Origin of the sequence: Burkholderia sp. RF2-non_BP3, assembly GCF_001522185.1 — a bacterium.
In the GTDB taxonomy this organism is placed as follows: Bacteria; Pseudomonadota; Gammaproteobacteria; order Burkholderiales; family Burkholderiaceae; genus Burkholderia; species Burkholderia diffusa.
On sequence record NZ_LOSU01000070.1, the window covers coordinates 1 to 55494 of the forward strand.

Genomic DNA, 55494 nt, shown 5'->3' on the forward strand with positions numbered 1-55494 from the left:
ACCTTGTTGCCGTCCGAGTCCCACAGGTAGACGCCGTCGGCCTTCACGATCACGCGGCTGCCCGCGCGGTTGAGCGCGCCCATGTCGGAGAACGGGTGAATGTGGTGCGCGGCGTCGAGCGCGCGGTATTCGGCGGTCGAGCGCGCCTGCGTCGTGCGCGGTGCGGCGGCCGGCGCGGCCGGCTGGATCCAGGCAGATTCGTTGCGGTAAGTCATGTTTCCTCCGTGATTCCGTATTCGGTCGTGTGCACGCTCAGACGTGCAGCAGCAGATGGCGGCGTTCCCACGAGCTGATCACGCGGAAGAACGCTTCGTATTCGGTTTCCTTCAGCGCGAAATACGCCTTCAGGAACTTGTGGCCGAGAATCTCGCCGAGCGGCTCGCACGCGGCCATCAGCGTGAGCCCTTCCTCGAGGTTGCGCGGCAGTTGGTACGGCAGTTCGTAGCCGTCGCTGACGAGCGGTTCGGTCGGCTCCAGCCGCTGCGTCATGCCGAGATAGCCGGCCGCGAGCGTCGCCGCGAGCGCGAGATACGGGTTGCAGTCGACGCCCGGAATCCGGTTCTCGATGCGGCGCGCGGCCGGGCCCGAGTGCGGGATGCGGAAGCCGACCGTGCGGTTGTCGTAGCCCCACTGCACGTTGATCGGCGCGGCCATGAAGCGCGACAGCCGGCGGTACGAGTTGATGTACGGCGCGAAGATCGGCATCAGCGCGGGCGTGTATTTCTGCAGCCCCGCGAGGTAGTTGTAGAACATCGACGTCGCGCCGCCGGTTTCCGGCGACGTGAACAGGTTCCGGCCCGTTTCCTCGTCGACGATGCTCTGATGCACGTGCATCGCCGAACCCGGCTCGTTTTCCATCGGCTTGGCCATGAACGTCGCGTACATGTTGTGACGCAGCGCGGCCTCGCGCACCGTGCGCTTGAACAGGAACACCTGGTCGGCGAGCGACAGCGCGTCGCCGTGCATGAAGTTGATTTCCATCTGCGCGGCGCCGACCTCGTGAATCAGCGTGTCGATGTCGAGGTTCTGCGCTTCGCAGTATTCGTAGATGTCCTCGAACAGCGGATCGAACTCGTTGACCGCCTCGATCGAATACGACTGGCGGCCCGTCTCGGGGCGGCCCGTGCGGCCGACCGGCGGACGCAGCGGCAGGTCCGGGTCCTTGTTCATGTCGACCAGGTAGAACTCGAGCTCCGGCGCGACGACCGGCTTCCAGCCCTTCGCCTTGTACAGATCGAGCACGCGGCGCAGCACGTAGCGCGGCGAGATCTCGACCGGCGAGCCGTCGAAGTGCACGCAGTCGTGGATCACCTGCGCGGTCGGATCGACGGCCCACGGGATCAGGCGAATGGTCGACGTGTCGGGCACGCACACCATGTCGGGATCGGTCACGCCGGTCAGCGAGCCGTCTTCCGGATAGTCGCCGGTGACGGTCTGCACCATCACGGCCTGCGGCAGCCGCATCGATTCGCCGGACGTGAACTTGTTGCGCGGCGTGATCTTGCCGCGCGCGATGCCGGCCATGTCGGGAATGATCGCTTCGATCTCGGTGATCCGGTGTTGCTTCAGAAAGTCTTCGATGTCTTGCATGTCTGTTCTCGTTATGTGGGTCGGCGCGCTCAGGCGAGCGCGGCGGCGGCCGCGGCGCGCGTGCGGGCGTTGCGATGCGCGCGGCAGGCGTCGCCGAAGGCGCGGAAGATCGCGCTCGACAGCGGGTCGTGCGCATGCCGCCATTCCGGGTGCCATTGCACGGCGAGGGCGAAGGCCGGTGCATCGACGACGCTGACGGCCTCGATCAGGCCGTCCGGCGCGACGGCTTCGACGGCGAGGCCGGAACCGAGCTGCGCGATGCCCTGCTTGTGCAGCGAGTTCACGTGCACGTCGTCGCGGCCGCCGGCGAGCGTATGCAGCACGCCGCCGGGCGTCAGGCGCACGACGTGCGCGGGGCCGTATTGCGTGTCCATCGGCGCGTCGTCGTCCTCGCGGTGATCGGCGAGGCCGGGCACTTCGTGCACGCGCTGATGCAGCGTGCCGCCGCAGACGACGTTCAGCTCCTGGAAGCCGCGGCATACGGCCAGCACGGGCACGCCCGCGACGATCGCCGCGCGCAGCAGCGGCAGCGTCGTCGCGTCGCGCGCGGGATCGTGCTTCGTGCCGGGGGCGCTCGGCTCGCCGCCGTACAGGTGCGGCTCGACGTTCGAATAGCTGCCGGTAAACAACAGGCCGTCGACCGTGGCGAGCACGTCGTCGGTCGACTGGCGATCGCCGAGCGCGGGCAGCACCATCGCGAGCGCGTGCGCGCCGTCGACGATCGCCGCGACGTACTTGTCGCCGACCGTGTGCGACGCATGTGCGCCGATTTGCGTGAAGTCGGCGGTGATGCCGACGAGGGGTTTCCTTTCCATGACGTCAATCAGTTGTCCGTAGGGCCATGACGTGCGTTGCGCGGGAAAATCGCGAAATGCAGGCGCGACACGGCCCCGCAGCCTGGCGAAATGCGCAAGGCCGCTGGTGAATGGGCGCAACGGGTTCGCATGGCGATCCGCGCTGCGCGCGACGGTCAGGCCGTCGTTCGTTTCGTTGTGCTGCGCGACGCGGCAATGGATGCGCGAACGCGTTCCGTCACCGCGCGGACGGCGCGGCTAACGAGCAGGCAATTGAAACGAACGACGAGAAAAGGAGGAGAGGCGCTATGGCAGCAGCGACGCGACTTCGTCTGTATCGACGGCCACGAACGCACGTGCGGAAACGGCGTTGTGACGGCGAACGGAACGACGGGACAGGATGGTGTAGATCGACAGGTGAAGCAGGCGAGGACTATGCCAGCCGCAACTGCCATCGGAAGCGGGAGCAGCGCTGCGCAAACTTCGCACATCGCCTCGATCCCACCTCACCAGAGGGCCACGGACTCTCACGATTACACTCGACTGGTTTGTTGAAAGTATTGAACACCTGATCGTTTCGGCGCGCGAGGCGTTTAAAATAATCGAGGTGCCGGGCCTGCGTCATTTACATCGATGGGCATCAATTTTTACGTTGCAATAACGTTTTTCGGTGCCGATGAATGGCCAATGACGCTGACCTGAGAGCCAGCATATACGAGCCAAAAACGGCGTCAAATGTTTTTTGACGGTCTCATGTCAGGGCTTTCCCGAGGCACTCCGAACAAAAGATTCGCAAACGGAATGATTCGCGGGGTGTTCATTATTTCGAACGCCTTTCAGGGTTTTCCCCGCTGATGCGCGGCATAAAGTGATTAGAATATTCAACGGCTGCGTAATGCCGTTCAACGCATCGTTTCACTTTTTCACCGCACTCCTATCGTGTCCGAAACCGAATCGATGTCCACCGAAGTCGCCGAGCGCCTGCGTTTCGTGCGCAACAAGCATGGCCTGTCGCAGCGCGAACTCGCGAAGCGGGCCGGCGTGACCAACGGCACGATCTCGCTGATCGAACAGGGGCGCGTGAGCCCGTCGGTCGGCTCGCTGAAGAAACTGCTCGAATGCATTCCGATGAGTCTCGCGGAGTTCTTCACGTTCGAACTCGTCGAATCGCGCTCGGTCGTATCGCGCCGTGACGAGATGCCGAACCTCGGCAACGACGCGCTCGCGTTTCATCTCGTCGGCGCGGGCGTGAAGGACCGCAACATGTGCATCATGCGCGAGATCTACCAGCCGCTCGCCGACACGGGGCCCGAGATGCTCGTGCACGCGGGGCACGAGGGCGGCGTGGTCGTGTCGGGCCGGCTCGAGCTCACCGTCGACGGCGCGACGTGGCTGCTCGACCCCGGAGACGGCTACTACTTCGAAAGCCGTTTGCCGCACCGTTTTCGCAATCCCAGCGCGGAACAGCTCTGCGAGGTCGTGTCGGCGAATTCGCCGGCCACCTTCTGACCGCGCATCACCGCATTCGCCGCCGGCAGCGTTGCCGTTGCGCGGCGTGCCGCAGCGCGAATGCCACGACAATTGAGGCATCCTGATGAACAAGTTGACTTTGGCTGACTGGCAGGACAAGGCGGCGTCGCTCGCGATCGACGGGCGCGCATTCATCGACGGCGCGTCGCGCGACGCGCACGGCGGCAGGACGTTCGACTGCGTGAGCCCGATCGACGGCCGCGTGCTCGCGAAGGTGGCCGATTGCGGCGAGGCCGACGTGAACGCCGCCGTCGCGGCCGCGCGCCGCGCGTTCGACGCCGGCGTATGGGCCGGACTGAACCCGCGCGCGCGCAAGGCCGTGCTGCTGCGTTGGGCCGCGCTGATGCGCGAGCATCTCGACGAACTGTCGCTGCTCGAGACGCTCGATGCGGGCAAGCCGATCGGCGACACCACGACGGTCGACGTGCCGGGCGCCGCGTATTGCGTCGAGTGGTTCGCCGAAGCGATCGACAAGGTCGGCGGCGAAGTCGCGCCGGCCGACCATCATCTCGTCGGTCTCGTCACGCGCGAGCCGGTCGGCGTGGTGGCGGCCGTCGTGCCGTGGAACTTCCCGCTCCTGATGGCCGCATGGAAGTTCGGCCCGGCGCTCGCGGCCGGCAACAGCGTCGTGCTGAAGCCGTCGGAGAAATCGCCGCTGACCGCGATCCGCGTCGCGCAGCTCGCATACGAAGCCGGCATCCCGGCAGGCGTGTTCAACGTCGTGCCGGGCGCGGGTGAACCGGGCAAGCTGCTCGCGCTGCATCGCGATGTCGACTGCATCGCGTTCACCGGCTCCACCGCGGTCGGCAAGCTGATCATGCAGTACGCCGCGCAGTCCAACCTGAAGCGCGCGTGGCTCGAACTCGGCGGCAAGTCGCCGAACATCGTGCTGCCGGATTGTCCGGACCTCGACCGCGCCGCGCAGGCCGCGGCCGGCGCGATCTTCTACAACATGGGCGAGATGTGCACGGCCGGCTCGCGCCTGCTCGTGCATCGCGACATCAAGGACGCGTTCATCGAGAAGCTGGTCGCGGCCGCGCGCGCGTACGTGCCGGGCAACCCGCTCGATCCGTCGGTATCGATGGGCGCGATCGTCGACGGGATCCAGCTCGAGCGCGTGCTCGGCTACATCGATGCCGGGCGCAAGGAGGGCACGCTCGTCACGGGCGGTGCGCGCGTGAAGGAGGAGACGGGCGGCTTCTACGTGGAGCCGACGGTGTTCGAGGTGAAGCCCGACGCGAAGATCGCGCGCGAGGAGATCTTCGGCCCGGTGCTGTCGGTGATCGTGTTCGACGATGTCGACGAGGCCGTGCGGATCGCGAACGATACCGAGTACGGGCTCGCGGCGGCCGTGTGGACGTCCAACCTCACGACCGCGCACGACGTGTCGCGCCGGCTGCGGGCGGGCACGGTGTGGGTGAACTGCTACGACGAAGGCGGCGACATGAACTTCCCGTTCGGCGGCTACAAGCAGTCGGGTAATGGCCGCGACAAGTCGCTGCACGCGCTCGAGAAATACACCGAGCTGAAGTCGACGCTGATCCGGCTGCGCTGACGCGGCCGGTGTGCGGGGCGCGGTGCCGACGGGCGCCGCGCCCGCGCGCGTCAGGCCGAGCGCAGTGCCGGGTGGAAGCCCGCGGCTTCGATGATCGACTGCACGCGTTCGGCGCCTTGTGCCGACTCGACCTTGACCGTCTTCGCGGCCACGTCGATGTCGAGCTTCGCGGCGGGGTCCGCTGCCGTCACGGCGCGCGTGATGGCATTGGCGCAGCCGCCGCAGGTCATGTCCTGGACTTCGAATTCCATCGTGTTCTCCTGGGTGGATGGGCGATTGAGAAACATGAGCAGCATGAAGCTTGCCATGGTGGGAAGGTCAAGCCCCTTCGATGCGTTCGGTGCCGCATAAGCAATTTGTAAAACTGAAGTCAGACGAATCGCAATCCGCCCGTGTGCGTCAGTCCGAATTTTTCCCGATTGACGCTCGGGTATTGTCGGCGAAATCTGGCGGAGCCTTGCGCGACAAGGTGCATGTCATGTCGGTGATGCACGATGTCCATGCCACCAGTAAGGGTACTTGAAGAGGGAAATGCGAATCGATCTTACTATCGGTTCCCCTCGATATTTCATTTCGTTACCCGTATGAATCGCTTCGCTTTCGGTTTCGCACTGGCCCTGCTGGGCGCATCGGCAACGTCCGCATTCGCTGCCGACGACGTCGTCAACCTGACCCTGAAGGACCACAAGTTTTCGCCCGACGGCGTGACGATTCCGGCCGGCAAGAAGGTGAAGTTCGTCGTGAAGAACCTCGACGCGACGCCCGCGGAATTCGAAAGCGACGATTTCAAGGCAGAGAAGGTCGTGCCGGCCGGCAAGTCGGTCGAGATCCTGGTCGGGCCGCTGAAGGCCGGCACCTACGAGTTCCACGACGAGTATCACGAAGCGCAGTCGAAAACGCACCTGACCGTCAAATAAGCGGATATCGCCATGCTGTCTACCGCCCTGATCGTCTTTCGTGAAGTGCTCGAGGCCGCGCTGGTGGTTTCAATCGTGATGGCCGCGACGAAGGGCGTGCCGAGGCGCGGCTGGTGGGTCGGCGGCGGGCTCGTCGGCGGCGTGATCGGCGCCGGCCTGATCGCCGCGTTCGCCGACGTGATTTCGCAGTGGGCCTCCGGCATGGGGCAGGAAGTCTTCAACGCCGGCGTGATGTTCGTCGCGACGCTGATGCTGGCGTGGCACTGCATCTGGATGAGCCGCCACGGCCGCGAGATGGCGCTGCACATGGGCGAGGTCGGCAGGGCCGTCGCGGCCGGCAGCCGGCCGCTGACGGGGCTCGCGATCGTCGTCGGTGTCGCGGTGCTGCGCGAGGGCTCCGAGGCCGTGCTGTTTCTGTACGGCATCGCGGCGGGCGATCCGGGGCAGACGCCGCAGATGATCGTCGGCGGGCTGCTCGGCGTGCTGGGCGGCGCAGGGCTCGGCTACGCGATGTATGCGGGCCTGCTGCAGATTCCGCTCAAGCGCCTGTTCTCCGTCACCAACGCGCTGATCGTGCTGCTCGCGGCGGGGATGGCGAGCCAGTGCGTCGGCTTCCTGCTCGCCGCCGGCCTCGTGCCGTCGTGGGGCGATGCGGTCTGGGATACCTCGTGGCTGCTCAAGGAATCGAGCATCGTCGGCAAGGCGCTGCATACGCTGATCGGCTACACCGCGCGTCCGGCGGGGATCCAGATCGCGGCGTACGTCGTCACGCTGGTCGCGATCGTCGTGCTGGCGCGGCTCGTCGGTCGGCCCCGGACGGTGGTGCCGCCGCCGCGGCCCGTTGCGTGAGCGGGCTGGGGCCGAATGCAGAAAGGGGCGTCATGGACGCCCCTTTTTTCTTGCGTTGATGATGGCGCGCGCGCAGCCGCGCGGCGCGTTCAGCGATGGTTGTCGATCCATGCGCGGGCCCATTCGAGCCCCGCTTCGCGCGCTTCGTCCTCGGTGTCGAACACGCCGAGCACGCCCGACGCTTCGACGAGCCGATTGTTCTGCGTGATCGTGCCGCTCGCCGCGAAGCGTTCGGGCTGCAGGATTTCGTCCTGTTGCAGGATCGAATGGCCCCAGATCTGGTAGCCGTGATAGGTCTGCGCTTCCATTATCGCGTCACCTCCGCGGAACGGCTGCCCGTGCCGACACGCAGCACATTGCCGTCCGGCGTGTATTGCCGCGGGATGTCCGAGAACTTGAGTGCGTGCGGCGTATCGGGCATGGCCGGCTGCATCACCGTGAGCCGGCCCGGCGCGGGCTGCGCGACCGGGCGCGGTGCGGCCGGTGTTTCGACCGTCGCGGCGGTCGGTCGATGCGGCGCGGTTTTCACGGCTTGTGCGACGCGGCGCTTGTGCGGCTTGACCGCAGCCTTCGGCTGCACGCTCGCGTGCTTTTCCACGGTCTTGCCGCCCGCGTGCGCGTCGGCACCCGGGCGCGCTGCCGGCGTACGGGCGTCCGGCGTACGCGCCGCCGGCAACCGCGCTTCGGGCGGGTTCCAGACTTCGACGTAGTGCTCGGCCGCCCAGCCCGTCGACGCGAAGCTCAGCGCCAGCAATCCGCATCCAAACAGTCTTACCATGGTCTCTCCGTCATCTTGCGTGCGGCTCGCGTCGCGTTGCGGTGCCCGGTGAGAAGGCGGCCGCTCATCCGTGCTCGGGGAGCACGTTTCACGAAAATACCTCGAGCCCGTGTTTCTCGACGATCTGCAACATGCGCGCGGCGATACCGCTCGGCCGCTTGTCGCCCTGTTCCCATTGGCGAATCGTCGACGTCGTCGTGTTCAGGTAGAGCGCGAACACGCTCTGGCTGACATTGACCGACTTACGGATGCGTGCGATCGCTTCCGGATCGAACTTCGGCGCCGCTTCGATGCAAAGGACGTCGTATTCGCGCATTGTCTTCTTGTCGATCTGCCGTGCGCGATAGAGACCCGACGCAGCGCTGTGGACCGCCTCCGTCGCGTCGCTCTTGAATCGGCTCTTAGCCATTGCAAATCTCCACCCACTCGTTCAGTGCGACCAGTGTCGCGATGTCGACGTCGGTGCGTCGACCGACATCCGCTGCGAGCTTTTTGAAGGCGCGCAGTTCGTGAGCGTCGATGTTGTCGCGGTCGCACTTGGCGAACAGGAACACGAACACCCACGTATGCCCGACCTTGCCCAGCACGATGCCGCGCTGGCGATTCCCGTCCAGACGCTTCTTCCAGACGTTGCCTCCGAGATCGACGCCCTGGCCCCGTGCCAGCTGTCGCACCGCGCGGCACAGTTCGCCATCGGCGATTCCCGCTTTTCCTGCTGCCTTGTGAAACCACTTCGTCTTGAATACGCGTCGTACGGAAGCAGACATGTCGAGCCAGTCAAGTTAGCACAGGATTATATACCACCAAGTGGTATATATTTTGACCTGGCCGAATGGCCTGCTTCACGCGGATACTCAGCCCCGACGGGCCGCTGGCCTCCCTCGCGGGAGGCACGCGTCATTCCACCGTCACCGACTTCGCGAGGTTGCGCGGCTTGTCGACGTCGGTGCCGCGCGCGCATGCGGTGTGATACGCGAGCAGCTGCAGCGGCACGACGTGCAGGATCGGCGACAGCTGCCCGTAGTGTTCCGGCATCCGGATCACGTGCAGGCCGTCGTCGTTGACGATCTGCGTGTCGGCATCCGCGAACACGTACAGCTCGCCGCCGCGTGCGCGCACTTCCTGCATGTTCGACTTCAGCTTCTCGAGCAGCGTGTCGTTCGGCGCGACCGTCACGACCGGCATCGCTTCGGTGACGAGCGCGAGCGGCCCGTGCTTCAGTTCGCCGGCCGGATAGGCTTCGGCGTGGATGTACGAGATTTCCTTCAGCTTCAGCGCGCCTTCGAGCGCGATCGGGTAGTGCAGCCCGCGGCCGAGGAACAGCGCGTTTTCCTTGCGTGCGAATTCCTCCGACCACGCGATGATCTGCGGCTCGAGCGCGAGCACGCTGTTCAGCGCGGCCGGCAGGTGGCGCAGCTCCTTCAGGAATTGCGCTTCCTGCGCGGCGTCGACGTGCCCGCGCAGCTTGCCGAGCGTCGCGGCCAGCACGAACAGCGCGACGAGCTGCGTCGTGAACGCCTTGGTCGACGCGACGCCGATCTCGGTGCCCGCGTGCGTCAGGAACTGCATCTCGGTGAGGCGCACCATCGCGCTCGTCGCGACGTTGCACACCGCGAGCGTATGCGTGTGGCCGAGCGACTGCGCGTGCTTGAGCGCGGCGAGCGTGTCGGCCGTCTCGCCCGACTGCGAAATCACCAGCACGAGCTGGCGCGGGTTCGGCACCGACTCGCGGTAGCGGTATTCGCTCGCGATCTCGACCTGGGTCGGGATCTTCGCGATCGATTCGAGCCAGTACTTCGCGGTGAGGCCCGAGTAGTAGCTCGTGCCGCACGCGAGGATCAGCAGGCTGTCGATGTTCGCGAACGCGGCGGGGGCCGCCTCGCCGAACAGCGTCGCGTCGAACGCTTCGGTTTGCGGCACCGTGTCGCCGATCGCGCGCGGCTGCTCGAAGATTTCCTTCTGCATGAAGTGGCGGTACGGGCCCAGCTCGACCGCGCCGCCGTATGCGCTGACCACGCGGATCTCGCGCTGCGCGAGCGCGCCGTGGCGATCGACGATCTTCACGCCGTCGAGCGACAGTTCGCACACGTCGCCTTCCTCGAGGAACGTGAAGCGGTCGGTGCTGCCGGCCAGCGCCAGTGCGTCGGATGCGAGGAAGTTCTCGCCGTCGCCGTGGCCGACGACGAGCGGCGAACCCTGGCGCGCACCGACGACGGTGTGCGGCTGGTCCTTGTGCGTCACCGCGATCGCATACGCGCCGTGCAGCTGCTGCACGGCTTCGCGCACGGCCGCGAACAGGTCGCCGCGATACAGGCTGTGCACGAGGTGCGCGATGACTTCGGTGTCGGTCTGCGACACGAACTCGTAGCCCTTCGCGCGCAGTGCTTCGCGCAGCGTCTCGAAGTTCTCGATGATGCCGTTGTGCACCAGCGCGAGCGCGTTCGACGAGAAGATCGGGTGTGCGTTGTGCGTGACGGGCGCGCCGTGCGTCGCCCAGCGCGTGTGCGCGACGCCGGTCGTGCCTTCGAGATGCGATTCCTGCACCTGCGCGTCGAGATCGGCGACGCGCGCGACGCTGCGCGCGCGCTTCGGCGCGCCCGGCTCGAGCACGGCGACGCCGCACGAATCGTAGCCACGGTATTCGAGGCGCCGCAATCCTTCGATCAGCACCGGAACGATATTACGCTGCGCAACTGCGCCGACAATGCCGCACATGAATGGTCAATCCTGTAAGTCGACGCGGGCGCCGTCCGGGCGCCCGCTAAAGGTTCAGCTCTTCTTCTTGACCGGGCGGACGTAGCCGCTCTTCGCGGTCTGCGTCTTCTCGTTCAATGCGAGGACGCCTTCGGCGACGTCCTTCCAGATCGTCGTGCCGGCCGCGATCGTCACGCCGCGGCCGACGCGCACCGGCGCGACGAGCTGCGTGTCGGAGCCGACGAACACGTCGTCCTCGATCACGGTGCGGAACTTGTTCGCGCCGTCGTAGTTGCAGGTGATCGTGCCCGCGCCGATGTTCACGCGCGCGCCGATGTCGGCGTCGCCGATGTAGGTGAGGTGGTTCGCCTTCGAGCCGTGGCCGATCACCGCATTCTTCACCTCGACGAAGTTGCCGACGTGCGCTTCGTCCGCGAGCTGCGCGCCCGGACGCAGCCGCGCGTACGGGCCGATCACGGTGTTCGCGCCGAGCTCGGCGCCGTCGATGTGCGTGAACGCGTCGATGCGCGTGCCCGCGCCGATCGACGCGTTGCGGATCACGCAGTTCGCGCCGATCGTCACGTTGTCGGCGAGCGTCACGTTGCCTTCGAACACGCAGTTCACGTCGATCGACACGTCGCGGCCGCAGCGCAGCGTGCCGCGCACGTCGAGCCGCGCCGGATCGGCGAGCGTGACGCCGTCGACGAGCAGCGCATCGGCGACGTTGCGCTGATGGATGCGCTCGAGCTCCGCGAGCTGCGCCTTGCTGTTCACGCCGAGCGTTTCCCATTCCTCGTCGGGCTGCGCCGTGACGATCTCGAAGCCGGCCTCGATCGCGAGCTCGACGACGTCGGTCAGGTAGTACTCGCCCTGCGCGTTCTCGTTCTTCAGCGCGCCGAGCCACATCGACAGTTGCGCCGTGGGCGTGACGATGATGCCGGTGTTGATCTCGGCGATCCTCAGTTGCTCGGGCGACGCGTCCTTCTGCTCGACGATGCGCGTGACGAAGCCGGACGCGTCGCGCACGATGCGGCCGTAGCCGGTCGGGTCGTCGAGCGTGACGGTCAGAATTCCGTAGCGGCCTTCGCGCGCGGCGTCGACGAGACGCCGCAGCGTCGACGCGCGCGTGAGCGGCACGTCGCCGTACAAAACCAGCGTCGGTTGCGCGGGATCGAGCAGCGGCAGCGCCTGGCGTACCGCGTGGCCGGTGCCGAGCTGCTCGGCCTGCACCGCGAACTGGACGTCGGGCGCGGCGACGGCGGCCTGGACCTGCTCGGCGCCGTGACCGACGATGACGACGAGCCGCGACGGCTGCAGCGTGCGCGCGGTGGCGATGACGTGGGAGAGGAGCGGCCTGCCGGCCAGGGGATGGAGCACTTTCGGCAGCGCGGAACGCATGCGCTTGCCGGTGCCTGCCGCCAAAATCACGATATTCATGGCGCCAGCTTGTCAGAGGAGTTCGAAGCCGTCCATTTTAGCATGCGGCCCCCGTCGTTCCGGGCCTGTCGCGGCGGGGCGACAGCGCCGGAACGAGGCCGCGGCCCCGGTTCCGGCGGGTGTTCGGACCCTGCTTACAAGTCGTCGAACTGGACGATCGAGATCGGTTTCGCCGAGCCCGGCGCGGCGGCCTCGTCGCCGGACGCGCACGGCTCCTCGTCGAACGCGATGTCGCCCTGCGGATCGGCCTCGCCGGTCGCGCGCAGCGACGCGAACGGGAACTGGGTCGTATCCATCAGGTGCGACGGCACGACGTTCGCGAGCGCGCTGAACATGTTGTCGACGCGGCCCGGGAAGCGCTTGTCCCATTCGCGGATCAGCGCCTTCATTTCCGCGCGCTTCAGGTTCGGCTGGCTGCCGCACAGGTTGCACGGGATGATCGGGAATTCGCGCAGCTCGGCGTATTTCTCGAGATCGGTTTCCTTCACGTAAGCGAGCGGGCGGATCACGACGTTCCTGCCGTCGTCCGACTGCAGCTTCGGCGGCATTCCCTTCAGCTTGCCGCCGTAGAACATGTTGAGCAGCAGCGTCTGCAGGATGTCGTCGCGGTGGTGGCCGAGCGCGATCTTGGTCGCGCCGAGCTCGCCGGCCACGCGGTACAGGATCCCGCGGCGCAGCCGCGAGCACAGCGAGCAGGTCGTCTTGCCTTCGGGCACGAGCCGCTTGACGATGCTGTAGGTGTCCTGGTTCTCGATGTGGAACGGCACGCCGACCTGCGTCAGGTATTCGGGCAGCACGTGCTCGGGGAAGCCCGGCTGCTTCTGGTCGAGGTTGACCGCGACGATGTCGAAGTCGATCGGCGCGCGCTCGCGCAGGCGCAGCAGCACGTCGAGCATCGCGTAGCTGTCCTTGCCGCCCGACAGGCACACCATCACCTTGTCGCCCTGCTCGATCATGTTGTAGTCGCCGATCGCCTGGCCGACCTGGCGCACGATCCGCTTGAACAGCTTGTTGTTCTCGTACGCTTCCTTCTGCTCGCGGCGCGTCAGCGCGCGGCGGCCGGTGTCGGCGGCGGTGGCTTCGATGGCGGCGCCGTCGGCCGCCGTGTCGTTCATGTGGGGGGCGTTCATGCGCGCTCCTCGTCCTTGATGCGAAAGACTTCGACGCCGACGGCGTCGCAGTCCGGATAGGCGTCCGGTTTCTCGGTACAGACGCGTACCGCGCGCACGGCGTCGTGCGCCAGCAGGTTCGCGGCGATCGCGTCGCACAGCGTTTCCTGCAGGTGGATGTGGCCGCGCGCCACGCACTGCGCGACGCTCTGCTTCATCAGGTCGTAGTCGACGACTTCATGCAGCCGGTCGTCGACGGGGGTGGACAGCGCGAGCGGCACGAACAGGTCGACGTTGATGACGACGCGCTGCTCGCCGCGCTTCTCGTGTTCGAAGGCCCCGATGTTGATGTGCACCTCGTAGTCGCGCAGGTAGAGCCTGCGGCAGTCCGCGAGGCGGGGGTGCAGGAGAGCGGAAAACATGGTCGTCCCAGTCAAATTGGCGTGCGCGCACGCAAAGCGGCGCGGGCGGCGGCGATCAGGCCGCGCGGTCCGCGCAGTTCATTCATTCGGGCCGGCGGCGTGCGGCACCAGGTGCTCGCCGCCGTCGACGGTCAGCGTCGCGCCCGTGACGCCGGGCGCGCTCGCGAGATAGCAGGCCGCCGCCGCGATGTCGTTCGCGTGCGGCGCATGGCCGCGCACGAGCGCCGCGACGCGCACTTTCGGCGCGAGGGCCAGCGCCAGCGCGGCGGTCGCGCGGTTCAGCGCGGCCTGCATCAGCGCATGCGACAGCCGCGCCGGTGCCGGGTGAAACAGGGCCTGATCCAGCACGTGGATCGCACACGCGCGCAGCGATTCGTCGTCGCGCGCGGCGTCGGGCGTCGCGTCGGCAAGCGCCCGGGCCAGCGCGAGCGGCGCCGTCACGTTGCGCGCGAGCGCAGCGGCGAGCGATGCGCCGTCCACGGTGTGCGCGTCGTCGGTGCCGGCGCAGGCACTCACGAACACCGCGCAGGCGGGCCGGCCGAGCGCCGCGCCGCACGCGGCGACGAGCGCGGCCGCGTCGGTTTCCAGGGCCAGATCGGCGTCGAGCACGGCTGCACGGCGGCCGTGGGCGGCGACTTCGGCGACGAGCGCATCGGCGGCCGCGCGCGGCGCGCCGGGGCTGCGCTGCAGCGCGACATCCCAGCCGCGCTGCGCGAATCCGGTCGCGAGCGCACGACCGAGCGACGCGGCGTCGGCCGCGCTGCCCAGCGCGCCGGCGACGAGCGCGATGCGCGGGGTCGACGTATCGGCTGAAACGGTCATTTACAATGCCGGGATGAACCCGAAAGCTCACGAACCCGCTAGTTTACCTGCTCCCGGCCCTGACGCGCTCGCGCAGTCCGAAACCCTTGCCGCGCAACTGCGCGACGAGATCGCGGCGGCTGGCGGCTGGCTGCCGTTCGACCGCTTCATGGAGCGCGCGCTGTATGCGCCCGGCCTCGGCTATTACAGCGGCGGCGCGCGCAAGTTCGGCCGCCGCGCCGACGACGGCAGCGACTTCGTGACGGCCCCCGAGCTGTCGCCGCTGTTCGCGCAGACGCTCGCGAATCCCGTCGGGCAAGCGCTGGCGGCAAGCGGCACGCGCCGTGTGATGGAGTTCGGCGCGGGCACGGGCAAGCTCGCGGCCGGGCTGCTCGCGGCGCTCGATGCGCTCGGCGTCGAACTCGACGAATACCTGATCGTCGACCTGTCCGGCGAGCTGCGCGAACGCCAGCGCGACACGATCGCGGCGGTCGCGCCGGCGCTCGCCGGGAAGGTGCGCTGGCTCGACGCGCTGCCCGAGCACTTCGACGGCGTCGTGGTCGGCAACGAGGTGCTCGACGCGATGCCGGTGCGCCTCTTCGCGAAAGCGGACGGCGCGTGGCTCGAGCGCGGCGTCGCGCTCGACGCGCGGCACGCGTTCGTGTTCGACGACCGGCCCGCCGGTGCGGCCGGCCTGCCGCCGGTGCTCGCGACGCTCGACGTCGACGACGGCTACGTGACCGAGACGCACGAAGCCGCGCTGGCGTTCACGCGTACCGTATGCACGATGCTCGGGCGCGGCGCGGTGCTGCTGGTCGACTACGGGTTCCCCGCGCACGAGTACTACCATCCGCAGCGCGACCGCGGCACGCTGATGTGCCACTACCGCCACCACGCGCATGACGACGCGTTCCTGTACCCGGGGCTGCAGGACATCACCGCGCACGTCGAATTCACCGGCATCTACGACGCGGGCGTCGCGACCGGCGCGGACCTCCTCGGCTACACGTCGCAGGCGCGTTTCCTGTTGAACGCGGGCATCACCGACGCGCTGGCCGCGATCGATCCGTCCGACATCCACCAGTTCCTGCCGGCCGCGAACGCGGTGCAGAAGCTGATCTCGGAAGCCGAGATGGGCGAGCTGTTCAAGGTGATCGCATTCTCGCGCGGGATCGACGGCACGCTCGACGCATTCGCGCGCGGCGACCGCTCGCACGCGCTCTGACGGGGCGCCCGGGATGCTGCGCTGGCTGATGGCGTCGTTCGTCGCGGTGATGATCCTGACGCGCTGCTGGCCGTGGCTCGGCAAGGTCGGCATCGGGCGGATGCCGGGCGACGTCACGCTGACGCTCGGCGGGCGGCGCTACCCGTTCCCGTTCATGTCGACGCTGGTGCTGACGATGCTGGTGTCGATGGTGGCGCGGCTGCTCTGAGCCGCGCCGAATGCGGCGGCGCGCCGTGACCGCGCCGCGGCGCGCGTGTGAGGGTTCGGCGCGTCACGGTTCGCGCGTCACAGCTCGATTTCGCCGAGGATCCGGTGCGCGAGCGCCTTCGCTTCGTTGAACGCCTCTTCCTCGCTCGGACTCGTCGTGTGGACGTCGTAGCGCATGTTTTCCGTCTCGTCGCCGTCGTCCCGGGCGAGGATCACGTAACCCTGGAACTGTCCGTTGGCGGCGTGCTGCGTGTGCGCCTTGGCCGTGTAGATGCCTTTCGTGAACGTGTTCGTGTCCATCGTGCCTCTCCCGCAATAGGACACTTCATCGTAGCACTGCGGCGCAGCATGTACAGCGCCGCTAATCGGCGACCGATCAGCGCGCCGTCATTGTCCCGTCACCGTTCGAGCAGCGCGACCACCTCGTCGAGCGTCGGCGCATGCGCGCCCGTATGCCGGCACGCGGCGGCGCCCGCCGCGAGCGCGAACGCGAGATGCTCGCGCCACGACCGCTGCGGCGCGGCCATCAGGCTGAACAGCATGCCGCCGATCGACGCGTCGCCCGCGCCGACGGTATCGACCACCTCCACGCGCGGCGGACTGGCTTCGAGCACGTCGCCGTCCGCGTAAAGCGTCGCCGGCTGCGCGCCGCGCGTGACGAGCACCGCCGCGCGCGGATTCAGCGCGCGCACCGCGTCGACCGCATCCGGGCCGTCGCCGCCGAACAGGTGGCGCAGGTCCTCGTCGGACACCTTGATCAGGTCGGCGAGTGCGGCCATCTTCTCGAGCGTCGGCCGGTACGCGGCCGTCATCAGGTTCCGGTAGTTCGGATCGAAGCTGATCTTCACGCCGCGCGCGTGCAGCTCCGCCGCGAGCGCGACGAGCGTGCCCGCGAGCGGTTCGCGCACGAGGCTGATGCAGCCGAAGTGCGCCCACTTCACGTGTGCGGCCCAGCCGGTCGGCAGCCGCGCCGGGTCGAACGCGAGATCCGCGCTCGCTTCGCCGATGAAGAAGTACGCGGGCGGCCGCGTCTCGTGGACGATCGCGAGCAGCGGCGCACGCGGCACGCGCTGCAGGAAGCGCAGGTCGAGCCCGGCCGCCTCGCTGGTGCGCCACAGCACGTCGGAGAAGCAGTCTTCGCCGATCGCGCCCGCGAGCGCGCTCGGCACGCCGAGCCGCGCGACCGCGCGCGCGACGTTCCAGCCGGCGCCGCCCGGCACCGAGGTCCACTGCGCGTCGCCCGCGCGCACCATGTCGGTCAGGATGTCGCCCGCCGACACGAAAGCCGGAAAGGTGCCGCCGCTCATTGCGTCGGCTCGCTGCGCGCCGCGCGCGCGAGGGTCGCGAGCACGTCGTAGCATGCGCCCATCGTGTGATAGTCGGTCTTGCCGGCCGGGCTTTTCTCGTCGCTGTACTTGCGGTTGTCGCAGGTGAGGATCCGGTACCACGCTCCGTAGCGGTGATCGACGAAATGTGCCCAGCTGTAGCGCCAGATCTCGTCGTACCAGTCCCAGAAGCGCTCGCTGCCGGTGCGCGCGCCGAGCATCGCGGCCGCCGCGAAGGTTTCCGCCTGCACCCAGAAATACTTGTTGTGGTCGCAGATCGTGAAGTCGGGGCCGAAGCCGTAGCAGAGGCCGCCGTGATCGGCATCCCACGCATGTGTGAGCGCCGCGTCGAACAGCTCGGCCGCGCGCGGCACGAGCCAGTCGAGCGGGCGGTGCCGCTCCAGGATCAGCAGCAGCTTCGCCCATTCGGTCTGGTGCCCGGGCTGGAAGCCCCACGGACGGAAGATGTTCGAGCTGTCTTCCTTGTTGTAGTCCCAGTCGACCGACCAGTCCGCATGGTAGTGCTCCCACACGAGGCCGCCCGACAGCGAAGCCTGGCGCTGCGTGATGTGGGTCGCGAGTTTTTCCGCGCGATCGAGATAGGTGAGATGGCCGGTCGCCTCGTATGCCGCGAGCAGCGCTTCCGTCATGTGCATGTTCGCGTTCTGGCCGCGGTACGACGACACGTTCCAGTTCGGCGTCGCGTCGTCCGCGTAGAGGCCGGCGGCCGCGTCCCAGAAGCGGTGCTCGGCGAGCTCGTAGGTCGACGCGATCAGCGCGCGCGCTTCGTCGATGCCGGCCATCGTCGCGTGCGCGGCGGCCAGCAGCACGAACGCGAGCCCGTAGCAGTGGCGCGTGCCGTCGAGCGTCGCGCGTTTCGTGCCGTCGCGCCAGTCGAGTTCCCAGTCGTAGCCCTGCAGCGCTTCGTCCCAGTGCGCGTCGCGCAGGAAGCGCAGCCCGTGGCGGGCGTAGTCGAGGTGGCGCGGATCGCCGAAATGCCGGTACGCCATCGCGTAGTTGAAGACGAACCGGCAGCTGCTGACCAGGTGCCGCGACGTGCGGTTGTAGATGCTGCCGTCGTCGCGGAAGTAATGGTAGAAGCCGCCCGTCGGGTCGAACGCGTTCTGCGCGTAGAAGCGCAGCGTGTCCTCGATGTGCGACAGCAGGAACGACGGATCGCGGAAGCTCGCGACGAACGGTGCCGCTTGCGCGTGGGCGGCCGGCGCGGCCGTGCGGGATTGGACCGGGGGCATGTTCATGATTCGGTGACCGTGGCGGTATCGAGTGCCGGTGAGCCGGCGGGCTGGCTGCTGGCCCGTACGATCAGTTCGACGGGCAGGGAGATCTCGGTGCGCTCGGGCGATTCGGCGAGCAGCAGTTCGACGCCGCGGCGGCCGAGCGCTTCCTTGTCGACGGCGAGCGTCGTGAGCGGCGGATTCGCGTGCGCGGCGGCCGGGATGTCGTCGAAGCCGACGATCGCGATGTCTTCCGGAATCCGCACGCCGCGCGCGATGCACACGCGCTGCGCGGCCAGCGCGGCGGCGTCGTTGTACGCGAACACGGCGTCCGGGCGCGGGCCGGGCGCGTCGAGCAGCTGCTGCATCGCGCGCGCGGCGCCGGTGTCGGGGTCGAGCCCGGCGTCGATCGTCACTTCGTATGCGGGATCGAACAGCCGCCCGGCCTCGAAGAACGCGCGGCGATAGCCGATCGCGCGCTGCGCGATGCTGAAGTGCGCGGCCGAGCCGCCGATGAACGCGATCCGCGAGCGGCCGATGGCGAGCAGGTGGCGCATCGCGAGCGCCGCGCCCGTCGCGTTGTCGATGTTCACCGAGCGCAGGCCGGGCGCCCACAGGTCGATCAGCACGAGCGGCCGGCCGGTCGCGGCGAGCGCCTCGATCGTCTCGGGCTCGATGAAGCCGGCCACCGCGATCGCGTCGGGCGCATGCGGGCGCATCTGGCGCAGCACGTCGTCGTTGGGGCCGACCGTGAGCAGCGTCGGCACGATGCCGCGCTCGCGGCACGCGTCCTCGACGCCGTGCAGCACGTGCGAGAAGAACGGGCTCGCGGGAAAGCGGTTGTGCTGGCGGTGCAGCAGGAAGGTGAGCCGGCGGATGCGCGGGCGCAACTGGGCCGGGTCGTAGCCGAGCTGCTGCGCGATCTCGACGATGCGCGCCCGCGTGGCTTCCGACAGGCCCGGCTGGTTTTTCAGCGCGCGGGAGACGGTGCCGATCGAGACCTCTGCCGCCCGCGCTACGTCGCGAATGGTGGTGCCCATCGTTCGGGTCCGGTTTGTTTAGGGTGACGGCGATTGTATAGTAAAACGCCGAGCCAAATTCGGGCCGGATAACCGGGGAATACCCGGAAATAACGGGTTTTTACGCGCTAATCTGCGAAAACGACGTTACTAAAAATACTAAACAAAACGCGGAAAAGGCAAGGTGATCGCACGGAAAGGGGCGCACGCGTTCGGATGCCCGGTCCGCGAGGGGCGGGCGAGGCGAACGGGAGGCCGTTGCCGGCAATCGGGCGCGCGAGACACCGTCGTCGCCGTTCTTGCCGGCCGGCAGCGCGCTTGCATCCGGCAACCGCCCGCCGGTTCAGCCCGCCGCCGCGTGCGGCGGCCCGCCGCGATCGCGCAGCGCCGCGCGGCCGGCATCGAGATCGACGACCGCGAGCCCGCCCGGCTGCTGTTTCGCGCGCCGCTTCGCGAGCGCCGCGACCGACGCGATCTCGTCGCTGCCGTAGCGCATCGCGCCGTTCGCACCGGCCGGCACGCCGACCGCGCCGATCGCCATCGTGACGAAACCGAAGAATGCGGGGTTGCCGTGGCGGTCCTCGCCGCGCAGCCCGCCCGCCAGCCGGTCGGCCTGCGTGTAGAAACGCCGCGCGCCGTCGTTGAAGTGCGCGATCGCGTCGGCCGCGCGCGCGTGCCAGTCGTCGCGCTGGAACAGCACGAGGAAATCGTCGCCGCCGACGTGCCCGAGAAAGTCGCGCTGCGGATCGCACACGCCGGCCAGCACCGTCGCCGCGAACTTCAGCACTTCGTCGCCCTGCCAGTAGCCGTACTGGTCGTTGAACGGCTTGAACTGGTTCAGGTCGACGTAGCACGCGTGGAACCCGGCGTCGCGCGCCAGCAGGCGCTCGATGTGCGCGCTGATCGGGATGTTGCCGGGCAGGAAGGTCAGCGGATTCGCATAGCGCGCGGCCTCGATGCGCATCTCGGTCACCGCGCGCACGAGGCTCTCGCCGGTGCCGAGCCCGACGTAGCGGCCGTGCTCGGTGATGACGAAGCCGTCCGCGAGGTAGCGCTGGTCGTGGCTCGCGAGCAGCATCGCGAGCTGCTCGACCGTCGTCGCGTTGTCGATCATCAGCGGCGCGTCGTTCGCGAACTGCAGGCACGGCTTCTTTCCGAACACCTCGCGATGGTAAGGCAGCGTGAAACGGTCGATGAAGCCGCGCCGATTCACGAGCGCGACCGGCCGCCCGCGTTCGACGAGCGCGACCGCGTGCAGGCCGGGCATCCGGTTGAACAGGTCGAGCACGTCGTTGCTGGTCGCATCGCGCGGCAGCGCCGGCGCGGGGACGAGCATCTTCGTCGCGATCGTGCTTGCGGGCCGCACGGCGCGGGTCGCACCGGGGAACACCGCGATGTGCGGCGCGCGGATCGCGTCGCGCGCGGCCGGTGCGACGACCCGCGACGGTTGCGCGTCCGGCCGGCCGAGCAGGAAGCCCTGCACGCAGCAGATGCCCATGTCGCGCACGACGATCAGGTCGCACTCGTTCTCGATCCCTTCCGCGATCAGCTTCGCGCCGCTCGCGTGCGCGAAGTGCTGCATCGCCCGGACCGCCTCGAACTTGAGCGGATCGCGCGCGATGTCGTGGATGAAGAAGCGGTCGATCTTCACGACGTCCGGGTGCAGGCGCAGCCACAGGTTCATGCTCGCGTTCGCGGTGCCGTAGTCGTCGAGCGCGAACTGGATGCCGGCGTCGCGCAGCGATGCGACCGCCGGCCCGATGTGCGCGACGTCGGGCATCGCGGTCTGCTCGGTCAGCTCGATCACGATGCGCTCCGCACCGACCCGCGCGCGACCGAGCAGTTGCCGCGCGCGCTCGCGTTCGCGCGCGAGTTGCAGGATCGTGTTCGCGCTGAAGTTGAGGAACAACTTGCCGTCGCAGCCGAGCGCCGCGAACGCGTCGAGGCAGGTGAGGGCGGCCGCCTGTTCGAGCGCGACGGTCGCGCCGTCGCGGGCGGCCTGCGCGAACAGCGCGGCCGGCGTCTCGAGGTCGGTGCCGCGCGGGCCGCGGATCAGGCCTTCGTAGCCGACGACCGTGCCCGACCCGAGGTCGACGATCGGCTGGAACACGGCCGCGAGCGCACGCTCCGCGATCAGGCGCGTGGTGGAGACGGCGGGCGGGACGGGATGAGGCGCGGGCATGGGCGAGGGCGGCCGAGGCGACGGGACGCCCGACTTTAACGGCAGCGCGCGCGGAGAATTGAATGAAGATTTCGTGACGCGATGCGCGTCGATGGTGCATGCGTCGCTTTGGGCGGGTGGTGGGGCGGCGGAGAAAGCGGAAAGCGTAACGAGAAAGACGCGAATCCACCCGCGCGGCCAGCCATGCCGGCCGCGCAGCCTCCCGCGTCAGCGTTTGCCCGCGCTCAGCGCGCCGCGTCCGCGTGCGGCGCCGGCCGCGCCCTCGTCGCCGTCACGCTCGCCGCGCATGTCGCGCGCGCCCCAGCGCTGCGCGAGCGCCGCGCACGCCATCAGCTGGATCTGGTGGAACAGCATCAGCGGCAGCACGATCGCGCCGACCGCCTGCGCGGAGAAGATCACCTTCGCCATCGGCACGCCGGCCGCGAGGCTCTTCTTCGAGCCGCAGAAGATGATCGTGATCTGGTCTGCGCGGTTGAAGCCGAGCCGCTTGCTGACGAACGTGGTCAGCACCAGCGCGATCGCGAGCAGCACGACGTTGACGACCAGCAGGCCGCCGAGGGCGCGCGCCGGCATCTGGTGCCAGAGCCCCTGGTTCACGGCCTCGCTGAACGCGACGTAGACGACGAGCAGGATCGAGCCCTGGTCGACGAAACGCAGCACGCCGCGATTGCGTTCGATCCAGCCGCCGATCACGGGCCGCAGCAGCTGGCCGGCGACGAACGGCACGAGCAGCTGCATCACGATGCTCCCGACGGTGCTCCACGGCGACGCGGCCGCGGCCGACTGCGACGTGATCATCAGCCCGACGAGCGCCGGCGTCACGAAGATTCCGAGCAGGCTCGACGCGGACGCCGCGCACACGGCGGCCGGCACGTTGCCCTTCGCGATCGACGTGAACGCGATCGACGACTGGACCGTCGACGGCAGCGTGCACAGAAACAGCACGCCGGCGTAGAGCGCCGGCGTGACGAGCGGCTGCAGCACGGGCTTCAGCGCGAGGCCGAGCAGCGGGAACAGCGCGAACGTGCTGAGCAGCACGACCGCATGCAGCCGCCAGTGGGTCGCGCCCGCGACGACGGCTTCGCGCGACAGCTTCGCGCCGTGCAGGAAGAACAGCAGGCCGACCGCGATGTTGGTCGCCCAGTTGAACGCGTGGGCGGCCGGGCCGCGACACGGCAGCAGGCTCGCGAGCACGACGGTGCCGACCAGCGCGAGCGTGAAGTTGTCGGGAAGGAAACGGGGACGGGCCATCGGGGAACTCGATTCGGAAACGGCAGGCGCGCATGTCGCGCGCGCGAAGCCGATATTGTCCCGGTTGGTCATTCAATACACAAATTCATTGTGCGAATCGATTGATGAATCGACGGCATAGGGCGGCGGGCGCCAGAGAGGGGCGGCCGATGCGCAAAACAGCAGAAGAATGTTCTGCCGCGATTGCGCCCTGAAGTGAAAAAACCTAGCAGTAACATGGTGTTACACCGATGCCCGCGACCTAACACTTTTTGGCTCGACACCGTTTCGGGCCGCTCATAAATTACTGCTGAAAGGCTTGCGTCGGCCGGAAACGCCCGGCGGCGAGCGGTAACAGGCACTGAATGATGACGGAACGGGTGAAACTGAAGGTCGGACGATGGGTGGCAGGCGTGCTCGGCGCACTGCTGATGCCGCTCGCGCTCGCGCAACCGCCGCACGGCGGTCAGGCGTTCGGCGGCGGTCACGGCTTCGGTCACGGTTTCGGTGGCGGCGACATGCGCGCTTTCGGCCAGCCGGCCGGCAACGCGCCGGTATGGCGCCGGGCGCTGCCGCCGGGCGGCGCGCGTGCCGGCGGCGTGAGCGGTTACGGTTCCCGCTGGGGGCTGCGGCCGACGCCGTCCTACGGCCATTACGCCGCGCAAAGCCCGTATCGTCCGATCAGCGCCGACTCCCGCCAGATGCCGCGCCCGCAGGGCGGCGGCAACGTGCCGCTGCGCGCCGGCTCGATCCGCGCCGACGTCGCGCGCTACAACGAGGAGCGCGGCGGCCGTCCGATGCCGCCCCCCCGCGCGCAGGAAGAACCGTCGCACTCGCCGTTTTTCTCCCCGTTCTACCGAAACTGAGCGCCCCGCGCGTTCGTCTCCCCGCCGGCTGTGATGCGAATTCGCCACAGTCGCGCGCATATTTCCGCTGATTTTCCCGCCGCATTGCGCTATCTTTCGCGCCCGGCACGCGCGCGCCCCGCGGCCGTCCCGTCGCGTGCCCGCTCCGCGCGCGGCCGCTGCGGCGCGCCTGGCCATGTGCCGATTCCGCGAAGTTAATGCCGCTGCTATACCCGCAATAAGTGTGCGCAATTTTGACCGGACGCACGATCCGTAAAGATGGCTGCGCCCCGAACGACGCAAGCAATCGGCTCCAAAAAACAACGCTCGCGCCACTCATCGACATTCGACAAAACCTGGAGATCCCATGAAAGCATTCGCTCGCCGTGCGTCGCGCACGTCCGTCAAGCTGATCGCCGCGGCCGCCTGCGTGGCCGCAACCGCACCCGTCCACGCGCAGTCGAGCGTCTCGCTCTACGGTCAGGTCGACGAATGGGTCGGCGCAACCAAGTTCCCGGGCGGCGATCGCGCATGGAACGTGTCGGGCGGCGGGATGTCGACGTCGTACTGGGGCCTGCACGGCGCAGAGGATCTCGGCAACGGCTACAAGGCGATCTTCACGCTGGAGAGCTTCTTCCGTGCGCAGAACGGCCAGTTCGGCCGCTTCCAGGGCGACACGTTCTTCGCGCGCAACGCATACGTCGGCGTCAGCTCGCCGTACGGCACGGTGACGGCGGGCCGCCTGACGACGCACCTGTTCCTGTCGACGATCCTGTTCAACCCGTTCTACGATTCGTACACCTTCTCGCCGATGGTGTACCACGTGTTCCTCGGCCTCGGCACGTTCCCGACCTATCCGAGCGACCAGGGCGCGGTCGGCGATTCGGGCTGGAACAACGCGCTGTCCTACACGTCGCCTTCGTTCGGTGGCCTGAATTTCGCGGCGATGTACGCGCTCGGCAACACGGCTGGCGACAACCGCTCGAAGAAGTGGAGTGCGCAGTTCAACTACGCGAACGGCCCGTTTGCCGCGACCGCCGTCTACCAGTACGTGAACTTCAACAACGGCCCGCAGGACCTGAGCTCGCTCGTGACCGGCATGAAGAGCCAGGGCATCGGGCTGGTCGGCGCGACCTACGACCTGAAGTACGTGAAGCTGTTCGGCCAGTACATGTACACGAAGAACGACCAGGTTGCCGGCAGCTGGCACGTGAACACCGCGCAGGGCGGCGTGTCGGTGCCGCTCGGCGTTGGCAACGCGATGGCGTCGTATGCATACTCGCGCGACGGCGGCGGCCTCGACCAGACGCGCCAGACCTGGGCCGTCGGCTACGACTATCCGCTGTCCAAGCGCACCGACGTCTACGCTGCCTACATGAACGACCACATCAGCGGCCTGTCGAGCGGCAACACGTTCGGCGCGGGCATCCGCGCGAAGTTCTGACGATTCGTTCGCCGGACGCGCACACGCAGCGCGTCCCGCCTGCCGGTCTTCCGCCCCCGAAACGGCGCCGCTTCCCGCGGCGCCGTTTTGCCTTTGTTGACCTTCTTGTTTCCTTGCCTTTGTTACCCTATCTCGTAATTGCATGATTACCAGGAATTGCGAGCTAGTTCGATGGATACCCTCGTCAGCATGAATGTGTTTCGCTACGTCGTCGAAGTGGGCAGCTTCGTCGGCGCGGCCGAGCGCATGCAGATGTCGGCCGCGATGGCGAGCAAGCACGTGATGCATCTCGAGCAGCAGCTCGGCGCGCGGCTGCTGCATCGCACGACACGACGTGTCGCGCCGACCGAGGCGGGACGCGAATACTATGAGCGCCTCGTGCAGGCGCTGTCGGAACTCGACGAAGCCGGACAGGCGGTCGGCGCCGCGAGCGTCGTGCCGCAGGGCCGCCTGCGCGTGACGTCGCTGTCCGCGTTCGGATTGCGGCACGTGATGCAGGCCGTCACCGATTATGCGGGCCGGTTCCCGGACGTGACCGTCGACATGACGCTGTCCGATCGCGTGGTCGACCTGATCGAGGAAGGCTACGACGTCGCGGTGCGCGCGGCGCCGAACGGGCTGAAATCGTCGTCGCTGGTCGCGCGGCAGATCGCCACCGCACACATCCTGCTGGTCGCGTCGCCCGAGTATCTGGAGAAGCACGGCACGCCTCAGACGATTGCCGATCTCGCGCATCACAATTACCTGCGCCGCGATTCGAATTCGACGATGCTCGATTCGCTGGTGATCGACGCGGCCGCCGCGTCGCGCGTGAACCTGAACGGCAACCTGATCGTGAACCATCTCGAGGGGCTGCGCGCGGCGGTGCTCGCCGGCGCGGGCATCGCGCTGCTCGGCACCGAAGTGATCGGCGACGACATCGAATCCGGCCGTCTCGTGCCGGTGCTGCTCGACTCGGTGCCGCCGCACGAGGCGCCGATCTACGCGGTGTATGCGAGCCGCCGCCACGTATCGGCGAAGGTGCGCTCGTTCGTCGACTTCCTCGCCGCACGTTTCGAAGGGCAGTCGCTGTGCCCGTCGATCGAGGCGCGCCTGCGCGTGCTGCCGATCACGCGGATCAAGCGCGCGGGCTGATCGCCGTCTGCCGCCTGCGCGGCGGACATGAAAAAAGCGCGAGCCGTTGCGGTTCGCGCTTTTTTGTTTTTGCCCGACGTCATGTGCGGCCGCGGCGCAACCCGCCGCCCGCGTCAGCGTGCGATGCCGAGCCGTGCCTTCGCGTCGTCGTACTCGCGCTTCAGCCGCTCGACGAGCGCGCCGACGCTCGGCAGGTCGTCCATCAGGCCGACGCCCTGGCCGGCACCCCAGATGTCCTTCCACGCCTTCGCCTTGTCGCCGCCGAAATTCATCTTCGACTTGTCCGATTCCGGCAGCGCGTCCGGATCGAGGCCGGCCTTCTCGATGCTCTCGCGAATGTAGTTGCCGTGCACGCCGGTGAAGAGGTTCGTGTAGATGATGTCGGACGATTTCGCGTTGACGATCGCGCGCTTGTAGTCCTCGGCCGCGTGCGCTTCCTGCGTCGCGATGAAGCGCGTGCCCATGTACGCGAGGTCGGCGCCCATCGCCTGCGCGGCGAGGATCGAGCCGCCGTTCGCGATCGAGCCCGACAGCACGATCGGCCCGTCGAACATCTTGCGCACTTCGCCGACGAGCGCGAACGGCGACGTCGTGCCCGCGTGGCCGCCGGCGCCGGCCGCGACGAGGATCAGCCCGTCGACGCCGGCTTCGAGCGCCTTCTGCGCGTGGCGCAGGTTGATCACGTCGTGCAGCACGATGCCGCCGTAACCGTGCACCGCGTCGACGATCTCGCGCGCCGGCGCGCGCAGGCTCGTGATGAAGATCGGCACCTTGTGGTCGACGCATACGCGCACGTCATGCTCGAGCCGTACGTTCGACTGGTGGACGATCTGGTTGACCGCGATCGGGCCGATCACCGCATCCGGGTGCTTCGCCTTGTGGTCGGCGAGCTCGGACTGGATCTGCGTGAGCCACTCGTCGAGCAGTTCGGCCGGACGGGCGTTGAGCGCGGGAAATGATCCGACGATACCCGCCTTGCACTGCGCGAGCACGAGTTCGGGGTAGCTGACGATGAACATCGGCGACGCGATGACGGGCAGCGTCAGGTTCTGCAGGACGGCGGGCAATGCCATGTGATGTCTCCAGTCTCGAGGGGCGGCCGGATGCGGCGCGGTCGCGCCGATGCCGGCATCAATGCGTGGCGGTCGAACGGTGCTTCGAGTGTAGCGGTGCAGCGATGCGCTCATATTAATACGAACGGTCGTGCGATTCTACGCGAGCTTAGCAAACGGCGCGGCATGGCGACAATCGAGTGAGTGTTCTCTTTCTACGCATTCGGGCATCTGCCGCGCGCAGCAGTCGGCCGGGCGCTCCTACAATACCCGCCATAACAAACCAATGAGAAACAAACCATGTCGTTTGAGGCGTTTGCACCGTTTCGCGTGACGGTGCAGGACACCGACATCTTCGGTGTCAAAGGAGGCGCGGGGCCGCCGCTTCTGTTGCTGCACGGCCATCCGCAGACCCACATGATCTGGCATCGCGTCGCCGCGACGCTGGCGAATCACTTCACGGTGATCGCGACCGACCTGCGCGGCTACGGCGCGTCGGGCAGGCCGCCGAGCGACGCGCGGCATGCGCCGTATTCGAAACGCGCGATGGCGGCCGACCAGGTCGCCGTGATGCGGCATTTCGGCTTCGAGCAATTCCACGTCTGCGCGCACGATCGCGGCGCGCGCGTCGCGCACCGGCTCGCGCTCGATCATCCGGCGGCCGTCGAACGGATGATGCTGCTCGACATCGCGCCGACGCTCGCGATGTACGAGCAGACCGACCGCGCGTTCGCGACCGCATATTTCCACTGGTTCTTCCTGATCCAGCCGGCGCCGCTGCCCGAAACGCTGATCGAAGGCCGCACCGATGCGTACATCGAGCGCGTGATGGGCAACCGGTCCGCCGGGCTCGCGCCGTTCGCGCCGGAGGCGCTCGCCGCGTATCGCGCCGCGCTCGCGCAGCCGGGCGCGGTGCATGCGATGTGCGAGGACTACCGCGCGTCGGCGACGATCGATCTCGAGCACGACCGCGCGGATCTCGAGCGCGGCAACAAGGTCGCGTGCCCGCTGCGCGTGCTGTGGGGCGAAAACGGGATCGTCGGGCGCTGCTTCGATCCGCTCGACGAATGGCGGCGCGTCGCGCGCGACGTCAGCGGCCGCGCGCTCGATTGCGGGCACTACATTCCGGAGGAGGCGCCCGTCGCGCTGATCGACGAGCTGCTGGCGTTCTTCGAGGCGCGCGACGCGGCCGCGTGAGCGACGCCGGCCGCCGCGGCCGGCGCGGTGCTTGCCGCGCGGCGACGATCAGCGGCGCGTGGCGGCATCGTCGTCGACGAGCGGCGGCAGGCGGCGCGGCACCGGCGTCGATTTCACGATCGCCGTGCTCGTTTCCGCGCGCTCCGTCACCTTCGACAGGATGTCGTCGAGGTGCTCGATCGTGCGTAGATAGAGCCGGCAGATGAAGCAGTCCTCGCCGGTCACCTTGTCGCATTCGACGAACTCCGGAATCCGCCGCAACACTTCCTCGACGAGATGCAGCTGCCCCGGCAGCGGCTTCACGCGCACGATCGCCTGCAGCGTGTAGCCGAGCGCGCGCGGGTCGAGCTCGACGGTGAAACCCGCGATCACGCCCTGCGCTTCGAGCCGTCGCACGCGGTCGGCGGTCGCGGGCGCCGACAGCCCGATCTGGCGCGCCAGTTCGCTGGTGGCGATGCGCGCGTCCTCGGCGAGCGCGGCGAGGATCGCGCGGTCGGTCGCGTCCAGCGACGCGACGGCGGGCGGGGAAAGGCGTTTCGACATGATCGCTTTGCTTTCGAAGGTGAATCGATGTTTTCGCTTCAGTTTAGTCGTGGATGCGCGGAAAGCAAGTTCCTAGAATCGAAGTCATCCCCTCTCGTCAAACGGAGTCCATGATGGCCTCGAACGAAATCCGCCGCGGTGCCGCCGAGATGGTCGTCGCGATGATGATGTCCGGCACGATCGGCTGGCTCGTGATGTCGTCGCAGCAACCGCCCACCAACGTCGTGTTCTTCCGCTGCCTGTTCGGCGCCGCGACGCTCGCGATCGTCTGCGCGGCGCTCGGCTTCCTGCGCCGCGCGCTGTTCTCGCCGCGCATGCTCGTGCTCGCGACGCTCGGCAGCGTCGCGATCGTCGCGAACTGGCTGCTGCTGTTCGCCGCGTATTCGCGCGCGTCGATCTCGATGGCGACCGCCGTCTACAACACGCAGCCGTTCATGCTCGTCGCGCTCGGCGCGATCGTGTTCCGCGAACGGATCAGCGCGTCGACGATCGCGTGGCTCGCGCTCGCCTTCATCGGGCTCGTGTGCGTGGTGCGCGTCGAGCCGGCCGTGCTCGCGGTGCCCGGCGAATATCTCGAAGGCGTCGCGCTGTCGCTCGGCGCGGCGTTCCTGTACGCGGTGTCGTCGATCGTCACGAAGCATCTGAAGGGCACGCCGCCGCACCTGCTTGCGCTGCTGCAGGCCGGCCTCGGCATCGTGCTGCTCGCGCCGTTCGCGCACTTCGACGCGTTGCCCGCGACGGCCGCGCAGTGGGTCGATCTCGTCGTGCTCGGCGTCGTGAACACCGGCGTGATGTATGTGCTTCTGTACGGTGCGATCCAGAAGCTGCCGGTCGCGATGACGGGCGCGCTGTCGTTCGTCTATCCGGTCGTCGCGATCATCGTCGATCGCGTCGCGTTCGGGCAGACGCTCGCGTGGACGCAGGTGCTCGGCGCGCTGCTGATCCTGCTCGCGGCGGCCGGCGTGAACCTCGGCTGGCGCATCGTGCCCGCGCGTCGCGCGGCGGTCGGCAACTGAAACGGTCGTGCGATTCGGCTTGCCGCTTCGGCCTGCCGCTCCGGCAGGTTGCCGACACCCGCCGGCGCCGCGTCCGGGAACGAAGGTTGCACACGCAAACCGCTGTAAGAAGTTGTAGGGAAACACCCGATGCGACGCTGCAGCGTCGCTCGTATGATGCGGGCTGTGACGTTGATCACGTTCACAGGATTCCGATCTCATGCCGTTCGCCAAGCAGGCCGAACGGCATTTTTTTATGCGCCGCTCCGCGCGAGCAGGCGCCGCCGCGCGTCGAGCCGTGCGAGCAACGCGCGCCTCGCGTCGTCGTCCGACGCGCGCCATCCCTTGATCTCGTCGCGCGTGCGCAGGCAGCCCGCGCACCAGTCGGTGCGCGGATCGATCCTGCATACGTCGGTGCACGGCGACGCGACCGTGCCGACCGGTACCGGCACGTCGCTCATGCGTCGTTGCGCAGCGCGACGTCGGCGACCGGCGCGCCGGTCAGCGAGACGAGTTCCTGCGGCGACAGGTTGAACACCGCGTGCGGATGGCCGGCGGCCGCCCACAGGCTGTCCAGTTCGAGCAGGTCGGCGTCGATCAGCGTGACCGGTTCGACGAGATGGCCGATCGGGCAGACGCCGCCGATCGCGTAGCCGGTGTTGTCGCGCACGAACTTCGCATCGGCGCGGCCGACCGCGCCCACTTGCGCGGCGACCTTCTTCTCGTCGACGCGGTTCGCGCCGCTCGCGACGACGAGCACCGGCAGGCCGTCCGATTCGCGGCGAAACAGGATCGACTTCGCGATCTGCGCGACCTCGCAGCCGAGCCCGGCCGCGGCTTCGGCGGAAGTCTTGCCGGTTTCGGCGAGCATCACGATGCCTTTCGCGTGCCCGCGTTCGCGCAGCAGCAGCGCGACGCGTCGCGCGGAATCGGGGAGAGAGTCGAATGAAGCGGGTGTCGTCATGGAGAATCCGTCAGTGTCGGGGTCAGACGCAGCTCGGCGTGTCGGCCGCGCTCTGCGCCTTGGCGAGCAGTGCGCGACCGGCGCGCGACACGTTCGCGCGACCGATCGCATGGGAGATGAAGTCGCCGGCGGCGACCACCTGCGCGAGGTCGATGCCGGTGTCGATGCCGAGGCCCTGCATCAGGTACAGCACGTCCTCGGTCGCGACGTTGCCGGTCGCGCCCTTCGCATACGGGCAGCCGCCGAGGCCGGCGACCGACGCGTGAAAGATCTCGATCCCTTCGAACAGCGCCGCGTAGATGTTCGCGAGCGCCTGGCCGTAGGTGTCGTGGAAGTGGCCCGACAGCCGCTCGCGCGGAAACACCCGCGTGACGGCCGACAGCACTTCGCGCGTGCGCTTCGGCGTGCCGACGCCGATCGTGTCGGCGATGTCGATCTCGTCGCAGCCGAGCGCGGCGAAGCGTTCGACGACGTCGACGACCGAGGCGACCGGCACCTCGCCCTGATACGGGCAGCCGAGCGTGCACGACACGCTGCCGCGCAGCCGCAGGCCGGCATCCTTCGCGGCCTTCGCGACCGGCTCGAAGCGCGCGATGCTCTCGGCGATGCTGCAGTTGATGTTCCGCTGCGAGAACGCCTCGCTCGCCGCGCCGAAGATCACCACTTCGTCGGCGCGCGCGGCGAGCGCGTTCTCGAAGCCCTTCAGGTTCGGCGTGAGCACCGAATACACGGTGCCCGCGCGCCGCTCGATGCCGGCCATCACGTCGGCGCCGTCGGCCATCTGCGGCACCCATTTCGGCGACACGAACGACGCCGCTTCGATATTGCGGAAGCCGGCGCGCGACAGCCGGTCGACGAGCGCGATCTTCACGTCGGTCGGCACGAAGGTCTTTTCGTTCTGCAGCCCGTCGCGCGGGCCGACTTCGACGATCTTGACGGCGGTGGGGAACGTCATGGTTGTCTCCAGTTTCGTATAGGCGGAATTCAGTAGCCGCGCGTGTAGTCGACGATGCCGCCGACGCGCTCGCCGCGCTCGAGCGCGCGGATCTTGCCGGCGATCTGCTCGACGGCTTCGTCGCGCAGCGTCTCGGCCGAGCTGTGCGGCGTGATCGTGATGCGCGGCGCGCACCAGAACGGGTGATCGACGGGCAGCGGCTCGTGCTGGAACACGTCGAGCGTCGCGGCGGCGATCCGGCCGCTCGCGAGCGCGTCGAGCAAGTCGGCCTCGACGAGATGCGCGCCGCGTGCGACGTTCACCAGGTACGCACCCGGCGCCAGCCTCGCGAAGGTCCGTGCCGACAGGATTCCGTCGGTATCGCGCGTGCTCGGCAGCAGGTTCACGAGCACCTTCGCGCCGTCGATGCACGCGTCGAACGCGCCGTCGCCCGCGAAGGTCTCGACACCGTCGAGCCGTTTCGGGCTGCGGCTGTAGCCGCGCACCGGCAGGCCGAGCGCCGCGAGCGCCTGCGCGACCTGCGCGCCGAGCACGCCGAGACCGAGCACCGCGACGGTGAAACTCGCGCGCGGATGCGGCTCGAGCACCTGCCAGCGGCGCTCGCGCTGCAGCGCGTCGTATTCGTCGAAGCGGCGCAGGTAGCGCAGCACCGCGTGCGTCACGTATTCGATCATCTGCCGCGCCATGCCCGAATCCTCGAGACGCACCAGCGGCACGTCGCGCGGCAGCGTGCCGGGATGCGCGCGGTCGAGCGCGAGCAGCGCGTCGACGCCCGCGCCGAGATTGAAGATCGCGCGCAGGCCGTCGCGCGGCGCGAACAGCTCGCGCGGCGCGCGCCAGACGAGCGCGTAGTCGGCGGCGCCCGCGTCGCCCGGCTGCCACGCGCGCAGCTCGGCCTCGGGCAGCGCCCGCGCGATCGCGTCGCGCCATGCGTCGGCTTCCTGATGCGGCGAGTAGAACAGGATCTTCATGCGCCTACTTCGCGAACAGCTGGCCGATGTCGGCGAACGCCTTGAACTCCAGCGCGTTGCCGCACGGATCGAGGAAGAACATCGTCGCCTGCTCGCCGACCTCGCCCTTGAAGCGGATGTGCGGCTCGATCACGAAGCGCGTGTGCGCGGCCTTGAGCTTGTCGGCGAGCGCATGCCATTCATCCATCGACAGCACGACGCCGAAATGGCGCACGGGCACGTCGTCGCCGTCGACCGGGTTCACCGCGCTCTTGCCGGTTTCGTCCGGCGCGAGGTGCGCGACGAGCTGGTGCCCGAAGAAATCGAAGTCGACCCAGTGTTCCGAGCTGCGGCCTTCGGGGCAGCCGAGCAGGCCGCCGTAGAACGCGCGCGCGCCGGCGAGGCTCGACACGGGAAAGGCGAGATGGAACGGGCGCAGCGCGCCGGCGGGCGTAGCGGACATCGGGCGTCTCCTGTCGATCGGAACCGGCGCGGCGGCGCCCGGTTCGATCCGATGCAAGGCAAGCGGGAAGCCCACATTCTACGGTTTCGCGGCGCGTTGCGCCGCCGCGAGGCGGCCGGCCCGCGCCGCGCGGCCGTCCCGCGCAAAAGCAAAGCACAAAATATTGGTTCGGCCGCCGCGCGCGGCACGCCACAATCGAATCCCGTCTTCAAGCAACAAGCGAGGGCAATCATGCGCGCATGCAGCAAATCGGCGTGGCCGCCGCGGCTCGTGACCGTTCCGGGCCTGCACGGCAGCGAAGGCGCCCACTGGCAGACCTGGCTCGAGCGGCAGTTCCCGCGTTCGCTGCGCGTCGAACAGGCCGACTGGGATGCGCCGGATCTCGCGCGCTGGGCGCAGTCCGTGCGTGCGCTGCTCGACCGCGAGCGCGGCCCGTTCGTGCTGGCCGCGCACAGCTTCGGCTGCCTCGCGGCCGCGCATGCGCTCGCGCAATGGCCGCCGACGGCCGACGTCGCGGGCGTGCTGTTCGTCGCGCCGGCCAGTCCGAAGAAGTTCACCTTTGCCGGGCCGTTCGACGCGCGCCGGCTCGCGGTGCCGTCGATCGTGATCGGCAGCGAGACCGATCCGTGGATGCCGCTCGCCGATGCGCGCACGCTCGCACGGCGGCTCGGCAGCGCATTCGTCAATCTCGGCGACGCGGGACACATCAACACCGCGGCCGGCTTCGGACCGTGGCCGCGCGCGAAGTACTTCATCGACACATTGGTGCACTGCGCGGCGCCGCTGCGCTTTCGCGACGCGGACGACGGCTTCGACGCCGCGCTCGTCGACCGCGCGCTCGCGCACGCGATCTGACACTCACGCGCACGCGGTGCGCGGCCGGGGCCGCGCACCGCCGTGCCGCCGCGCTTACGACGCGGAAACGGGCCGCACCGCGGCCGGATCCGAGTAGCTCGGCCGGCCGTTCTCGACGTGGCCCGCGAAGCGGCGCGAGAACGTGCCGTTCGCGCCGTCGCTCACCGTCACGTCATACCAGTGATGGCTCGACGCGAGCGCCCATTGCTCGACGTGTTCGTCGCCGCCGTGCAGCGTCACCTGGCGCGCGGGCGTGCCGTATGCGTTGTCGGCCAGCGTCAGCGTCACGTGGCCCGCGCCATGGTTGCGCAGCTTCAGGTACAGGTTGCCGTTCGCGATGTCGTAGCCGGCCTTCACTTCCGGCTGCGCATGGTTGCGGCGGCGCGCCGTCGCGGCCGACACGTTGCCCGCGAACATCCGCACGAAGCCGTTCGGCCCGTACACCGAGAACGCATATGCGCCGTTCGTCTCCGTCAGGTCGAAGTCCGCGTGCAGCACGCGGCGCGCGCCGACCGTGTAGCGCCACGGGCCGTCGGTGCGGTTCGTCGCGTACACCTGGAAGTGCGCGCCCTGGTTGCCGCGGTTCGCGAACTCGATGCGCAACGTGTTGCCGCCGTAGAGGCTCGCGTTCACGTGCAGTTCGTACGGCAGCGCGCGCGCGGGCCGCACGCCGGGTTCCTGCGGATCGATCGGCGACGGCGTCGCGGGCACGGTCGGCGCGGGTTGCGACGTGCATTGCTGGTCGGCGATCGAGCGGTACTGGCTCGTGTCGGGCAGCGTCGGGAACGACGCGTCGGACGAGCGGAAGTCGAACGCGGCGGTGAGGTCGCCGCAGACGGTCCGGCGCCACGGCGTGATGTTCGGTTCGTCGACGCCGAAGCGCTCGCCGATGAAGCGGATCACCGACGTGTGGTCGAACACCTGCGAGCACACGAAGCCGCCTTTCGACCACGGCGACACGACCGTCATCGGCACGCGCGGCCCGAGGCCGTACGGCAGGCCGTCGGCCGTATAGCTGCCGCCGCGGCCGGGATTCACGACCGTGTGCAGCTCGCCGTCGGTGGTCACGGTCGATGCGCCCTGCGCGGCCGACGTCGGCGGCTGCGGCGGCACGACGTGATCGAAGAAGCCGTCGTTCTCGTCGTACATGATGAACAGCACCGTCTTCGCCCACACGTCCGGATTCGCCGTGAGCGCGTCGAGGATCTGCGACGTGTAGTTCGCGCCGTATGCCGGCGTGTATTTCGGGTGCTCGGAGAACACGGCGGGCGGCAGCAGCCACGACACCTGCGGCAGGCGGTCGTTGATCACGTCGTCCTTCAGGTTGTCGAGCGTGCGCACCGTCTGCGCGCGCTGGTACAGCGACGAGCCCGGCTTCGCGTTGATGAAGTTCGTGAAGTTCTGCAGGATGTTCGTGCCGTAGTTGCCGTTGTACGGATCGGCCCACGTGAGCCCCTGCTGGTAGATCTGCCACGACACGCCGCGCGCCTCGAGCCGTTCGGGGAAGGTCGTCCACGACAGCAGCTGGTACGCGGGCGGCAGGTCGCCGTCGACGTAGTCGGCGTTGTCGAGCAGCGGGCCGCCGAACTTGCCGGTCGGGTCGACCGTGCCCGTCATCAGGTACGAGCGGTTCGGGTGCGTCGGCCCCGGCAGCGAGCAGAAGTAGTTGTCGCACACGGTGAACGCATCGGCGAGCGCGTAGTGGAACGGGATGTCCTCGCGCACGTGATAGCCCATCGTCATGTCGGTCTTGTTCGCGGGCCACTGGTCGTAGCGGCCGCCGTCGATCGCCGCGTGGGTCTTCGCCCACGAGTGGTCGAGCGCGCCGAGGCACTGCGCGCTGGTCGTCTTCGTGTCGAGCCGGAAAGGCAGCACGGGCTTCGCCGGGTCTTCCTTCGACGGCTGGTACCACACCGGCTTGCCGTTCGGCAGCGGGATCGGGAAGCGGTCGTTGTAGCCGCGCACGCCGCGCAGGTGTCCGAAGTAATGGTCGAACGAACGGTTTTCCTGCATGAACACGACGATGTGCTCGACATCGCGGATCGTGCCGGTGCCGCGCGCGGCCGGAATCGCGAGCGCGCGGCGGATCGACTCGGGGAACGCGTTGAGCGCGACGGCCGCGCCCGCGGATTGTGCGACGGTATGCAGGAAACGGCGGCGGCTGGATGACGTCATGTTATTTCACCTCGGTTCTGCGATCGGGGGCAGGGACGGGAACGGCGGGATCAGTGCGCCGACGATGCGGCGACGCCGGACGCGCCCGCGTTCGCCGCGGGCTTCGTGTCGTCGTCATCGTCGGGCGGGTAGTGGACGACGGGCGGCGCGAGCGGCGCGGCATCGGACGCGGCGGCGTGCGCGCCCGCGTCGCTGTTGAACGCGCTCGCGGAGCCGGGCGATGCGCCGGCCTGTTGGGAGGCGTCGGCCGCGTGCGCGTCGTGCGGCGCGTCGTCGCTGCAGGCGGCGATGACGGTGGCGGCACATAGAACGACGACGAGGGCAACGCGACGCATGACTTCTCTCCTGGCAGGCGGATCGGGAAACGTTTTCGAGTATGCCGGTGCGATGCGACGATTCGGTGAATCGTTTGCGACCGGAGCATGATCGCGAACGGCTTTCGTCGAGCCGACTAAATGCTTTCGCGCGCTTCGCCGCGCAGGCGGGCGCCGTGTGTCAGCGGCGCGGCGTCCGGCGCCGCACTTCGCTGCGCAGCCAGTCGAGCCACGTACGGATCGCCGCTTCGCGCGGATGATCGGGGCGCCACACCACGTAGTGCGCATACACGTCGGTCACGCGCACCGTCGACACGCGCACGAGCGTGCCGGCCGCGAGTTCGGGTTCGATCAGCGAGCGGCGCGCGAGCGCGACGCCGCGTCCTTTCAGCGTCGCGTCGATCAATGCGTTCGCGTCGGTGAAGCGCGGCGCGCGCGCGGATTCGGTCAGGTCGAGCCGCGCGGCCTGGAACCACGGTTCCCACGGCTGCGCGGGATGGCGCAGCAGCGTCGCGCGCACGAGATCGGCCGGCGCGCGCGGCGCGATGCCGTCGCGATTGCGGTACGCGGGGCTCGCGACCGGGAATACCGTCTCGTTCATCAGCTTCTCGGCGACGACGCCCGGCCAGCTGCCGGGCCCGTAGCGCAGCGCGACGTCGATGCGGTCGCGCTTGCGCAGCGGCGCGAGCGCCGCGTCCGGATGCAGCACGATCGCGATGTGCGGACGCGCGGCCGCGAAGCGCGGCAGGCGTGGCACGAGCCAGCGCTCGGCGACGCTCGGCAGCACGCTCACGTTCAGCGTGACGTCGCAGGTACGCGGGCGGCTGCGCGCGGCGAGCGCCGGCTCGAACGCGCGTTCGAGCACACTCAGGCCCTGGCGCACCTGCAGCACGAGCGCATGCGCGGCATGTGTCGGCGTCGCGCCGCTGCGCTCGCGCGTGAACAGCGGATGGCCGAGCTGCGCTTCGAGCGCGCGGATGTGCTGGCTGACCGCGCCCTGCGTGAGCGCGAGTTCGTCGGCCGCGCGCGTGAAGCTCTGCAGCCGCACGGCGGCTTCGAACGCACGCAACGTCTGCAGCGGGGGAAGGTGAATGCGTCGCATCGCGCATTAGTATCACTAATGCCCGAGCACGACAATTCATCGTTTGCGGCGGCGGTCGATGCGTTCCTACACTCGGTGCCGTCTTTCAACAGGGGCCCACCGGGCAACGCCATCATGAACGCCTATCGTCTCTATCTTTCTCCGGGCGCATGTTCGCTCGCCGCTCACATCGCGCTCGAGGAAACCGGCGCGCCGTTCGACATCGAGATCGTGTCCGTGCGCGAGCAGCAGAACCTCGATGCGCGTTATCTCGCGATCAACCCGAAGGCGCGCGTGCCCGTGCTCGCGATTCCGGGCGAGCCGCGCGTGCTGACCGAAACGCCCGCGATCCTCACGTATCTCGCGCGCCGTCATCCGGACGCGCGGTTGCTGCCGCTCGACGATCCGCTGCGCGAGGCGCGTTGTCACGAATGGCTCGCCTGGCTGGTCGGCTGGGTGCATGGCGTCGGCTACGGCACGCTGTGGCGGCCGGGGCGCTTCATCGGCGATCCGGCGCTGCACGGTGCGGTCAGCGCGCACGGGCGCGACGTGATCGATGCGGCGAACGCCACGATCGAAGCCGCGCTCGTCGACGGACGCACATGGGCCGAGCCGGGCGGCCATTCGATCGTCGATCCGTTCCTGCTGGTGCTGTATCGCTGGGGCGTCGCGATCGGGCTCGACATGGCGCGGCATCTCGCGTGGACCGCGCACGCGCAGCGCGAGGCCGAGCGGCCGGCCGCGCGGCGTGCGCTGGCGCGCGAGGCGGCATGACGGTGGGCGGACGTCGTGGCATGCGCGCGATGGGCTGAATGCATGTGCAGCAAGCGGGACGGCGTCCGCGCGTGCCGCGCGCTGGCGATCGTGGTCGTTACCGCGCGAACAGCGGCCAGGTCGCAGCCGCGATCAGCGCGGCCGCGAGCCAGACCACGCTCCACGAGCTGACGGCGAGCAGCGGCGGAATCGCGAGCGGCGTCGCGAACAGCCCGAGATAGACGATCGTGTTCGCCATCCCGAGCGCGGTGCCGGCGTGGTTCGCGCCCGCGAGCGTCGCGAGTTCGGTATACGCGACGCCGTGCCACGCCGACACGCAGATGCCGGCGAACACGAGGATCGCGACGATCGCGGCGAGCGGCACGTGCGGGCTGCCGGCGGTGGCGGCCGCGAGCAGGGCGAACGAACCGGCCGCGACGCACACCGACCCGCGCAGGTACGCCCGTCGGTTGCCGTGCCGGTCGGTATGGCGGCCGCTCCACACGCGCATCACCATCGCGCCGAGCTGCAGCGCGACCATCGCCGCGCTGATGCCGGCCAGGCCGAGCCGGCCGAAATCGTGCAGGAATACGGTCGCGAACGTGAGCACCGCGAACTGCGGCGCACACAGCGCGCCGATGCCGAGCACGATGCGCCACACGCGGCCGCTCGCAAGCGGGCTGCGCGCGGGCGCGGCCGGCGGTTGCTGCGCGACGGGGCGGTGCGCGCCGGCCGGCGCCGCGGGCGGTTCGTGCAGCCAGCGCCACGTCAGCGCGGCCGATCCGGCGCACAGCAGCATCAACGCGCCGTACACCGCGGCGAAGCCCGCATGCGACGCGAGCGACGGCAGCAGCGCCGCGCCGACGCCGCCGCCGAGCGGCACGGCCGTCTGGCGGATGCTCATCGCGAGCCCGCGTTCGCGCTCGCCGAACCAGCGCATCACCGCGCGTCCGCTCGATCCGTTCACGCTGCCGCCGAGCAGGCCGACGCAGCACATCGCCGCGACGACCCGCATGAGCGGCGGCACCGCGTGCGCGGTCGGGACGATCGTGGCCACCATCAGCGCAAGCATCGCGGCCGTCGCGACGAGGCCCGTGAGGAGCACGCGACGATCGCCGAAGCGGTCGGCGGCGATGCCCCACGGCAACTCCGACAGCGCGACGCCGAAGCCGAGCGCGCCGAGCACGAGGCCGAGCGCGCCGTTGTCGAGGTGATAGGCCGAGCGCATCCACACGGCGGTGGTCGGAATGCCGGCCGCGGCCGCGGAAAAGCTCATGTTCGCGGCGACGCCGGCCGCGAGCACGCGCCAGCGATGGGCCGGGCCGCGCGCGGCGTGCGCGGGCGAGGACGGGGAAGCGAGGCAGGAGGTATCCATGGCGACAGGGCCCGTTCGGGAAATTGACATCGCCAGTGTGGCGACCTACATTCGTCCTGAAAATCGGAAAGTTTTTGATAAATCGTTCGATAAAACGGGATGATTGAAATGTCCGGACAAGACAATGCCCACGGCGCGGCGGCGCTCGCGGCACCCGACGCCACGCTGGCACGGCCGAACTTCGACGTCGCGGCGTTGCGCAGCCTGGTGGCGGGCGTGGATCTCGGCAGCTTCGCGAAGGCCGCCGATCGCGTCGCGCGTTCGTCGTCGGCGGTGAGCGCGCAGATCCGCAAGCTCGAGGAACAGGCCGGCACGCCGTTGTTCGTGAAGGCCGGACGCGGGCTCGCGCTGACCGACGCCGGCGACGCGATGCTGCGCTATGCACGGCGGATGATCGAGCTGAACGACGAAGCGGCTGCGGCGGTGCGCGGCGTGAATCTCGACGGCTGGGTGCGGGTCGGCCTGCAGGAGGACTTCGGCGAAGCGATCCTGCCCGACGTGCTCGGGCGTTTCGCGCGGGCGCATCCGAAGGTGAGGATCGAGGCGCGCGTCGCGCGCAATGCCGAGTTGCTCGAGCGGCTGGACGCGAACCAGCTCGATCTCGCGCTCGTGTGGGGCGACCCGGCGTCGGCGACGCTGGTGTCGCGCGCGGGCATCGACAGCGACGCGATCGCGCAGGTGCCGATGCAGTGGATCGCGGCGGTCGGCGCGAGCGGCTTCGGGATGCCGGACGGCGACGGGCCGGCGGACGCGGCCGACGACGACGGCGCGCGTCTTCGTGCGATGCGCGCGTCGGGCGAGCCGCTGCCGCTCGTGGTGTTCGACCGGCCGTGCCGCTTCTTCGGCGCGGCGACCGATGCGCTCGATCGCGCGGACGTGCCGTGGCGCGTTGCGTTCACGACGCCGAGCCTGGCCGGGCTGTGGGCCGCGGCGGCGGCCGGCCTCGGGTTGACGGTGCGCTCGCACTACGGGCTGCCCGCGTCGGTGCGCGTGCTCGACGCGGCGTCGTCCGGGCTGCCGGCGCTGCCGAGCCTGCCGTTGATGCTGCTGCGGCGTACGTCGTCGGCGACGCCGACCGTCGAGCGGCTCGCGCGGATCGTCACGCAGGCGGTGCGGGACGCGACGGCGGGGGAGGGGGTGGCGCTGGCGGCGTGACGAAACCTTTCGTGGCAGCGCGTCGGCGTCCCTCTGCTGATCGGCCGAATGGAACGATCGGGTGAACCCGACTACAGTGATGGACACCTGTACCGGAGGTCATCATGCAAAACGCGAAGCTGCCTAATGGATTTTCGATCGCCTCGTCCCAACTGGGCGACGTATCGAGCCCGGCTGACGGAATTCCCGTCGAATCGGCGAAGCTGCCGGTGCGATTCGGCGTCCTGCAAGGTCAGGCCTGGATCGCGAACGACTTCGACGCACCGCTGCCGGATTATCTGCTGGACGCATTCGAGGGACGCTGATGCGCTTGTTGCTCGATACGCACATCTTTCTATGGATCGTGACCAATGACCCGAAGCTGAGCACGCGGGCGCGCAAACTGATTTCCGCAGCCGACGAGCGCTTCGTCAGCAGTGCGAGCATCTGGGAGGCCGCCATCAAGGCGGGCCTCGGGAAGCTCGACATCGACGTGGGGCGATTGATCGGCTCGATCGGCACGAGCGGGGTGCGCGAACTGCCGGTTCGTGCCGTGCACGGGGCCGCAGTGCGTGATTTGCCGCACCATCATCGCGACCCGTTCGATCGCTTGCTCGTCGCGCAGGCTCGGCATGAACCGCTGAAACTCGTGACGGCCGACGCCCAGCTTGCACGCTACGGCCTGTCGGTGGTTCTGACTGTTTGAAACAATTCGGGTGCAGAACTCGTTGGTTGCCGAGCCGCGCAGCGCGTCGCTGCCTATGCCACGGCAATGTCCGGCTCGATCTCGTCGAGTGCAGCAAGCGTTGCTGCCAGCCTCTCCCGCAACCCCTCGCTCGCCGGCACGAACGGCAACCTCAGCCCGTCCTCGCACCACCCCTGCGCAGCCAGCACCGCCTTCACCGGCGCCGGATTCGGCTCCGCGAACAGGGCCGCGACGAGCGGCTGCAGCGCGACCGACAGCCGTCGCGCGTCGGCGAGCCGGCCGTCGCGCAGCAGCGCATGAATGCGCACATGCCATTCGGGCAGCACGTGCGCACTGCTGGCGATCGCGCCGTGCGCACCGGCACATAGCGCGGCGAAGTTCTGGTTGTCGTCGCCGGAGAGGATCGCGAGCGGCGTGTCGTGCACGAGCCGGCTCATCCGGTCGAGCGTCCCGCCGCACTCCTTGATGCCGGCGACGCGCGGATCGCGCGCGAGCGCCTGCAGCGTTTCCAGTTCGACGTTCACGCCGGTGCGGTACGGGATGTTGTAGACGAGGACCGGCAGGTCGGCCGCATCGACGATCGTTTCGACGTGGCGGCGGATTCCGTCCTGCGTCGGCCGAACATAGACGGGCGGCGTGACGAGCAGCCCGTCGGGTCGCAGCGCGGCGAGTTCGCGTGCGCGGGCGGCCGCGAAGTGCGTTGCGCTCGCAGTGAGCCCGACGACGATTGGCAGGCCGGGCACGGCATCGCGCAGCGTCGCGAACACGGCGTCCTGTTCGCGCGCGTCGAGCAGCACGCCTTCACCGGTCGTCGCGCCCGCGACGAAACCCGCGATGCCCGCCGCCGCATAGCGACGCGCGAGCCGCGCGAGCGCACCGTGGTCGACCTCGCCGTCGTGGAACGGCGTGATGATCGGCAGCCAGATACCTTCGAAACGTGTGTGCATGAAAAGCCTCAAGGTGGAAACGGAGTGGGAAGGAACCGTTCCGCCGGCGGTGTGCCGGAGCGAGGCATGCGAGCAAGGAGAATGAAACGACCTGCGTGCATCCCGTCCGGCATTCGCCTGACGGGACGCGACGTCCCCGTCAGTCGAGGAGTCGTTTTTTCAGTTTCAGCCCGGCCGCGCGCGCACCGGCCGCAATGGCGGCAAGGATCGAGGGCGAGCGCAGGGCAGCGGACATGGATGAACCGTGAAATGGGCTGAGCGGCGATCTTAACATCGGATCCGGCGCGTACGCGAGCGACGCGCGCCGTTTAGCAGAATTCGAGATTTGCTTTGCACGACAGATTGGAAAGCGCGCGGCGTCCGGCCGCTAGAATGCCCGCTTACGTTTCGATGACAGCGCGTACGCGTGCCGTCACGCACATTCACCACCACTGGAAACGGGGCATATCACGATGGCAAGCATCAACGGGATCGGCCGCTGGCTGCATACGGGCGCCGCGGCGGCGCTGGTCGTGGCGGCAACGGCCGCGCACGCGGACACGTCGATCCTGAACGTGTCGTACGACGTGACGCGCGAGCTGTACAAGGACATCAACACGAGCTTCGCCGCCGCGTACAAGCAGCAGACAGGCGAAACCGTGACGATCAAGCAGTCGCACGGCGCGTCGAGCGCGCAGGCGCTGTCGGTGCTGCAGGGGCTGCAGGCCGACGTCGTGACGATGAACCAGCCGAACGACATCGACCTGCTCGCCGAGCGCGGCCAGCTGCTGCCGAAGGACTGGCGCGCGCGCTTCCCCGACGGCAGCTCGCCGTACTCGACGACGATGGTGTTTCTCGTGCGCAAGGGCAATCCGAAGGCGATCAATGACTGGAGCGATCTCGCGAAGCCGGGCGTGCAGGTGATCATCGCGAACCCGAAGACGTCGGGTAACGGCCGCTACGCGTATCTCGCCGCGTGGGGCTACCAGAAGCAGAAGGGCGCGACCGACCAGCAGGCGCTCGACTTCGAGAAGGCGGTGTTCCGCAACGTCCCGGTGCTGGACTCGGGCGGCCGCGGCGCGACGACGACCTTCACGCAGCGCGGCATCGGCGACGTGCTCGTCACGTTCGAGAACGAGGTCGCGCTGATGGACACGGGCGCGTCGGGGGCGGAATTCGACGCCGTGTACCCGTCGGCGAGCATTCTCGCGGAGCCGCCCGTCGCCGTCGTCGACAAGGTCGTCGACAAGAAGGGCACGCGCAAGGTCGCGCAGGCGTATCTCGACTACCTGTACACGCCGCAGGCGCAGGAGATCATCGCGCGGCACCATCTGCGTCCGCGCGACGCGAACGTGCTGAAGAAGCATGCGGCCGAGTTCAAGCCGCTGAAGACGTTCAGCGTCGAGCAGGTTTTCGGCAGCTGGGCGAACGCGCAGAAGACCCACTTCGCCGACGGCGGCACGTTCGACCGCGTGATCGTCGACCGCAAGTAAGTACGCCGCACGCCGCGCGCGTGCCGGCGGGACGACCACGAAACCGGCCGCCCATGCGGCCGGCTTTTTGCGCCTCAGGCGAAAAGCCTGCGCCGCATCCCCGGCCGCCGCCTTCGCGTGCTACGCTCATCGCCTTCCTGCTTCAGGCCTCGCGCGATGAACGACGCTCCGTCCTCCCCAGCTTCCCGCGGCCGCGGCCGCAAGATCTGGTCGGGCACCCGCCCCGTGATTGCATACGGGATGCCGCCGCTCGGCTGGCGCGACCTCTATCACCGTGCGCTGACGGTGAGCTGGCCCGTATTCTTCCTGTCGCTCGCGGTGCTGTTCCTGCTGCTCAACGGCGGCTTCGCGACGCTTTACCTGCTCGGCCACGCGCCGATCGCGAACCAGTCGCCGCCCGGGTTCGTCGGCGCGTTCTTCTTCAGCGTCGAGACGCTCGCGACGGTCGGCTACGGCGACATGCATCCGCAGACCGTCTACGCGCACCTCGTCTCGACCTTCGAGATCTTCATCGGGATGTCGGGCATCGCGCTGGCGACCGGCCTCGTGTTCGCGCGCTTCTCGCGGCCGCAGGCGAAGATCCTGTTCGCGCGTTACGCGATCGTGCGCCCGCTGAACGGGCAGATGACGCTGATGGTGCGGGCCGCGAATGCGCGCCAGAACGTGATCGCCGAAGCGCAGGCAAAACTGCGGCTGATGCGCCTGGAAGGCACGCACGAGGGCTATACGCTGCGCAAGATCCACGACCTGCCGCTCGTGCGCAGCGAGCATCCGATCTTCCTGCTCGGCTGGAACCTGATGCACGTGATCGACGAAACGAGCCCGCTGTTCGGTGAAACCGCCGAGTCGCTCGCCGCGCACGATGCGTCGCTGCTGATCACCATCGAAGGTTCCGACGAGACGACCGCGCAAGTCATGCAGGCGCGCTACTCATGGGCGCATGCGGAAATCCGCTGGCGTCACCGTTATGTCGACCTGATGCACGACGAAGGCGGCATCACGCACATCGACTACACGCATTTTCACGAAATCGTGCCGGTCGACGCCGATACGGACGAGCGCGGCTCGCCGGGCGTGGTGGTCGGGGCCGATGCGGCGACGCAGGCGCCCGGGCCGGCTGCATGACACTGGCGAGCGGCGCGAACCGGCGCCGGCATTCGGTCGCGGCAGCCGCGATCGAATGCCGTGCCGTTCATGCGTCACGCATGCAGCAGACGCGCCGCTTCCCGCTGTTCGACCGCGACCGCGCGGCGATGGCCGTCGCGATCCTCGGCGCGCGCGACATAGTCGCCGAGCACGCCTTCGTGCGGCAGCAGGTGCGCGTCGAACGCGATCTTCAGTGTGCTGGCGAGCAGCAGGTCGGCCGCGGTGAAGTGATCGCCGACGAGCCAGCGGCTGTGGGCGAGCGTTTGCGCGAGCGCACGCTGCACGCGCGCGATGTTGCCCCAGCCGAAGGCGACCGGATTGCCCGACGCACCGGTGAATTTCTCGGCCATCGCGGGTTCGAGGCAGGTGGGCGTGAAGAACATCCATTGCAGGAAGCGGCCGCGCAGCGGATCGTCCGGCGCGATGCCGAGCCCGGCGCCCGGGCAGCGATCGGCGAGATAGAGCAGCACGGCGCCGGATTCGGCGAACGGTTCGCCGCCGTCGTCGAGCGCGGGCAGCTTGGCCATCGGATTGACCTGGACGAACGCGTCGCTGCCCTGTTCGTGCGAATGCAGGTCGATCGGCACGAGCTCGTAGACGGCGCCGATTTCCTCCAGCATCCACAGCGCCCGGAATGCCCGGGTCTTCGGCCAGTAGTAGAGCTTCATCGCGCCTCCGCGTCTCGGTGTGCGTGTCGGTTCGGTGGATGCTCAAGCGTACCCGAGCGGGAGAGGTTCGGACAGGGGCGAAAGGCGCAAGCGGGTAACGAATTTCCCGCAAAGCCCGGTGCCGCCGAAGTTCATGAAATAACTAGTTATTTGTTAACTAGTTATGAATTGATGTGTGGGCGCCCGGCCGATGCGGCAGCATCGGTGACGGATCGCGCGAGCCCGGACGACGTTCGTCGACCGCGCGCGAAACACGAAAACCGGGTCACCCCGCGCGGGGCGACCGAGGGATTGAATTCAGGCCAGGCGGTCGCATTCGGCGAGTCAGGTGCTGCGTGATGCGCAGCGTGCCGGTGTGATCGCGCACGGAGAACAGCAACGAATGGCGAACGACGCTCGCACCACGATCATTCCGCGACGCACGCCGGAATCGGCCGCGATGCGCGCGGAGCTCAAGCGGACGATGGCGATCACCGCGCGGCTCAACCGTCTGACCTTCGACGATGCGGACGAAGTCCGCGCATTGTTCGGAGAACTGATCGGCAAGCCGTTGGACGACGGCTTCCTGCTGATCCCGCCGTTCTACGCAACGGGTGGCGCCGATACGCGGATCGGCCGCAACGTGTTCGTCAACCAGAACTGCACGTTCTACGACCTCGGTGGCCTCGACATCGGCGACGACGTGATGATCGGCCCGAACGTCAGTCTCATCACGTCGGGCCATCCGGTCGAGCCGTCCCGCCGACGCGACGCCGTCGTCGCCCGGCCGATCGCGATCGGCCGCAACGTATGGATCGGCGCGGGCGCGACGATCATCGGCCGCGTGACGGTTGGCGAGAACGCGGTCGTCGGTGCGGGTTCCGTCGTGACGCGCGACGTTCCGCCGAATACGCTGGTCGGCGGAAACCCGGCGCGGATCATCCGTTCGATTGCCGAATGACGGCGCTTGCGGGTGCGGCCCGCTGCGCAGCGAATGTGGACAACCGGCCGCGCCGTTCACTCGAAATGCTGTGAATTCGACCGGTGAGCGTGCACCCGGAGGTCGAATTGGCGGGGCTGTCCGGCATGTGATGCCGATCGCTGGCGGGGGCGGGAGCCGACGTTGCCGATGCGCCGGCGGAAAATGTTCGCGCCGGGCCGGTTGTGGATATCCCGGCCTCTAAACCACTCGGCATGCTGTGCATTTCACCGGTGAGTGCGACGGCGTGCGACCGGATGCGCGAGGCAGGGTGTGGACAACCGGGCTCCCGACGACGAAAAAAGCTGTGCCCTCGAACGGTGAGCGCCGTCGACCGATTGCGCGTGAGGCTTGCCGGGTGTGGACTTCCGGGCGTCGCGCGAAATCCGGAACGCCGCGCATTCTAACGGCGCGTGCGGATCGGCGATAGCTCCGCACGCGTATCGCGGTGTGGATATCCTGCCGCGCGATTCACTCGAAGCGCTGTGTATTTCAATGGTGAGCGTCGCGCCCGGCCGAACCGGGTGTCGGCTTGCGCGCTTGTTCGTGATCGTCGATCGCGGCTTCGAGGGTCGCGCATTCTAACCGCACTCGCGATTGCGCGTTTCATTCGAGTATGTGCCGCGATGTGGATATCCGGTCGCCGAAACCAGTCGACGTGCTGTGTATTTCAGCGGTGAGCGCGGGCGCGTGCGGCTCGGCCATGTCGGTGCGAGTCCCGACCGACGGGCCTCGGCGGGGTTGCGGGCACCGCTGTTCACACCCGAATCGGCGACTGCGTGCGACACCGTGGCGACGCTCACCGTTGAATTTCACAGCGTTTCGAGTGGTCGTGGGTCGGGCTATCCACACCCGGGCCGGCGTCCTTGCTCGATCGCCATCCTGCCGCTCACCATCGGAATTCACAGCGTTTCGAGTCGTCGTGGATCGCGCTGTTCACACCGGGATCGGCGCGCTCTTTCGATCGAGGGCCGTCGCTCACCGTCGAATTTCACAGCGTTTCGATTCGCCGCGAGTTGGGCTGTCCACACCTGAATCGGCATATTCGTTCGGTCGCGTGCCGGCGCTCACCATCGAAATTCACAGGGTTTTTAGTGTCTGGCGGCGACGATATCCACACGCGGATCTGCGCCGCGTTCAGTTGCGCGACGGCATGTTCCGGTGAACGCCAAAGCCGCGCCAGTGCTCGCGCAGGGACGCCCATCCGCGCAGAAGCCGGCACCCGACGCGAGCCCGCCGCGCACACGCCTGCATTGCCGTGACGACCGGACCGCCGCTCCCGAGCAACGCGAGCGCGGACAGCGGTGTGGATATCTCCCGCCGACATCGACTCGTCGCGCTGTGAATTTCAACGGTGAGCGTCGGCATCCGCTCGAACCGCGGAGCGATCGAGGTGTGGACATCCGGCCTTCGACGCGACTCGAAACCCTGTGCAATCGACTGGTGAGCACGCCACCCGCTTCGCCCGCGGCCCCCGGCATTGTGGACATCCCGCATCCGCGACCAATCCGAACGCTGTGCATCCGACGGGTGAGGACGCGCCCGTTCCGCCGCGCGAACCCTTGCCACACGGCCCGCGAGCGCCCACCGCAGGGGGCGCGGGCCGCCTCCCGCATGTCCCCGCGTTTTCGACGCAACCGCTTCGTCCACGCCGATGCGCCTCCGGAAGCCGTCCGCCACCCCGCGCGAAAACTCACTCAATTCCCGGTCAAAACCTGCGCAGTTTTTCTCACTCCGGCGTCGCCCGAGCAAGATGAGAAAAAACTTTCTCGCCTTCCCGCGAAAAAATAGAGCCATCCAGTTGCTCCATGGCCGGCGTCGCCCGACGCCCCGGTGCACGGCATAGAACACACAATCAGGAGACATCCCCATGACCGCCCGACTGCCCGTCGACGGCACGCCCGCTCTATCCGACTACCGCCTGACCGACAACCTGACCGCCACGCGCGGCCGGATCTTCCTGACCGGCACGCAGGCGCTGGTGCGCCTGTTGCTGATGCAGCGCGCATCCGACACCGCGCAGGGCCTGAACACGGCCGGCTTCGTCAGCGGCTACCGCGGCTCGCCGCTCGGGATGGTCGACCAGCAGCTGTGGAAGGCGAAGAAACTGCTCGACGGCAGCGGCGTGCGCTTCCTGCCCGCGATCAACGAGGAACTCGGCGGCACCGCAGTGCTCGGCACGCAGCGCGTCGAGGCCGACCCGGAGCGCACCGTCGACGGCGTGTATGCGATGTGGTACGGCAAGGGCCCCGGCGTCGACCGCGCCGGCGACGCGCTGAAGCACGGCAACGCATATGGCTCGTCGCCGCACGGCGGCGTGCTGGTGGTGGCGGGCGACGACCACGGCTGCGTGTCGTCGTCGATGCCGCACCAGAGCGACTTCGCGATGATCGCGTGGCACATGCCGGTCGTGAACCCGTCGAACATCGCCGACATGCTCGAGTTCGGCCTGTACGGCTGGGCGCTGTCGCGCTTCTCGGGTGCGTGGGTCGGCTTCAAGGCGATCTCGGAGACCGTCGAGTCGGGCTCGACCGTCGATCTCGACGCGCTGCAGACGCAATGGCCGGCGCCGGCGGGCTTCACGCCGCCGGCGGGCGGCCTGCACAACCGCTGGCCCGACCTGCCGAGCCTGACGATCGAGGCGCGTCTCGCGGCGAAGCTCGACGCGGTGCGCCATTTCGCGCGCACCAACAGCATCGACAAGTGGATCGCACCGAGCGCGCACGCGAACGTCGGCATCGTCACGTGCGGCAAGGCGCACCTCGACCTGATGGAAGCGCTGCGCCGGCTCGACCTCACGGTCGCCGACCTGGAAGCGGCCGGCGTGCGGATCTACAAGGTCGGCCTGTCGTATCCGCTCGAGATGACGCGGATCGAAACCTTCGTCGACGGCCTGTCGGAAGTGCTCGTCATCGAAGAGAAGGGCCCGGTGATCGAGCAGCAGATCAAGGACTACCTGTACAACCGCGCGGACGGTGCGCGCCCGCGCGTGCTCGGCAAGCACGATGCCGAAGGCGCGTGCCTGCTGTCCGAACTGGGCGAACTGCGCCCGTCGCGCATTCTGCCGGTGTTCGCCACCTGGCTCGCGCGTCACAAGCCGGCGCTGGATCGCCGCGAGCGCGTCGTCGATCTCGTCGCGCCGCAGATCCTGTCGAACGAGGCGGACGCGGTGAAGCGCACGCCGTACTTCTGCTCCGGCTGCCCGCACAACACGTCGACGAAGGTGCCGGAAGGCTCGATCGCGCAGGCCGGCATCGGCTGCCACTTCATGGCGTCATGGATGGAGCGCGACACGACGGGCCTGATCCAGATGGGCGGCGAGGGCGTCGACTGGGCCGCGCACGCGATGTTCACCAACACGAAGCACGTGTTCCAGAACCTCGGCGACGGCACCTATTTCCATTCGGGCATTCTCGCGATCCGCCAGGCGGTCGCCGCGAAAGCGAACATCACGTACAAGATTCTCTACAACGATGCGGTCGCGATGACGGGCGGCCAGCCGGTCGACGGCAGCATCTCGGTGCCGCAGATCGCGCGGCAGGTCGAGGCGGAAGGCGTGTCGCGCTTCGTCGTGGTGTCCGACGAACCGGAGAAGTACGACGGCCATCACGGCCTGTTCCCGAAGGGCACGACGTTCCATCACCGCAGCGAGCTCGACGCGGTGCAGCGCGAGCTGCGCGAGACGCCGGGTGTCACCGTGCTGATCTACGACCAGACCTGCGCGGCCGAGAAGCGCCGCCGCCGCAAGAAGGGCGAGTTCCCCGACCCGGACAAGCGCCTGTTCATCAACGACGCGGTGTGCGAAGGCTGCGGCGACTGCGGCGTGCAGTCGAACTGCCTGTCCGTCGAGCCGCTCGAGACGCCGCTCGGCCGCAAGCGCCGCATCGACCAGTCGTCGTGCAACAAGGATTACTCGTGCGTGAACGGCTTTTGCCCGAGCTTCGTGACGGTCGAAGGCGCGGCGCTGAAGAAGGCCGCGGGCGCGGCGTTCGACGAGGCGGCGCTCGCCGTGCGCGTCGACGCGCTGCCCGTGCCCGTGACGCATCTCGACGCGGCGCCGTACGACATGCTCGTCACCGGCGTGGGCGGCACGGGTGTCGTGACGGTCGGCGCGCTGATCAGCATGGCCGCGCACCTCGAAGGCAAGAGCGCGTCGGTGCTCGACTTCATGGGCTTCGCGCAGAAGGGCGGCTCGGTGCTGTCGTTCGTGCGGATCGCGTCGAGCGACCGGTGGCTGAACCAGGTGCGCATCGACACGCAGCAGGCCGACGTGCTGCTCGCGTGCGACATGGTCGTCGGCGCGAGCGCCGAGGCGCTGCAGACGGTGCGCCACGAGCGCACGCGGATCGTCGTCAACACGCACCGGATTCCGAACGCGTCGTTCGTGCAGAACCCGGACGCGAACCTGCACGCGGATGCGCTGCTCGAAAAAATGCACCATGCGGCCGGTGAAGGCTACCTGTCGAGCTGCGACGCGCAGGCGCTCGCCGCGAAGTTCCTCGGCGATTCGATCGGCGCGAACATCCTGATGCTCGGCTACGCATGGCAGCTCGGCCTCGTGCCGGTGTCGCTCGCCGCGATGATGCGCGCGATCGAGCTGAACAACGTCGCGGTGCCGATGAACAAGCTCGCGTTCGCGATCGGCCGGATGGCGGCCGGCGACGCGGCGGGCCTCGATGCGTTGTGGAACGCGCGTCACGCGGTGGCCGCGGCGGTCGCGCCCGAGACGCTCGCCGAACTGATCGCCGATCGCGAAGCGCGCCTCGACGCATACGGCGGCGCGCGATACGTCGAGCGCTACCGCGCGCTGGTGAGCGCGGCGCGCGCGAAGGGCGACGATGCGCTGACGCGTGCCGTCGCGACGACGTTCTACCGGCTGCTCGCGGTGAAGGACGAATACGAAGTCGCGCGGCTGTATGCGGACGGCGCGTTCCGCACGGCGCTCGAAGCGCAGTTCGAAGGCGTGCCGGGGCAGGACTATCGCGTGAAGTTCAACCTGGCGCCGCCGACGGTCGCGAAGGCCGGGCGCGACGGCAGCGCGCCGAAGAAGCGCGTGTTCGGCCAGTGGATGTGGCCGGTGCTCGGCACGCTCGCGCGCGTGCGCGGCCTGCGCGGCACGTGGCTCGATCCGTTCGGCCGCACCGCCGAGCGCAGGATGGAGCGCGCGCTCGCGGACGACTACGAGACGACGCTCACGCGCGCGCTCGCCACGACGACCGCCGGCAATGCGGCGCAGGTCGCGCAGCTTGCGGATCTTCACGCCCGCGTGCGCGGCTTCGGTCACGTGAAGGTGCGCAACCTCGCGGGCGTGAAGCGCGCGGAGCGCGAGCTCGCGCTGCAACTCGGCATCGACGCGGCGACGAGCGCGGCCGTGCAGCACGCGCTCGACGAGATGAAGGGCGCGGGGATGCTGAAGGGAATCCCGGTCGTGATCGCGAAGTGACGCAAACACGTGCGGATGTGAAAACGGCGACGCCTGCGCGTCGCCGTTTTTTTATCGGCAAGCCGTGCAATCTCGCCGCGGCGCGGCCGCTCAGATGATCCCTTTCTTGCGCGTCGACAGCGCCGTTTCCGACAGATCGATCTCGCGGATCAGCTTCGTCAGCGTCTCGTCGGAAATCCTGCTTTCGCTACGCAGCCGGTACAACACCGAACGTTCCGCGCGCACCGCCGCGATCCGCATCTGCAGCTCCATCGTTTCGGTCTGCTTGGCTTCCGCGCGCGGCGTCGGGCCGTCCTCGGCGAGCGCGGCCAGGCGGCGGCGATACTGGTCCATCACGCGCGCGGAGATGTCCGCGCAGCGCGCGGCGCCCGATTCGTCGAGATCGGCCGAGATCGCGTCGTGCGACGAGTCGATCGCGCGAATCGCGGCCTGCGCGGCGGCCGCGCGCGCGGTGCGCTCCTCGTCGGCGAGCGGATTGCGCGTCGAACGCACGCCGCGCAGCAGCAACGGCAGGCCGATCACCGCGACGACCAGCGAACCGAGGATCACCGCCGACGCGACGAAGATCGCGGTGTCGCGCCCGGGCAGCGGCGCGCCGTCGGACAGCGCGACGGGGATCGACAGCACGCCCGCGAGCGTGACCGCGCCGCGCACGCCGCCGACCGTCATCACCGCGATCGTGCGCACGCCCGCCATCGTGCCCGCGAGGCCGTGGCGCGCGGCGCGGCGGCTCGCGATCCAGCGCAGCAGCCAGACCCACAGGAAGCGGATCGCGTACAGCGCGAGCATCATCGCGCATACGTTGAAGATCATCCGGCCGACGAGCGCGTCGCTCGTGTGATGCGCGTCGACGAGCGCGCGGCCGATGATGTGCGGCAGCTGCAGCCCGAGCATGATGAACACCATGCCGTTGAACACGAACTCGATCATCGCCCACGTGCTCTCGGCGCGCACGCGCGACGCGACCGTGCTTTTGCGGGAGAAGCTCGTGTAGTTCATCATCATCCCGGCCGACACGGCCGCGAGCACGCCCGACAGCTCCAGGTGCTCGGCGAACAGATAGGCGGCGAACGGCACGAGCAGCGTCATCACGATGCCGGGGGCCGGGTCGCCTTCCTGCTCGGCGTTCAGGAAGCGCGTCGACAGCGCGCTGAAGACCCACGACACGATCGCGCCCGTCGCGAGCCCGCCGGCGGCGACGATCACGAACGTGATCGACGCATCGCGCAGCGAGAACACGCCGGTGAGCGCGGCCGCGACCGCGAACTTCAGCGCGACCAGGCCGGACGCGTCGTTCATCAGCGCCTCGCCTTCGAGGATGTGCATCAGTTGCGGCGGAATCCGCCCCTTGCCGGCGATGCCCGACAGCGCGACCGCGTCGGTGGGCGACAGCACGGCCGCGAGCGCGAACGCGATCGGCAGCGGCAACTCGGGTATCAGCCAGTGCGCGAAGTAGCCGACTGCGAGTACCGTCATGAACACGAGCCCGAACGCGAGCATCAGGATCGCGCGGCGCTGCAGGTACAGCTCGCGTTTCGGAATCCGCCAGCCGTCCGCGAACAGCAGCGGCGGAATGAACAGCAGCATGAAGATTTCGGGATCGAACGTGACGTGCAGGTTCAGCTTCGGCCATGCGAGCATCGCGCCGAACGCGATCTGCATCAGCGGCAGCGGCAATTGCAACGGCAGGATGCGCGTGACCGCGCCGGACAGCGCGACGGTCAGCAGCAGGATCAGGACTGTGAAGACGATTTCCATCGATACGGCGATTGCGGAGAATGAAACGACCGTACGGAGTTTAGCGTGGCGACGCGACGGGTGCGTTCGAGTGCGCCGGTGCGCATGCACGCGAACGGTGCATCCGGCCTGCGCCACGCTGGTGCGGCGGCGCCGCACGCAGGCGCGGCGCGGGTGATCGGCCCTTGCACGGACCTTGCTTGATGCTTGCCTACCGTCCGGCACCGGCCGGACAACCGAGGATTCCACCATGACATTGCGCGCGCCGTTTCAAGCACTCGCCGCGTTCGGCTGCATCGCCAGGAGGGCGCCATGACGATCGTGCAACAGGAGCGCCCGGCCACCGCTTCGCCGTATCGTTTCGAGCGGGAGATGAGCTCCGGCCTCGAACGCCTCGCGACGCAGCATCGCGACCTGACGCTCACGACCGTGTTTCAGCCGATCTTCAGCCTGTCGCACCAGCGGGCGGTGGGCTACGAGGCGCTATTGCGCGCCCACGACGCGCTCGACCGGGCGGTGTCGCCGCTCGACGTGTTCGGCGAGGCCGCGCGCCAGGGCGAACTGCTGCAGCTCGACCGGCTCGCGCAGGCGCTGCATCTCGAGAACTTCGCGCTGCTCGGCGCCGAGCGCGAGTGGCTGTTCCTCAACGTGCATCCGGGCGTGCTCACCGACCCGTTCCAGGCCGCCGCGCTGCTCGCGAACCTGAAGCGGATCGGCATGCCGCCGCGCCGCGTCGTGCTCGAAGTGCTCGAGCAGCGCGCGGAGGACATCGAGCGGCTCGCCGAAGCCGTGCGCGAATTCCGCGCGCAGGGTTTCCTGATCGCGCTCGACGATTTCGGCGCCGGCCACTCGAACCTCGAGCGGATCTGGCAACTGAACCCGGACATCGTGAAACTCGACCGGATCATGCTGTCGCACGCGGCGCACCGCACGGGGCTCACCGCGATCCTGCACGGGCTCGTCACGCTGCTGCACGAGGCCGGCAAGCTCGTGCTCGTCGAGGGGATCGAGACCGAGCACGACGCGCAGATCGCGCTGTCGTGCGAGGCCGATTTCGTGCAGGGCTATTACTTCGGCCGTCCGGCGCCCGGGCTGCCCGACAGCGCGACGGCGACCGGCTGCATCGGCGAGCTGACCGAGCGTTTTCGGCAACAAACCGAAGCGCGCGAGCGGCGCGACGCGCAGCGGCTCGCGCCGTACCTGCGCGCGTTCGAGCGTGCGGCCGAGCGGGTGGCGGCCGGCGAGCCGCTCGACGAGGTGTGCTGGAACTTCCTCGCGCTCGACGCCGC

General features: G+C 68.5%; 54 protein-coding genes and 1 pseudogene (1 of these 55 only partly in view). 21 read left to right on the forward strand and 34 right to left on the reverse strand.

All coding sequences use genetic code 11. From position 1 onward, the window contains the following. From WS45_RS30715 to WS45_RS36345, 4 genes and pseudogenes are all read right to left on the reverse strand, one after another. Positions 1–215: pseudogene (locus WS45_RS30715) on the reverse strand (aspartate aminotransferase family protein); the annotation flags it as partial. A 37-nt stretch (positions 216–252) separates the two neighbouring features. Continuing rightward, positions 253–1590, reverse strand: a complete 1338-nt coding sequence (locus WS45_RS30720) for a glutamine synthetase family protein (RefSeq protein ID WP_059691371.1) — start codon at positions 1588–1590, stop codon at positions 253–255. 29 nt (positions 1591–1619) lie between these two features. After that, positions 1620–2405: a gamma-glutamyl-gamma-aminobutyrate hydrolase family protein gene (locus WS45_RS30725; protein ID WP_059691372.1), complete on the reverse strand. Its 786-nt coding sequence runs from the start codon at positions 2403–2405 to the stop codon at positions 1620–1622. 285 nt (positions 2406–2690) lie between these two features. Then, entirely contained in the window at positions 2691–2873 is a 183-nt protein-coding gene (locus WS45_RS36345) for a hypothetical protein (RefSeq protein WP_006402789.1), read from the reverse strand. Between the two features lie 468 nt (positions 2874–3341). Here WS45_RS36345 and WS45_RS30730 point away from each other — a divergent pair, with 468 nt between their 5' ends. Further along, positions 3342–3893, forward strand: coding sequence for a cupin domain-containing protein (locus tag WS45_RS30730; RefSeq protein ID WP_014895828.1), 552 nt, complete (start codon positions 3342–3344; stop codon positions 3891–3893). Between the two features lie 85 nt (positions 3894–3978). Continuing rightward, on the forward strand, positions 3979–5469 hold the full coding sequence (locus WS45_RS30735) for an aldehyde dehydrogenase (RefSeq protein ID WP_059703224.1): 1491 nt from the start codon (positions 3979–3981) through the stop codon (positions 5467–5469). A gap of 50 nt (positions 5470–5519) precedes the next feature. On the opposite strand, the gene WS45_RS30740 is transcribed toward WS45_RS30735, so the two are convergent. Beyond that, positions 5520–5720 (reverse strand): heavy-metal-associated domain-containing protein, encoded by a 201-nt coding sequence (locus WS45_RS30740; protein ID WP_006754615.1) that lies wholly within the window; start codon positions 5718–5720, stop codon positions 5520–5522. A 333-nt stretch (positions 5721–6053) separates the two neighbouring features. On the opposite strand from WS45_RS30740, the gene WS45_RS30745 reads away from it, so the two are divergent. Together WS45_RS30745 and WS45_RS30750 are read left to right on the forward strand one after the other, a co-directional pair. Continuing rightward, positions 6054–6386, forward strand: a complete 333-nt coding sequence (locus WS45_RS30745; protein ID WP_011353437.1) for a cupredoxin domain-containing protein — start codon at positions 6054–6056, stop codon at positions 6384–6386. Between the two features lie 12 nt (positions 6387–6398). Then, complete coding sequence (locus WS45_RS30750; RefSeq protein WP_059523855.1) at positions 6399–7235, forward strand: FTR1 family iron permease; 837 nt, start codon at positions 6399–6401, stop codon at positions 7233–7235. An 89-nt stretch (positions 7236–7324) separates the two neighbouring features. On the opposite strand, the gene WS45_RS30755 is transcribed toward WS45_RS30750, so the two are convergent. The 9 genes from WS45_RS30755 to WS45_RS30795 all read right to left on the reverse strand — a co-directional run bounded on the left by WS45_RS30755 (position 7325) and on the right by WS45_RS30795 (position 14497). Beyond that, on the reverse strand, positions 7325–7543 hold the full coding sequence (locus tag WS45_RS30755; protein WP_059450688.1) for a hypothetical protein: 219 nt from the start codon (positions 7541–7543) through the stop codon (positions 7325–7327). Beyond that, positions 7543–8013, reverse strand: a complete 471-nt coding sequence (locus WS45_RS30760; RefSeq protein WP_059523857.1) for a hypothetical protein — start codon at positions 8011–8013, stop codon at positions 7543–7545. Before WS45_RS30760 ends, WS45_RS30755 begins: the two co-directional genes overlap by 1 nt. Positions 8014–8101: 88 nt before the next feature. Next, complete coding sequence (locus WS45_RS30765; RefSeq protein ID WP_059523859.1) at positions 8102–8422, reverse strand: helix-turn-helix domain-containing protein; 321 nt, start codon at positions 8420–8422, stop codon at positions 8102–8104. After that, the gene (locus WS45_RS30770; RefSeq protein WP_059523861.1) at positions 8415–8780 is read right to left on the reverse strand and encodes a type II toxin-antitoxin system RelE/ParE family toxin; all 366 of its coding nucleotides are present in this window, start codon (positions 8778–8780) and stop codon (positions 8415–8417) included. Before WS45_RS30770 ends, WS45_RS30765 begins: the two co-directional genes overlap by 8 nt. A gap of 130 nt (positions 8781–8910) precedes the next feature. Further along, positions 8911–10728, reverse strand: a complete 1818-nt coding sequence (glmS, locus tag WS45_RS30775) for a glutamine--fructose-6-phosphate transaminase (isomerizing) (protein ID WP_059523863.1) — start codon at positions 10726–10728, stop codon at positions 8911–8913. A gap of 54 nt (positions 10729–10782) precedes the next feature. Then, the gene (gene glmU, locus WS45_RS30780) at positions 10783–12144 is read right to left on the reverse strand and encodes a bifunctional UDP-N-acetylglucosamine diphosphorylase/glucosamine-1-phosphate N-acetyltransferase GlmU (protein ID WP_059703225.1); all 1362 of its coding nucleotides are present in this window, start codon (positions 12142–12144) and stop codon (positions 10783–10785) included. A gap of 134 nt (positions 12145–12278) precedes the next feature. Then, a complete protein-coding gene (gene ttcA / locus WS45_RS30785) occupies positions 12279–13274 on the reverse strand; it encodes a tRNA 2-thiocytidine(32) synthetase TtcA (RefSeq protein ID WP_059703227.1) in 996 nt (331 codons plus the stop codon). Then, on the reverse strand, positions 13271–13675 hold the full coding sequence (locus WS45_RS30790; protein ID WP_059450683.1) for a dihydroneopterin aldolase: 405 nt from the start codon (positions 13673–13675) through the stop codon (positions 13271–13273). Before WS45_RS30790 ends, ttcA begins: the two co-directional genes overlap by 4 nt. Positions 13676–13753: 78 nt before the next feature. Beyond that, positions 13754–14497 (reverse strand): SDR family oxidoreductase, encoded by a 744-nt coding sequence (locus WS45_RS30795; RefSeq protein WP_059691378.1) that lies wholly within the window; start codon positions 14495–14497, stop codon positions 13754–13756. Positions 14498–14510: 13 nt separating this feature from the next. Here WS45_RS30795 and WS45_RS30800 point away from each other — a divergent pair, with 13 nt between their 5' ends. Then, positions 14511–15701 carry a class I SAM-dependent methyltransferase gene (locus WS45_RS30800; RefSeq protein ID WP_059703229.1) on the forward strand — a complete coding sequence of 397 codons (1191 nt, stop codon included), beginning with the start codon at positions 14511–14513 and terminating at the stop codon, positions 15699–15701. A 13-nt stretch (positions 15702–15714) separates the two neighbouring features. Next, a complete protein-coding gene (locus tag WS45_RS30805; protein ID WP_059523874.1) occupies positions 15715–15909 on the forward strand; it encodes a DUF2905 domain-containing protein in 195 nt (64 codons plus the stop codon). A gap of 77 nt (positions 15910–15986) precedes the next feature. Here the strand turns inward: WS45_RS30805 and WS45_RS30810 are convergent, their stop codons facing one another. The 6 genes from WS45_RS30810 to WS45_RS30835 all read right to left on the reverse strand — a co-directional run bounded on the left by WS45_RS30810 (position 15987) and on the right by WS45_RS30835 (position 22920). Continuing rightward, entirely contained in the window at positions 15987–16208 is a 222-nt protein-coding gene (locus tag WS45_RS30810; RefSeq protein ID WP_059523876.1) for a hypothetical protein, read from the reverse strand. A gap of 98 nt (positions 16209–16306) precedes the next feature. Then, complete coding sequence (locus WS45_RS30815; protein ID WP_059703231.1) at positions 16307–17215, reverse strand: carbohydrate kinase family protein; 909 nt, start codon at positions 17213–17215, stop codon at positions 16307–16309. Then, a complete protein-coding gene (locus WS45_RS30820; RefSeq protein ID WP_059691381.1) occupies positions 17212–18492 on the reverse strand; it encodes an AGE family epimerase/isomerase in 1281 nt (426 codons plus the stop codon). Before WS45_RS30820 ends, WS45_RS30815 begins: the two co-directional genes overlap by 4 nt. Beyond that, on the reverse strand, positions 18489–19508 hold the full coding sequence (locus WS45_RS30825) for a LacI family DNA-binding transcriptional regulator (RefSeq protein WP_059691382.1): 1020 nt from the start codon (positions 19506–19508) through the stop codon (positions 18489–18491). Before WS45_RS30825 ends, WS45_RS30820 begins: the two co-directional genes overlap by 4 nt. A 322-nt stretch (positions 19509–19830) precedes the next feature. Further along, positions 19831–21669, reverse strand: coding sequence for an EAL domain-containing protein (locus WS45_RS30830; RefSeq protein WP_059703233.1), 1839 nt, complete (start codon positions 21667–21669; stop codon positions 19831–19833). 207 nt (positions 21670–21876) lie between these two features. After that, entirely contained in the window at positions 21877–22920 is a 1044-nt protein-coding gene (locus tag WS45_RS30835) for a bile acid:sodium symporter family protein (RefSeq protein WP_059523886.1), read from the reverse strand. Positions 22921–23267: 347 nt separating this feature from the next. Here WS45_RS30835 and WS45_RS30840 point away from each other — a divergent pair, with 347 nt between their 5' ends. The 3 genes from WS45_RS30840 (at position 23268) to WS45_RS30850 (ending at position 26322) form a co-directional block, all read left to right on the forward strand. Next, positions 23268–23765, forward strand: coding sequence for a hypothetical protein (locus WS45_RS30840; protein ID WP_059703365.1), 498 nt, complete (start codon positions 23268–23270; stop codon positions 23763–23765). A 346-nt stretch (positions 23766–24111) separates the two neighbouring features. Beyond that, positions 24112–25188: a porin gene (locus WS45_RS30845; RefSeq protein ID WP_059523888.1), complete on the forward strand. Its 1077-nt coding sequence runs from the start codon at positions 24112–24114 to the stop codon at positions 25186–25188. Positions 25189–25359: 171 nt separating this feature from the next. Continuing rightward, positions 25360–26322: a LysR family transcriptional regulator gene (locus WS45_RS30850; RefSeq protein ID WP_059523890.1), complete on the forward strand. Its 963-nt coding sequence runs from the start codon at positions 25360–25362 to the stop codon at positions 26320–26322. A gap of 113 nt (positions 26323–26435) precedes the next feature. Here WS45_RS30850 and WS45_RS30855 read toward each other — a convergent pair whose 3' ends face one another. Continuing rightward, entirely contained in the window at positions 26436–27395 is a 960-nt protein-coding gene (locus tag WS45_RS30855) for an NAD(P)H-dependent flavin oxidoreductase (protein WP_059523892.1), read from the reverse strand. 279 nt (positions 27396–27674) lie between these two features. Here WS45_RS30855 and WS45_RS30860 point away from each other — a divergent pair, with 279 nt between their 5' ends. Beyond that, positions 27675–28571, forward strand: coding sequence for an alpha/beta fold hydrolase (locus WS45_RS30860; protein ID WP_059691383.1), 897 nt, complete (start codon positions 27675–27677; stop codon positions 28569–28571). A 48-nt stretch (positions 28572–28619) separates the two neighbouring features. Here the strand turns inward: WS45_RS30860 and WS45_RS30865 are convergent, their stop codons facing one another. Next, a complete protein-coding gene (locus WS45_RS30865; protein ID WP_059523896.1) occupies positions 28620–29114 on the reverse strand; it encodes an Lrp/AsnC family transcriptional regulator in 495 nt (164 codons plus the stop codon). A gap of 113 nt (positions 29115–29227) precedes the next feature. Here WS45_RS30865 and WS45_RS30870 point away from each other — a divergent pair, with 113 nt between their 5' ends. Beyond that, entirely contained in the window at positions 29228–30130 is a 903-nt protein-coding gene (locus tag WS45_RS30870; protein WP_059703235.1) for a DMT family transporter, read from the forward strand. Between the two features lie 233 nt (positions 30131–30363). On the opposite strand, the gene WS45_RS30875 is transcribed toward WS45_RS30870, so the two are convergent. Genes WS45_RS30875 through WS45_RS30895 form a run of 5 tightly spaced genes read right to left on the reverse strand, consistent with a single transcriptional unit; the run spans position 30364 to position 33441 of the window. Continuing rightward, positions 30364–30570, reverse strand: a complete 207-nt coding sequence (locus tag WS45_RS30875) for a DUF1289 domain-containing protein (protein ID WP_006762224.1) — start codon at positions 30568–30570, stop codon at positions 30364–30366. Next, a complete protein-coding gene (locus tag WS45_RS30880) occupies positions 30567–31073 on the reverse strand; it encodes a YbaK/EbsC family protein (RefSeq protein ID WP_059523903.1) in 507 nt (168 codons plus the stop codon). Before WS45_RS30880 ends, WS45_RS30875 begins: the two co-directional genes overlap by 4 nt. Before the next feature lie 22 nt (positions 31074–31095). After that, positions 31096–32028 carry a hydroxymethylglutaryl-CoA lyase gene (locus WS45_RS30885; RefSeq protein WP_059691385.1) on the reverse strand — a complete coding sequence of 311 codons (933 nt, stop codon included), beginning with the start codon at positions 32026–32028 and terminating at the stop codon, positions 31096–31098. A gap of 29 nt (positions 32029–32057) precedes the next feature. Beyond that, a complete protein-coding gene (locus tag WS45_RS30890) occupies positions 32058–32999 on the reverse strand; it encodes a 2-hydroxyacid dehydrogenase (protein WP_059703238.1) in 942 nt (313 codons plus the stop codon). Between the two features lie 4 nt (positions 33000–33003). Further along, positions 33004–33441 carry a VOC family protein gene (locus WS45_RS30895; protein ID WP_044846155.1) on the reverse strand — a complete coding sequence of 146 codons (438 nt, stop codon included), beginning with the start codon at positions 33439–33441 and terminating at the stop codon, positions 33004–33006. Positions 33442–33672: 231 nt separating this feature from the next. Here WS45_RS30895 and WS45_RS30900 point away from each other — a divergent pair, with 231 nt between their 5' ends. Next, positions 33673–34296, forward strand: a complete 624-nt coding sequence (locus tag WS45_RS30900) for an RBBP9/YdeN family alpha/beta hydrolase (RefSeq protein WP_059523910.1) — start codon at positions 33673–33675, stop codon at positions 34294–34296. Between the two features lie 54 nt (positions 34297–34350). Here WS45_RS30900 and WS45_RS30905 read toward each other — a convergent pair whose 3' ends face one another. The 3 genes from WS45_RS30905 to WS45_RS30915 all read right to left on the reverse strand — a co-directional run bounded on the left by WS45_RS30905 (position 34351) and on the right by WS45_RS30915 (position 37887). Continuing rightward, the gene (locus WS45_RS30905) at positions 34351–36471 is read right to left on the reverse strand and encodes a phosphocholine-specific phospholipase C (RefSeq protein ID WP_059523911.1); all 2121 of its coding nucleotides are present in this window, start codon (positions 36469–36471) and stop codon (positions 34351–34353) included. Positions 36472–36521: 50 nt separating this feature from the next. Further along, a complete protein-coding gene (locus WS45_RS30910; RefSeq protein WP_059691388.1) occupies positions 36522–36806 on the reverse strand; it encodes a hypothetical protein in 285 nt (94 codons plus the stop codon). A gap of 160 nt (positions 36807–36966) precedes the next feature. Then, positions 36967–37887, reverse strand: a complete 921-nt coding sequence (locus tag WS45_RS30915; protein WP_059703240.1) for a LysR substrate-binding domain-containing protein — start codon at positions 37885–37887, stop codon at positions 36967–36969. A 114-nt stretch (positions 37888–38001) separates the two neighbouring features. Here WS45_RS30915 and WS45_RS30920 point away from each other — a divergent pair, with 114 nt between their 5' ends. Continuing rightward, the gene (locus tag WS45_RS30920) at positions 38002–38640 is read left to right on the forward strand and encodes a glutathione S-transferase family protein (RefSeq protein ID WP_059703241.1); all 639 of its coding nucleotides are present in this window, start codon (positions 38002–38004) and stop codon (positions 38638–38640) included. 97 nt (positions 38641–38737) lie between these two features. Here WS45_RS30920 and WS45_RS30925 read toward each other — a convergent pair whose 3' ends face one another. Then, a complete protein-coding gene (locus WS45_RS30925) occupies positions 38738–39994 on the reverse strand; it encodes an MFS transporter (RefSeq protein WP_059703244.1) in 1257 nt (418 codons plus the stop codon). 108 nt (positions 39995–40102) lie between these two features. On the opposite strand from WS45_RS30925, the gene WS45_RS30930 reads away from it, so the two are divergent. From WS45_RS30930 to WS45_RS30940, 3 genes are all read left to right on the forward strand, one after another. After that, on the forward strand, positions 40103–41149 hold the full coding sequence (locus WS45_RS30930) for a LysR substrate-binding domain-containing protein (RefSeq protein WP_059691470.1): 1047 nt from the start codon (positions 40103–40105) through the stop codon (positions 41147–41149). A 104-nt stretch (positions 41150–41253) separates the two neighbouring features. Then, positions 41254–41454: a hypothetical protein gene (locus WS45_RS30935; RefSeq protein WP_059703246.1), complete on the forward strand. Its 201-nt coding sequence runs from the start codon at positions 41254–41256 to the stop codon at positions 41452–41454. Further along, a complete protein-coding gene (locus WS45_RS30940; RefSeq protein WP_059523923.1) occupies positions 41454–41834 on the forward strand; it encodes a type II toxin-antitoxin system VapC family toxin in 381 nt (126 codons plus the stop codon). The genes WS45_RS30935 and WS45_RS30940 overlap by 1 nt, the downstream gene beginning before the upstream one ends. A 53-nt stretch (positions 41835–41887) precedes the next feature. On the opposite strand, the gene dapA is transcribed toward WS45_RS30940, so the two are convergent. Beyond that, positions 41888–42781 (reverse strand): 4-hydroxy-tetrahydrodipicolinate synthase, encoded by an 894-nt coding sequence (dapA, locus tag WS45_RS30945; protein WP_059691392.1) that lies wholly within the window; start codon positions 42779–42781, stop codon positions 41888–41890. Positions 42782–43233: 452 nt separating this feature from the next. Here dapA and WS45_RS30950 point away from each other — a divergent pair, with 452 nt between their 5' ends. Together WS45_RS30950 and WS45_RS30955 are read left to right on the forward strand one after the other, a co-directional pair. After that, entirely contained in the window at positions 43234–44253 is a 1020-nt protein-coding gene (locus WS45_RS30950) for a sulfate ABC transporter substrate-binding protein (protein WP_059523927.1), read from the forward strand. A gap of 156 nt (positions 44254–44409) precedes the next feature. Beyond that, positions 44410–45378, forward strand: coding sequence for an ion channel (locus WS45_RS30955; RefSeq protein ID WP_059703248.1), 969 nt, complete (start codon positions 44410–44412; stop codon positions 45376–45378). 74 nt (positions 45379–45452) lie between these two features. Here the strand turns inward: WS45_RS30955 and WS45_RS30960 are convergent, their stop codons facing one another. Beyond that, positions 45453–46067, reverse strand: coding sequence for a glutathione S-transferase family protein (locus WS45_RS30960; protein ID WP_059703250.1), 615 nt, complete (start codon positions 46065–46067; stop codon positions 45453–45455). A 382-nt stretch (positions 46068–46449) separates the two neighbouring features. On the opposite strand from WS45_RS30960, the gene WS45_RS30965 reads away from it, so the two are divergent. Together WS45_RS30965 and WS45_RS30970 are read left to right on the forward strand one after the other, a co-directional pair. Then, a complete protein-coding gene (locus WS45_RS30965) occupies positions 46450–47007 on the forward strand; it encodes a sugar O-acetyltransferase (protein ID WP_059703252.1) in 558 nt (185 codons plus the stop codon). Positions 47008–48895: 1888 nt separating this feature from the next. Continuing rightward, entirely contained in the window at positions 48896–52468 is a 3573-nt protein-coding gene (locus WS45_RS30970; protein WP_059703254.1) for an indolepyruvate ferredoxin oxidoreductase family protein, read from the forward strand. Between the two features lie 90 nt (positions 52469–52558). On the opposite strand, the gene WS45_RS30975 is transcribed toward WS45_RS30970, so the two are convergent. After that, positions 52559–54226, reverse strand: a complete 1668-nt coding sequence (locus WS45_RS30975) for a Na+/H+ antiporter (RefSeq protein ID WP_059703255.1) — start codon at positions 54224–54226, stop codon at positions 52559–52561. A 291-nt stretch (positions 54227–54517) separates the two neighbouring features. Here WS45_RS30975 and WS45_RS30980 point away from each other — a divergent pair, with 291 nt between their 5' ends. Next, positions 54518–55494 carry the 5' portion of a sensor domain-containing phosphodiesterase gene (locus WS45_RS30980; protein ID WP_059691398.1) on the forward strand. It continues 310 nt past the right edge of the window, so only the first 977 of its 1287 coding nucleotides appear in the window; it begins with the start codon at positions 54518–54520; its stop codon lies beyond the right edge, outside the window.

Coding starts and splice junctions, on each gene's coding strand:
- WS45_RS30740 (WP_006754615.1), bottom strand. CDS start 5,720: ATGGAATTCGAAGTCCAGGACATGACCTGCGGCGGCTGCGCCAATGCC.
- WS45_RS30800 (WP_059703229.1), top strand. CDS start 14,511: ATGAACCCGAAAGCTCACGAACCCGCTAGTTTACCTGCTCCCGGCCCT.
- WS45_RS30970 (WP_059703254.1), top strand. CDS start 48,896: ATGACCGCCCGACTGCCCGTCGACGGCACGCCCGCTCTATCCGACTAC.
- WS45_RS30875 (WP_006762224.1), bottom strand. CDS start 30,570: ATGAGCGACGTGCCGGTACCGGTCGGCACGGTCGCGTCGCCGTGCACC.
- WS45_RS30900 (WP_059523910.1), top strand. CDS start 33,673: ATGCGCGCATGCAGCAAATCGGCGTGGCCGCCGCGGCTCGTGACCGTT.
- glmS (WP_059523863.1), bottom strand. CDS start 10,728: ATGTGCGGCATTGTCGGCGCAGTTGCGCAGCGTAATATCGTTCCGGTG.
- WS45_RS30810 (WP_059523876.1), bottom strand. CDS start 16,208: ATGGACACGAACACGTTCACGAAAGGCATCTACACGGCCAAGGCGCAC.
- WS45_RS30850 (WP_059523890.1), top strand. CDS start 25,360: ATGGATACCCTCGTCAGCATGAATGTGTTTCGCTACGTCGTCGAAGTG.
- WS45_RS30750 (WP_059523855.1), top strand. CDS start 6,399: ATGCTGTCTACCGCCCTGATCGTCTTTCGTGAAGTGCTCGAGGCCGCG.
- WS45_RS30890 (WP_059703238.1), bottom strand. CDS start 32,999: ATGAAGATCCTGTTCTACTCGCCGCATCAGGAAGCCGACGCATGGCGC.
- WS45_RS30820 (WP_059691381.1), bottom strand. CDS start 18,492: ATGAACATGCCCCCGGTCCAATCCCGCACGGCCGCGCCGGCCGCCCAC.
- WS45_RS30965 (WP_059703252.1), top strand. CDS start 46,450: ATGGCGAACGACGCTCGCACCACGATCATTCCGCGACGCACGCCGGAA.
- dapA (WP_059691392.1), bottom strand. CDS start 42,781: ATGCACACACGTTTCGAAGGTATCTGGCTGCCGATCATCACGCCGTTC.
- WS45_RS30770 (WP_059523861.1), bottom strand. CDS start 8,780: ATGTCTGCTTCCGTACGACGCGTATTCAAGACGAAGTGGTTTCACAAG.
- WS45_RS30955 (WP_059703248.1), top strand. CDS start 44,410: ATGAACGACGCTCCGTCCTCCCCAGCTTCCCGCGGCCGCGGCCGCAAG.
- WS45_RS30845 (WP_059523888.1), top strand. CDS start 24,112: ATGAAAGCATTCGCTCGCCGTGCGTCGCGCACGTCCGTCAAGCTGATC.
- WS45_RS30950 (WP_059523927.1), top strand. CDS start 43,234: ATGGCAAGCATCAACGGGATCGGCCGCTGGCTGCATACGGGCGCCGCG.
- WS45_RS30865 (WP_059523896.1), bottom strand. CDS start 29,114: ATGTCGAAACGCCTTTCCCCGCCCGCCGTCGCGTCGCTGGACGCGACC.
- WS45_RS30815 (WP_059703231.1), bottom strand. CDS start 17,215: ATGAGCGGCGGCACCTTTCCGGCTTTCGTGTCGGCGGGCGACATCCTG.
- WS45_RS30835 (WP_059523886.1), bottom strand. CDS start 22,920: ATGGCCCGTCCCCGTTTCCTTCCCGACAACTTCACGCTCGCGCTGGTC.
- WS45_RS30975 (WP_059703255.1), bottom strand. CDS start 54,226: ATGGAAATCGTCTTCACAGTCCTGATCCTGCTGCTGACCGTCGCGCTG.
- WS45_RS30760 (WP_059523857.1), bottom strand. CDS start 8,013: ATGGTAAGACTGTTTGGATGCGGATTGCTGGCGCTGAGCTTCGCGTCG.
- WS45_RS30915 (WP_059703240.1), bottom strand. CDS start 37,887: ATGCGACGCATTCACCTTCCCCCGCTGCAGACGTTGCGTGCGTTCGAA.
- WS45_RS30765 (WP_059523859.1), bottom strand. CDS start 8,422: ATGGCTAAGAGCCGATTCAAGAGCGACGCGACGGAGGCGGTCCACAGC.
- WS45_RS30855 (WP_059523892.1), bottom strand. CDS start 27,395: ATGGCATTGCCCGCCGTCCTGCAGAACCTGACGCTGCCCGTCATCGCG.
- glmU (WP_059703225.1), bottom strand. CDS start 12,144: ATGAATATCGTGATTTTGGCGGCAGGCACCGGCAAGCGCATGCGTTCC.
- WS45_RS30870 (WP_059703235.1), top strand. CDS start 29,228: ATGGCCTCGAACGAAATCCGCCGCGGTGCCGCCGAGATGGTCGTCGCG.
- WS45_RS30755 (WP_059450688.1), bottom strand. CDS start 7,543: ATGGAAGCGCAGACCTATCACGGCTACCAGATCTGGGGCCATTCGATC.
- WS45_RS30795 (WP_059691378.1), bottom strand. CDS start 14,497: ATGACCGTTTCAGCCGATACGTCGACCCCGCGCATCGCGCTCGTCGCC.
- WS45_RS30935 (WP_059703246.1), top strand. CDS start 41,254: ATGCAAAACGCGAAGCTGCCTAATGGATTTTCGATCGCCTCGTCCCAA.
- WS45_RS30885 (WP_059691385.1), bottom strand. CDS start 32,028: ATGACGTTCCCCACCGCCGTCAAGATCGTCGAAGTCGGCCCGCGCGAC.
- WS45_RS30735 (WP_059703224.1), top strand. CDS start 3,979: ATGAACAAGTTGACTTTGGCTGACTGGCAGGACAAGGCGGCGTCGCTC.
- WS45_RS30960 (WP_059703250.1), bottom strand. CDS start 46,067: ATGAAGCTCTACTACTGGCCGAAGACCCGGGCATTCCGGGCGCTGTGG.
- WS45_RS30840 (WP_059703365.1), top strand. CDS start 23,268: ATGACGGAACGGGTGAAACTGAAGGTCGGACGATGGGTGGCAGGCGTG.
- WS45_RS30745 (WP_011353437.1), top strand. CDS start 6,054: ATGAATCGCTTCGCTTTCGGTTTCGCACTGGCCCTGCTGGGCGCATCG.
- WS45_RS30860 (WP_059691383.1), top strand. CDS start 27,675: ATGTCGTTTGAGGCGTTTGCACCGTTTCGCGTGACGGTGCAGGACACC.
- WS45_RS30905 (WP_059523911.1), bottom strand. CDS start 36,471: ATGACGTCATCCAGCCGCCGCCGTTTCCTGCATACCGTCGCACAATCC.
- WS45_RS30725 (WP_059691372.1), bottom strand. CDS start 2,405: ATGGAAAGGAAACCCCTCGTCGGCATCACCGCCGACTTCACGCAAATC.
- WS45_RS30920 (WP_059703241.1), top strand. CDS start 38,002: ATGAACGCCTATCGTCTCTATCTTTCTCCGGGCGCATGTTCGCTCGCC.
- WS45_RS30880 (WP_059523903.1), bottom strand. CDS start 31,073: ATGACGACACCCGCTTCATTCGACTCTCTCCCCGATTCCGCGCGACGC.
- WS45_RS30930 (WP_059691470.1), top strand. CDS start 40,103: ATGTCCGGACAAGACAATGCCCACGGCGCGGCGGCGCTCGCGGCACCC.
- ttcA (WP_059703227.1), bottom strand. CDS start 13,274: ATGAACGCCCCCCACATGAACGACACGGCGGCCGACGGCGCCGCCATC.
- WS45_RS30925 (WP_059703244.1), bottom strand. CDS start 39,994: ATGGATACCTCCTGCCTCGCTTCCCCGTCCTCGCCCGCGCACGCCGCG.
- WS45_RS30895 (WP_044846155.1), bottom strand. CDS start 33,441: ATGTCCGCTACGCCCGCCGGCGCGCTGCGCCCGTTCCATCTCGCCTTT.
- WS45_RS30830 (WP_059703233.1), bottom strand. CDS start 21,669: ATGCCCGCGCCTCATCCCGTCCCGCCCGCCGTCTCCACCACGCGCCTG.
- WS45_RS30805 (WP_059523874.1), top strand. CDS start 15,715: ATGCTGCGCTGGCTGATGGCGTCGTTCGTCGCGGTGATGATCCTGACG.
- WS45_RS30730 (WP_014895828.1), top strand. CDS start 3,342: ATGTCCACCGAAGTCGCCGAGCGCCTGCGTTTCGTGCGCAACAAGCAT.
- WS45_RS30790 (WP_059450683.1), bottom strand. CDS start 13,675: ATGTTTTCCGCTCTCCTGCACCCCCGCCTCGCGGACTGCCGCAGGCTC.
- WS45_RS30910 (WP_059691388.1), bottom strand. CDS start 36,806: ATGCGTCGCGTTGCCCTCGTCGTCGTTCTATGTGCCGCCACCGTCATC.
- WS45_RS30940 (WP_059523923.1), top strand. CDS start 41,454: ATGCGCTTGTTGCTCGATACGCACATCTTTCTATGGATCGTGACCAAT.
- WS45_RS30720 (WP_059691371.1), bottom strand. CDS start 1,590: ATGCAAGACATCGAAGACTTTCTGAAGCAACACCGGATCACCGAGATC.
- WS45_RS30825 (WP_059691382.1), bottom strand. CDS start 19,508: ATGGGCACCACCATTCGCGACGTAGCGCGGGCGGCAGAGGTCTCGATC.